This is a genomic window from Mesorhizobium sp. B283B1A (genome assembly GCF_020165735.1).
GTDB classification, from domain to species: Bacteria; Pseudomonadota; Alphaproteobacteria; order Rhizobiales; family Rhizobiaceae; genus Mesorhizobium; species Mesorhizobium opportunistum.
Window position 1 is genome coordinate 54,832 of sequence record NZ_JAIUIQ010000013.1, and the last position, 55,500, is coordinate 110,331.

Sequence of the window (55,500 nt, forward strand, 5' to 3'; positions counted from 1 at the left end):
CGCATCCACCACCGCGCCGGCGGCGAACGACCCCAGTGCCATGCCGATGCCGATGCCTGTCATCACCCAGGTGATCCCCTCGGTCAGCATCGCTTCCGGCACATGCCGTTCGATCAGGCCGAACGCCGTGATGAAGGTCGGCGAGATCGCGACGCCGCTGATGAAGACGGTCAGCGCCAGCAGCGGCACGCTGTCGGCGGTGAGCGGCAGCAGCGTGCCGAGCGCGACCAGGGCAACCGCAATGGCAAGTTGGCGTTGCAGCGGCGCCTTGAGGTTGAACGCGCCGACGACGATGCCCAGCGCGAACGATCCCAGCGCATAGACGCCGATGACCAGGCTCGCGGCACCCGGCTGGCCGAGTTCCTTGGTGATCGCCACGGTGCTCACTTCGGTCGTGGCGAACGTCGCGCCGATGAAGATCAGGGCAAAGGTGATGATCTGCACCGGCCGCAGGCGGATCGCCGAACCGCTTGCGCCATTGGCTACCGGTCGCACTTTCGGCTCGGTCGATCGCTGCAGGATGAAGGCCATCGATCCGACGGCGAGAAACAACGTGCTCGCCAGCATGCCCGCCTCCGGGAACAGGCCGGCACTGAGGCCCACCGACAGGGATGCTCCGGCGATATAGACCAACTCGTCCGCCGCCGATTCGAAGGCGAACGCGGTGTTCATCTGAGGCCGGCCCCGGAAAATCTCGGTCCAGCGCGCCCGCACCATTGCCGGCATGCTGGGCATGGCTGCCGCCAGCAGCGCCGACACGAACAGCGTCCATATAGGCCAGTCCTGATTGGCGGACGCAATCAGTATGAGGAAAGCGAGCACGGAGATGATGGTGGTGGGCACGACAATTGGGGTCTGGCCAAGACGGTCCACCAGCCTTGATATTTGCGGCGCCAGGAAAGCGTTGGCCAGCGCGAATGTCGCCGAGACGGCGCCCGCCAGCCAGTACTCGCCGCGTGTCTGCGACAGCATCGCCACGATGCCGATCGGAGCCATGGCAATCGGCAGGCGCGCCATGAAGCCGGCAGTTGCAAAGCCCTTGGCGCCAGGGGCGCGAAAGATTTCCGAATAGGGGTTCTGCATGATCCTGTTCCTCGACAAAGGACAATTCGACAATTACATACGAAGCGTATGAGTGTTAGATAGACCATACGCCGCGTATGTCAATTGGCATACGAGACGTATGTGAATGGGACCAGACGGAATGCACAAACCCCGCAAGGAGATGGTCGCGCAGACGCGTGCCAAGCTGATCGCCGCGGCCCGCCAGGCTTTCGGCACCATTGGTTACGCCGAGGCCTCCATGGATGATTTCACCGCGTCGGCCGGGCTGACGCGCGGCGCCCTCTATCATCACTTCGGCGACAAGAAGGGACTGCTGGAGGCGGTAATCGCCGAAATCGACGCCGAGATGGCGGCTCGGGTTAACGAGGTCGCATCGAGAGCGCCGAACCGCTGGCAACACTTCGTCGACGAGTGCACGACCTATATCGAAATGGCGCTGGAGCCGGAGATCCAGCGCATCATGTTCCGCGACGGTCCAGCCGTGCTGGGCGATCCGGCACAGTGGTCGAATGCCAATGCCTGCGTCGGTTCAATGATCGATCATCTGACCGCGCTGCAGGGGGAGGGGGTGGTCGTCCCGAGCGTCGACCCCGAGACTGCCGCACGGCTTATCAACGGCGCCAGCAGCCAGGCGGCGCAGCGGATCGCCAATTCGAACGACCCAGAGGCGACGTCAAGGAAGGTGGTGGCGGCGTTCAAGCAACTGCTCGAAGGCCTGCTCAGGAAACCGGGTTCGCAGCCGGTCTGAAATCCCGTCCGCGGTCCGGCGACCCACCCACGATTGACAATCTTCGGGCCGAGCGCATCCTCTCCCTCCATCTCTGAGGGGATTCGGGGCATGTGGGATTTCGATATCGGCAGGTCGGTGTCCATCATGATGCGGACCTGGCCCTTCATTGTCTTTCGCGTGATCGTCTATTTCGGTATCACGCTGGCCTACATCATGGCGAGCGGCACCGGTGCCTCGGTCGGCTATGGCGTCGGCCATATCTCCACAGATCCCGACGGGCCGATGTCCTTTGCCCTATGGGGCGGCGTGGTTGGCTTCGGCGTCGTCTCGATCGCCGTCTACTGGATCCGGGAATACATCCTCTACGTCGTCAAGGCCGGCCATATCGCCGTCATGGTCCATCTGATCGACGGCCAGGACGTCCCCGGCGGCCAGAACCAGATCGCCTATGCCAGGCAAGTCGTGACCGAGCGGTTCGCCGAGGCCAATATCCTTTTCGTCGTCGACCAGCTGGTCAAGGGCGCCATTCGCGCTGTCACCGGTCTGCTTGGCGGCATCGCCGCCTTCCTGCCGATTCCGGGCCTGAGCGGTCTGGTCTCCTTCATCAACACGGTGATCCGCCTGTCGCTGACCTATGTCGACGAGATCATCCTCGGCTACAATATCCGCATCAATTCGTCCTCGCCCTTCGAGACCGCGCGCCAGGGCGTGGTGCTCTATGCCCAGAACGGCAAGACCATGGTCAAGAACGCCGTCTGGTTGGCGGTGATCATGTGGGGCATGTCCTTCGTCATCTTCCTGTTGATGCTGGCTCCTGCCGCCGCAATTCTCTTCATCATGCCGGGGCAACTGGCTGGTTGGGCCTTCGTGCTCGCCATCGTCTTTGCCTGGGCGTTCAAGGCGGCTTTCATCGAGCCTTTCGCCATCGCCTGCCTGATGCAGGTCTATTTCAAGACCATCGCCGGCCAGGTGCCCGATCCCGCCTGGGACGCCAGGCTCGCCGAGGCATCGTCGAAATTCAGGGAACTCAAGGACAAGGCGCTGGCCTCCTTCGGCGGCTCGCGCTGGGACACGGCCGGCGCGACACGCTGATCGGCGGGGCTTACCGCGACCGCATCGACGGCGTTGAGGCGCGCCACCGTCGATTTGAGCCGCATCTCGCCTTGGCCGCAAAAAGTCTCGCTCATGATCAGTTCGGGCAACGGTAGGCGTCGGCCCCAGCCATGCGTTTCGAGGTCCGGTTTGGGCGCGAATTCGGAGACCCGGCCGACGCAGAGATAGGCGACCGGCGTCACGTGATCGGGAATAGCCAGCAGGCTTTTCAGCGCCTCAGCCTCGATGATGCTGACCCAGCCGACACCGACGCCCTCGGCGCGCGCGGCCAGCCAGAAATTCTGCACCGCGCAGACCGTGCTGTAGAGGTCCATCTCCGGATTGTGCCAGCGTCCCAGCGGCGAACCCTGCGAGCGTTGCCGGTCGCAGGTGATGCAGATGTTGAGCGCGCTCTCGCAGATGCCTTCCAGCTTGAGCTTGCGGTAGAGCGCCTGCCTTTCCTGTTCGATGGCCGGAAGTTCCTGTTCGCGCGCGGCGAGGAACAGGTCGCGCACCTCCGCGCGTCGTGCGGCATCGCGGATGACGATGAAGTTCCACGGCTGCATGAAGCCGACCGACGGAGCGTGGTGGGCGGCAAGCAGCAGCCGCGCCAGCACCTCGTCGTCGAGCGCGTCGGGCAGGAAATGGCTGCGCACGTCACGCCGCGTGAACATGGCGCGGTAGACCGCGTCGCGCGCCATCTGGTCAAATCCGTCGCTACCAGGAGCGGTCATGTGTTCCGGCATCGCTTGTCCCCTTGCGATTGCTATCGATGCCAGCCGCCTGACCATGCGGATGACGATGTCTGCCAGGCCGGTCTTCTGGCTTGGGATCAACCCGCGTCCGGTGCCTTCCCGTCATCGACAGTGGCATTTACCGGCGCGGTCCCCCTCACAGCGTTGGGCACGCCACGGAATTCAACCGTGTTCCCGATTCTCCCGCTTGCGGCGGGCACCAGGCAGTGTCGGCGACCTTACGCCGAACCGCCCGGGGCGCCAATCCCCGCAGCGACGCCAATGGACGCAGACGTGATTTTCCCCAGCGATCGAGCCGCGATGCATGGCCATCGCGGCGCCGGGGCACTAGATAGGGAGCATGGCCACTCGTCTCTACACGCATCCGATCTTCCTCGAACACATCACGCCGCCTGGCCACCCCGAGCGGCCGGATCGCTTGCGCGCCATCGAGCGCGTGCTCGACGACGAGGCCTTTGCCGCGCTCGATCGTGTCACGGCGCCGGAAGGTGACGAGGCCACCATCCTCTATGCGCATCCCGCCGATTTCGTCGCCCGCGTGCGCGCCGCCATCCCTGACCAAGGTATCGCCCGCATCGATGCCGACACCACCGCCAGCCCGAAGAGCTGGCAAGCGGCGATCGCGGCGATCGGCGCCGCCAATGCCGCCGTCGACGATGTCTTTGAGGGCCGCGCCGACAATGTCTTCGTCGCAGCGCGGCCTCCCGGCCACCATGCCGAAAAAACCACGGCCATGGGCTTCTGCCTCTTCAACACGGCGGCCATCGCCGCGCGTTATGCGCAGAAGAAGCATGGCGTCGAGCGCGTGGCGGTCGTCGACTGGGACGTGCATCACGGCAACGGCACGCAGGACATTTTCTGGGATGATCCCTCGGTGCTCTACTGCTCGACGCATCAGATGCCGCTCTACCCCGGCACCGGCGCGAAGGACGAGACCGGCGCCGGCAATATCGTCAACGCGCCGCTGGCGCCGCAGACCGGCAGTGAGGTGTTTCGCGATGCCTTCCTGTCGCGCGTGCTGCCGGCGCTCGACAATTTCGCGCCGGAATTGATCGTCATTTCCGCAGGCTTCGATGCGCACCACCGCGACCCGCTGGCCGAGATCAACCTGACCGAGGACGATTTCGACTGGGCGACCGGCCAGCTGATGCAGCGTGCCGCGCGCCACAGCGGCAACCGGCTCGTCAGCCTGCTCGAGGGCGGCTACGATCTGCAGGGATTGGCATTTTCGGTCGCCGCCCATGTCGGGCGACTGATGAAAGGATGAACGATGGCTGGTGAGACCAACGAAGACGTCAAGGCGATGAGCTTCGAACAGGCACTCGACGCGCTGGAGAAGATCGTCGATGATCTGGAGCGTGGCGACGTGCCGCTCGACCAGTCGATCAAGATCTATGAGCGCGGCGAGGCATTGAAGGTGCATTGCGACCGGCTGCTGAAGGCTGCCGAGGACAAGGTCGAGAAGATCAGGCTGTCGCGCGACGGCAAGCCGGTCGGGACGGAGCCGCTCGACCCGGACTGAGGCGCGCAGCCGTCTCACCGGTTTTTGGACACGATCGTGATTGAGTATAGAGTTCGTCTCGATTGAAATGGCTCCAGGACAAGAGGAGATACGGAAGCGATGTGCAGAAACATCAAGACCCTGTTCAATTTTGATCCGCCGGCAACCAACGACGAAGTCCGCGACGCTGCACTTCAGTTCGTCCGCAAGCTGAGCGGGACGACGCGGCCCTCGAAGCAGAACCAGCATGCGTTCGACCATGCGGTCGAAGCCATAGCGGCATCGGCGCGCGAGCTTCTCGATTCGCTCGAAACCAACCAGCATCCGCGCAATCGCGAAGAGGTTGCGGCCAAACTGCGGGCAAAGGCGGCGATCCGCTTCGCCTGATGTGGCCAAGGCGGTCCTTGGCCGCTGACAAGGAGAGTTCATGAGCTTCTTCCCAGGGAAAGACCCTGAAGCCGGCGACGCCTTTGCCAGCGACCAGATCGAGCTGATGGTCATCCCGAACGCCAAGGACATTGGCGGCTTTGAAGTACGCCGCGCCTTGCCGACCGCCAAGCGGCGGCTGGTCGGTCCGTTCATCTTCTTCGACCGCATGGGTCCCGCCATCCTGCGCGCCGGCCAGGCGCTCGACGTCCGTCCGCATCCGCATATCGGCCTGTCGACGGTGACCTATCTGTTCGACGGCAAGATCCGGCATCGCGATTCCCTCGGCACCGAAATGGTGATCCAGCCCGGCGACGTGAACCTGATGACCGCCGGCCGCGGCATCGTGCACTCCGAGCGCACGCCGGAAGAACTGCGCGGCGCGCCGATGTCCATCTCCGGCCTGCAGACGTGGCTGGCGCTGCCGGACGACAAGGAAGAGGTGGCCCCGGTGTTCGAGAACACCGCTGTCTTGCGGCTTCCCGACATCGACGCCGAAGGTGTCAGCGGCCGCGTTGTCATCGGCGACTTCCAGGGACTGCGCTCCCCGGTGCGGACCGACTCCGAGACGCTCTACGCTGATCTCAGGCTAGCGCCGGGCGCCAGCGTGAAAATCCCGGCCGATGCGGAAGAACGCGCCATCTATACGCTTGAAGGCGAGGTCTCGATTTCGGGCGACGTCTTCCCGGCCGAACGTCTGCTGGTGTTCCGGCCCGGCGACGAGATCATCGTATCGTCGCAAACCGGTGCGCATTTCATGCTGTTCGGCGGCGCCTCGCTCGGTTCGAAGCGGTATATCTGGTGGAATTTCGTCTCGTCGTCCAAGGAGCGCATCGAACAGGCCAAGCAGGAATGGAAGACGGGCCGCTTCGATATCGTTCCAGGAGATGAGGAAGAGTTTATTCCGTTGCCGGAAGGCTGAAGAAGATCGGCGAGGGGACCTCATTGATCCGCGTCGCTGACACGCATTTACTTTCGCCGGCCGGCGGCCTATCCCGCCGTTGAACAGAAAGCCCGAGCATCCGTGAACGCAACGCCGCATACGCCGCTTCTCGACAAGGTCCGCATTCCGGCGGATCTGCGCGCGCTTGCCGAGAGCGAGCTGCCTCAGCTTGCGTCCGAGCTTCGCCTCGAACTGATCGACGCCGTGTCTCGCACCGGCGGCCACCTGGGTGCCGGCCTCGGCGTGGTCGAACTGACGGTGGCGCTGCATTATGTCTTCGACACGCCGGATGACCGGCTGATCTGGGATGTCGGCCACCAGGCCTATCCGCACAAGATCCTGACCGGCCGCCGCGACCGTATCCGCACACTGCGCCAGGAAGGCGGCCTGTCCGGTTTCACCCGCCGCGCCGAGAGCGAATACGATCCCTTTGGCGCCGCCCATTCCTCGACATCGATATCGGCCGGCCTCGGCATGGCCGCCGCACGCGACCTCTCCGGCGGCCGCAACAATGTCATCGCCGTCATCGGCGACGGCGCCATGTCGGCCGGCATGGCCTATGAGGCGATGAACAATGCCGGCGCGCTCGATGCCCGTCTCATCGTCATCCTCAACGACAACGACATGTCGATCGCGCCGCCGACCGGCGCCATGAGCGCCTATCTGGCGCGTCTGGCCTCGGGCAAGGCCTATGCCGGGCTGCGCGACTTCGGCAAGAAGCTGACCTCCTACCTTGGCAAGCGCGCCGACCGCGCGATCACAAGGGCGGTCGAGCATGCACGCGGCTACGTCACCGGCGGCACGCTGTTCGAGGAACTCGGATTCTATCACATCGGCCCGATCGACGGTCACAATCTCGAGCATCTGATCCCGGTGCTGAAGAACGTCCGCGACAATGGCGAAGGCCCGGTGCTGATCCATGTCGTCACCCAGAAGGGCAAGGGCTATGCGCCGGCCGAAGCCGCAGCCGACAAATATCACGGCGTCAACAAGTTCGACGTCATCACCGGCACGCAGGCCAAGGCGCCGGCCAACGCGCCGGCCTACACCAAGGTGTTCGCCGAAAGCCTGATCCAGGAGGCCCGCGAGGACGACCGCATCGTCGCCGTCACCGCCGCCATGCCGAGCGGCACCGGCCTCGACCAGTTCGGTGAGGTGTTCCCGGCCAGGACCTTCGATGTCGGCATTGCCGAGCAGCACGCGGTCACCTTTGCTGCCGGCCTCGCGACCGAAGGCTACAAGCCGTTCGTGGCGATCTATTCGACCTTCCTGCAGCGCGCCTACGACCAGGTCGTCCACGACGTCGCGATCCAGAAATTGCCGGTGCGTTTCCCCATCGACCGCGCCGGCTTCGTCGGCGCCGACGGCGCTACCCATTGCGGCGCTTTCGACACCACCTTCCTGGCAAGCCTGCCGGGTTTCGTCGTGATGGCGGCGGCCGACGAAGCGGAGCTGCGCCACATGGTCCGCACCGCGGCGAGCTATGATGATGGCCCGATCGCCTTCCGGTATCCGCGCGGCAACGGCGTCGGCGTCGATATGCCGGAGCGCGGCTCGGTTCTCGAACTTGGCAAGGGCCGCATCGTCCGCGAAGGCACCAAGGTCGCCCTGCTGTCCTTCGGCACGCGTTTGCAGGATTGCCTGATCGCCGCGGAGGAACTCGGGGCGGCGGGGCTTTCCACCACCGTTGCCGACGCCCGTTTCGCCAAGCCGCTCGACCAGAATCTGATCCGGCGGCTCGCCCGCTCGCACGAGGTTCTGGTGACGGTGGAGGAGGGAGCAGTGGGCGGCTTCGCCAGCCACGTGCTGCAGTTCCTCGCCCATGAAGGATTGCTGGAAAGCGGCCTCAAGGTGCGCCCGCTGGTGCTGCCCGACGCCTTCACCGACCACGCCAAGCCGGAAAAGATGTATGCCGACGCCGGCCTTGACGCCGACGGCATCGTGCGCACGGTGTTCACCGCGCTGGGGCATACGGCCCACGCCCAGCGCGCCTGACTCGACATATCAAGCGCTTGAATCGGTTTGCCGGCCTGATTTCATAACCCATTGTTAACACTGTCATTTGGCGTTTTGCTTACCGTATCTCTTGGCCGTTTTTCAACGACGCCCTGCTAGATCGATGCCAGGCAGGGAGACAATGGGAATGAAGACGCTTCTGTGTGGCGCGGCGTTTCTGGCCGTCATCGCGGCACCCGCGGCGGCCGAGACCAGCTATGACCGCAATCTCGAAAAGGCAGCGGTGGGCATTGTCGCCGGCAAGATGGGCGATATCAGGGGCGGCTTTTCCTACAAGCAGGTGCCGCAATTGGTGGTTGTGCCGGACCCCGCGCCTGCGCCCCCGGCTGAGCATCCGCGTAAGCAGGCCTCAGGTGGGCGGGGTGACGGGCTGTCTCCAGCCGTCGACCGGCAAGTGCCCCGCACCATATTCTAGAACCACATATCGCGTACGCAGCGGCCGTCTCGCGGCAGATCCTCAAAAGTGTCGAGGCCGTCGAAATGGTCGATCGGCAAGTCGGCGACTGCCTCTGGCGGCGCCAGCCGCACATTGACTGCGATGCGCATTCGCCCGGAGGCATCCGCGCGCAATCCGCGCCAGGCCAGCACACAGGCGCAAGTCGGGCAGAACAGGATCTCAAGCGACGGTACGTCCTTTCCGGCGCGGGTATAGCTGCCCATCGGTCCCGAAACGCGGATACGTTCGTCGACATAGTCATAGGCCCAAAGCACGCCGTAGCGACGACAAAGCGTGCAGTTGCAGGCCGTGATCGGCCCGGGATCGCCTTCCAGGGTCCAATGGGTTGCGCCACAGTGGCAAGTTCCTGTCAGCATTCGTTCTCCCCCGGGATGTTTCGACGACAGCTCTCCTCGACCACCATTTTGCCGGACCGGATGCGATGCATGCAAGCCGCGACGCGGCGCGATGCGTTCGCCGCACTTCCCTGTCTCGCCCAATGTCCTTGCCTTCGCTGCCGGCTTTCGCCATGAAGGCCAATGAATTCGCCTCTGCCAGCCAGCACCCGCCAGCGGCTCGACGACCTGCTCGTCCAGCGCGGGCTGTTTGCGAGCCGTTCGCGGGCCCGCGATGCGGTCGAGCGCGGCACGGTAACGGTCGACGGTGTTATCGCGCGCAAGCCCGGTCAGAACGTTTCGCTGCAATGTCTTGTGACCATCGATGATCCGGCGCAAGGCTATGTGTCGCGCGCGGCGCTGAAGTTGCTCGGCGGGCTTGACCATTTCGGCCTCGACCCCGCTGGAAGCGAGGCGCTGGACGTCGGCGCCTCGACCGGCGGCTTCACCCAGGTGCTGCTCGAACGCGGCGCATCCCATGTTACGGCGATCGATGTCGGTCACGGCCAGACGCATCCCGATATTGCCGGGGATTCGCGCGTCACCCTCGTCGAGGGACTGAATGCCCGCGATCTCACCATTGTCGATCTTGCTGGCCGCGTTCCGGATTTCATCGTCTCCGATGTCAGCTTCATCTCGCTGAAACTGGCACTGCCGCCGGCACTTGCCATGGCGAAACCCGGTGCCAAGGCGATCTTTCTGGTCAAGCCGCAATTCGAGGCGGGTCGCGAGGCGATCGGCAAGGGCGGTCTGTTGAAAGATCCCTTCGACGCCGCCCGTGTCGCCGGCCTGCTGCAGGACTGGCTCGACGCCGTCCCCGGCTGGCGTTCGCTCGGCCTGCATCTGTCGCCGATCGAAGGTGGCGACGGCAATCGCGAATTCCTGCTCGGCGGGGTCAAGGATCGATGAGCGCGCGCTTCACCATCAAAAAGCTTGGCGCCCAGGGCGACGGCATCGCCGAAACCGAAAGCGGCGATCTGTTCATTCCCTTCACGCTGCCCGGTGAAACCGTCACCGCCGCGCGCGAAAGGGATCGCGCCATGCTGATGGCGGTGCTGGAGGTCTCGCCGCTGCGCATCGATCCCGCCTGCCGCCATTTCACCGAATGCGGCGGCTGCGCCCTCCAGCATTTCCAGGCCGAAGCCTATCGCCAATGGAAACGTGACAAGGTGGTCCACGCCCTGAAGGGCATCGATTGCGACATCGGCGACCTGGTTGCCTGCGCGCCGCACACGCGCCGCCGTGTGGTGCTTGCCGCCCGGCGCACCGAGACAGGCATGCTGCTCGGCTTCAGTCGCCATCTGTCGCCGGAAATCATTTCCATATCCGAATGTCCGATCTCGCTGCCCGAGATCGTCGCCGCGCTCGACCGGCTTAGGGCGCTCGCGGACTTGATCTGCGCCACCACGAAATCGTTCCGGATGGCGGTGACCGTGACCGGTTCCGGCCTTGACATCGCCGCGCATGAATCCGGCAAGCTCGGCGAGAACCAGCGCCGCATCGCCTCCAATTTCGTCATGGCGCAGGGCTTTGCCAGGCTGTCCATCGATGACGAGATCATCATCGAACCGCGGAAGCCCGTGGTCATGTTCGGCAGCGTCGCGGTTGCCGTGCCGCCCGGCGCCTTCCTGCAGGCTACCGAGGCAGCCGAGCAGACCATGGCCGATATTGTCGGCGCCCATCTGAAGCGTGCCAAGAAGGTCGCCGATCTTTTCGCCGGCTGCGGCAGCTTTGCGCTCAGGCTGGCCGCGAAGTCGGAAGTCCATGCCGTGGAAGGCGATGCGGCGGCCCTTTCTGCGCTCGACCGCGGATCGCGTTTCGCGACCGGTCTGAAGCGGGTGACGGGCGAGCGTCGCGACCTGTTCCGGCGGCCGCTGACATTCAAGGAGTTAAACGCTTTCGACGGCCTCGTCTTCGACCCGCCGCGCGCGGGCGCCGAGGACCAGTCGAAGCAGATCGCCCGCTCGGATGTCCCGTACGTTGCCGCGGTGTCCTGCAACCCGGTGACGCTGGCGCGCGACCTGCGCATCCTGATCGACGGGGGCTACGCCTTGAAAAGCGTGACGCCGATCGACCAGTTCCTGTGGTCGCCTCATGTCGAGGCCGTCGCCTTGCTGGAGAAACCGAGGCGACGCCGGTAGTCCGATGCCGCTGGCTCGCGGAAATTTGTGAAGCCTATGCTCTTTCGACGAAATTGCGCCTCAAAGCCGCCGCGTTGCGTCTCTTTATTTTTGCCCGGTTCGGGAAACATTGCGGCCCCTCCGGCGTTGTCAGGCTGAAGGGACGACGGATGGCGGATTGCGGATTGCAATGCGGACGCTTCATAAATTCGTTGGTCTCGTCGTCGTTCTCATCTTTTTCGCGGTCACTGCTGCGACCGGGGCGCTGGCGCAAGGTGAAAAGCGTCTGGCCTTCGTCATCGGCAATGGCGCCTACAAGACCGGAGAGCTCGCGACGGCCGCCAATGACGCCGGCCTGATCGCGCAGACATTGCAGGCCGCTGGGTTCGACGTGGTCGGCGCGCGTGACGTGGATCAGGACTCGTTGCGCGGCGCGATCCGCGATTTCATGGGCAAGGTGTCCGACGCCGGTCCCGACGCCGTCGTTTTCGTCTATCTCTCAGGCCATGGCGTGCAGTTCGAGGGCGAGAACTACTTCCTGCCGGTCGATGCTCAGATCGCCAATCCAAACGATATCCCGCTCCAGGCGATGCGGATTTCCGATATCACCAGGCCGCTCTCCGGGTTGCCGACCAAGTCAATATCGTCGTGCTCGATGCGGCGCGGCCAAATCCCTTCCCGAAGTGGAAGGAGCCGCTGGCCGGTGGCCTTGCCTTGGCCGATCCCGATCCGAACATGCTGATCGCCTTCAACGCCGCTCCGGGAACCGTCGCGCCGGAGGGCAAAGCGCCCTACGGAGCCTACGCCAAGGCGCTTGCCGAGATGATGCGCGAAGGCGGCCTGTCGCTACCGGACGTGTTCGACCGCACGCGCCTGCGCGTCAGCGAGGTTACGCAAGGCGGGGAACTGCCATGGAGCGCTTCGAAGATCACGGCGCCTTTCGTTTTCTTCGAACGCAGCGCGGATGCTCCTCCGCCCAAGGTTTCGGCCGCGGAGACCCGGGCGGCGCGAACCAGGCCGATCCGCGATTTCGACCCGCGTGACGCCTATGTTGCCGCCCTCGAGCGCGACACGATGCGCGGTTACGACGATTTCCTCGATGCCTATCCGCACGATCCGATGGCCAAGCGCGTACGCGCCATCATTGCGGCCCGGCGTGAGGCGATCACCTGGCGCGAGACCTGGATGACGGACACGCCTGAAGCCTACTGGTCCTATCTGGAGCGCTACTCGCGCGGCCCGCATGCCTGGGACGCGCGCCGCCGGCTGGAGCATTTCGACGCCGAGCTGGAGCCACCGGAGAGCTTCACCGTCATCGTCTACGACGTGGCGCCACCGCCGCCCGAGGAAATTGTCTATGTCGACCGTCCAGTAGTCTTTTTCGACGATTTCGATTTCGCGCCGCCACCGCCGATCACGGTGATCTTCCTGCCGCCGCCGCCGCCGGATTTCGTCGTGCTCGAGCCGCCGCCGCCGCCGGTCGATGTCTTCGTCCTGCCGACTCCCGTATTCGTGCGGATACCCGTGTTCTTCAACCCGCCGCGCCACATCGTGCCGCCGCCGAACGACATTATATTCAACAACATCCACAACACGACCGTCATCAACAACATCAACACAACGATCAAAAACGAGACCGATCAGGCCGCGCAGCCAAGTGCCGGTGTTCAGGGTGGCCGCACCACGGGCCGGCAGACGACCGGAGGCGCCGTTGGTGCCCGCGCGGATGCGCTGGCGGCCAGGGTCGCGCTGCCGCCGCCGCTGCAGAAGAAGGCGGCCATGCCCCGTCAGATCACCAATCAGCAACAGGGCGACCGGAAACAGGGCGGCCAGAAACAGGGCGGCCAGAAACAGGGCGGCGAGAAACAGCGCGTCATCGAGGGCCAGCAGTCCGGCACTGCAACGCAGTCGGAGACCCGGTCCGCGACGGGCAAGCTTTCGCGCGACCATGCCCTGCCTGGAGCGAACGGCAAGAGGCTGCCGCTCGTCAACGGCAAGCCGGCGCTCAAAGGTCGGAACTTACCTAGCGACCAGAACCTGCCTGGCGACCAGAACCTGCCTGGTGACAAGTCAAGGAAGCGTTTGAGCGAGCGGGGCGCGGCGGGTGGCAACAACCAACAGGCCACCGGAAACGCCGGCCCCGCCGCTAACGGCCAAGGCAATGAGCAGACCAGAGCCGGCAATGCACAGGGCAAGAATCGCAAGCTCCGCAAGCTGCCGACCGTCAATGGCATGCCGGACGAGAACCAGCCGAGCGCGCGGGAGAAGTTCCGGAAGAACAATCCGAACGCCTTCACCGATGAGAGCAGCGGCAGGCCGAAGAAGCTGAGGCGCAAGGACCTGTCCGCCGGCCGCTCTGTTTTCGAATCGGGTGATCAGGGCTCGACCGCAGCCAAAAAGGGCAGGAAATTCCGCAAGCTGCCGACCGTCAACGGTATGCCGGCCGAGAACCGGCCGCGCGTTGAGGAGCGGTTCAGGAACAACAATCCGGACGTGTTCTCCGAGCGGAACAACGGCAGGCCGAGGAAGCTGATGCGCAGGGATCTGTCTCCCGGCCAGTCCATCGTCGAACCCGGCGATCAAGGTTTGGCCAACAGGAGCGACAGGGGCAGGAAGTTCCGCAGGCTGCAGAACGAAGAAGGGTCCGCCGGTGGCGAGGTCGACGTCCAGCACAACTTCAAGGTCAACAGGCCGGACGAGAACGCGCAGCGCCGGTTCAGCCAGGAAAGGCCGAACGAGCAGGTGCTGCGGCCGCAAAGACAGGAACCGAAGCCGGAATTCCGAGAGCAGCCGAGACCTCAGATGCAGGAACGGCGCTTGCCGCAGCCGCAGGAGTCCAAGAAGAAGCCATCTTGCGGGCAAGAGGGCCAGCCGTCCTGCAACCAGTAGGCTGGTCGCAGCGGAAGCATGTCCAGAAAGCGCGCATAGTTCGGCTGCTCGGTCTGAGAGCCTGGACACGTCAGGTTTTCGGAGTGCCGCCGCGCTGGTTGATCGACATCCAGATGTTCGGGTTCTGCTGCGACTGGCGTTTCAGGAAATAATAGCCGGTCGCGTTCCAGGGCCGGATTTCATCGGCCAGGTTGTCCAGGACGAGATCGCCCCTGTCGGTCTTCACCGTCAGGATAGTGTGGCCTTCATTGTGCAGGTCGCGAACCACCGTCATCAGCAGCGCCTGCCGGGGAAATCCCGCTTCCATGAGAAGCTTGCGCTTGTAGAGCGCGTAGATCTTGCAGTCGCCCTTGCCGTCCACCGGATAATCCCAGTGGTCCATCATCGTGCCCCAGTGTTCGTAGTTGCTGACCGGCTTGATGGCGCGGTTCGCCTTTTGGTTTATCCGCTTAAGGGTCCGCAGGTTCTGCGCGGTCAGCTTGACGCTCGTGGCCGGCAGGGCGGGCACCTTGCACTCATTCGGCCTGCGACGGCAGAAATCGACCCAGCCATAGGGAACGCTGGTGCGTCCTCCAACGGCGGCGGAGCGCAGGTCGATCGCGATCGGCTGCGCGTTCGTGGCCGGAACCGACGGCCGCTTGAACAATGTCGACTGCGCCGCGGAGGGGTCGACAGATAGCGATGTCGCACCGATCAACGAAACAAGGCCCAGAAGGAAGGAAGAGGTCAGGACGCCAGGGGAACGCAGCACTGCAAACACCACCGCAACGAGAAGACTGGCGACGAGTTAATGCGGAAACGCCGGCCAAGGCAATTGAACAATTAATAATTTGCTAACACGATCGTGTTCGGAGCCCGCTAGACCTCTTGCACGCCGCCATGCCTTGCAGCCCGAGCAGACTTGACGAGTTTGCGGTCGAAGGTGGCAAATCCCGAGCAATGCGCGGACTTGCCGAGATGCAGTGCATCCGCGAAATCCATCCCCGTCTCGGCCAGATCGAGGGCGGATGAGACGGTGGTGGCATCCTCCATCTCGACAGTTGGGAGCCCGCCGAACGCCCGCAGAGCCCGCGCTACTTCGGCCTGTCCGTAACCATAGGCACCGCGCAGCACCCATTCGACTTCCAGGATCACCGTGATGGTGGCAAAGACAGACTGACTGTCGATCAGCTCCCGGGCGCGCGGCGATTGCTGCGGATGGTCGCTCGTCAGGTAGCGAACGATGACATTGGTATCAATCGCGAGCATGGCGTCGCCGCGCCTCGGCAAGCACGCCCTCGTCCATTTCTTCCAGCGTCTTCGGTTTGCCGCTGGGGGGCAGGCAACCAAACACGTCTTCCGGGCGCGTCTCGGCAAAAGCCGGCGCAGGCTTCAAAAGGACGCCCTCCGGTGTGTCCTCGACCTGCAGGCGCGTTCCGGCACCCCAATCCCTCCGCTTCCGGATTGCACTGGGCAGGATGACTTGTCCCTTGGTCGAGACAGTCGTTGTGAGTTTTTCGGAAGCGGCCATTGTGGCTTACCTCGTAAGACGAAGGTAAGATACGTCGCGGCCGAACCGAATTCAAGCCCTGAAAGCCGATCGGGATCGTGAAACGGCGCCCGCCCTCAAACCCGGGTGCCGCCGACCGTCATCTGGTTCATCCTGAGATGTGGTTGGCCGACGCCGACCGGCACGCCTTGTCCGGCCTTGCCGCACATGCCGATGCCATTGTCGAGCTTCATGTCGTTGCCCACCATCGAGACGCGGTGCATGGCGTCGGGCCCGTTGCCGATCAGCATCGCCCCCTTGATCGGCTGCGTTACCTTGCCGTTCTCGATCAGGTAGGCCTCGGTGCAGCCGAACACGAATTTTCCAGACGTGATGTCCACCTGGCCGCCGCCGAAGGAGACGGCGTAGATGCCATTCTTGACGGAGGCGATGATCTCGTCGGGCTCCATGTCGCCCGCGGTCATGTAGGTGTTGGTCATGCGCGGCATCGGCTGGTGCGCGTAGCCTTCGCGCCGGCCGTTGCCGGTTGCCTTCATGCCCATCAGCCGGGCGTTCTGGCGATCCTGCATGTAGCCGACCAGTCTGCCGTCCTCGATCAGCACGTTGCGGGCCGAAGGCGTGCCTTCGTCGTCGACGGTGAGCGAGCCGCGCCGCTCGGGGATCGTGCCGTCATCGACGACGGTGACGCCCTTGGCGGCGACCTGCTGGCCCAACAGGCCGGCGAAGGCCGATGTCTTCTTGCGGTTGAAGTCGCCTTCCAGGCCGTGGCCGACGGCTTCGTGCAGCATGACGCCCGGCCAGCCGCTGGAGAGCACGATGTCGAAGGTGCCGGCCGGGGCGGGGATCGCCTCGAGGTTGACCAGCGCCTGCCTGAGCGCCTCTTTTGCGGCGTGTTTCCAGCTGTCCTCGATCAGGAATTCGCCGAACGCCTTGCGCCCGCCCATGCCATAGGAGCCGCTCTCCTGGCGGTCGCCATCGCCGACCACGACCGAGACGTTGATGCGGACCAGCGGCCGGATGTCGCGCACCATCTGGCCGTCGGCGCGCACGATCTCGACATGCTGCCAGGAGGCGGCGAGCGAGGCGGTTACCTGGCGCACGCGCGGATCCTCGGCCCGCAGCCAGGCGTCGATTTCCTGCAGCAGCTTTGCCTTGGCCTCGAAGGAAGGCGAGGGGATCGGGTTCTCCTCGCCATAAAGATGGCGGTTGGTGCGGGCGGGTGCGGCGGCAAGCGTGCCGGAATAGCCGCCCTTGACGGTCGAGACGGCATCCGCCGCACGCAGCAGCGAGGCCTCGGACAAGTCGCTCGAATGGGCATAGCCGCTGGCTTCACCCGCGACCGCGCGCAGGCCAAAGCCCTGGTCGGTGTTGAAATTGGCGGTTTTGAGCCGGCCATTGTCGAACATCAGCGCTTCGCTCTCGCTGTATTCGAGGAACAGTTCGCCGTCATCGGCGCCGTTGATGGTCTCGGCGACGATCTGCTTGATGCGATCGTCTGAAATGTCGAATTGGCCGATCAGGCTGTTCATGGCGCGTCCATTCGTGGGAAGATTGCTGCTTTCCCCGATGTAGGCGTGAAGCCGCGCCGAGACAATCGGCAATGGAGATCCACATCGCCGAATGACAGCGTCCGCTCGATGCGGGCGCCGCTTTCCGGTCATGAAAACCGCGTCATACTCGCGGTTCTGTGCAACGGCCGGGATCAGGGCAGCGCGGCAAAACCGTCGGCGAAACCCTTGAGGTCTACCGGGATGCCGATGCCTTCCTCAGGTGTCTGGAAGACGATGAACGTCGCCGATGTGCCGGTCTTCAGCGTATCGAGCAGCGGCTTTTCGAGGATGACCTCGGCATAGCATCCGTCCTGGAAACAGCGCACGAAATAGGCGCGACCGATGTCCTTGCCGTCGACGTTAAGGCCGAGCCCGTTCGGCAAAAGCACGCCAAGCGGCGCCAGCACGCGCAGGATCTCGGCCTTGTTGTCAGCGGTGCGCAGCACGACGACCGACAGGCCCATTTCCGGACGGTCCTCGGCGACGACGTTTTGCATCATCACGCATTGTTCCGAGGTGGCGCCGGCCGGCGTGTCGCAGATGATCGACCAGGCGCCATGCGTCGAGCGCACCGTGCCGCTCGGTTGGGCGGCGTTGGCCTGACCGGTGACGAACAGACCGGCCGCCGACAGGGCGGCGACAAGCATGGCCTTGACCAATGTGCTCGAAAGCCCCTGTCTCGTATGCCCCAGTCTTGAAAGCCAATAGTTCATGACGGCTCCATTGCGAATCACGGCACTTTAAGCCGCGCCAATGCCAAGTAAAGGACGAGACCGCACGCGAACTGTCCCGAAACAGGCGATGCAGCGCTTTTCCCTGCCAATTTCGCCTGAATTACGACGCTCCCCTCGTCCTGCCGACATGAAGCGGGTGGCCTGCCGAACATACGCGTTTCGTCGTCGCGGCCGCTGCCCCGGAAGAGCCATGCCAGCCTGCGCGCAAAAATGCCGCACGGTTTCGGCCGCTCCTTTCTTGCGGAGGGAAAAAGAGTATGGTTTGAACCAGCTTGAGACTGTCGGGATTCCCGTCCCGGCATTGTTCGTTATTCTCGTTGGCACCGCCGCGAGGAACTGGGAGACGAAGAGGGCGATGAGAAATTTCCTAGCTAGCGCCAGGTTTCCAGCAAGTGCCAGGTTTCTGAGTGCCAGGTTTTTGAGTGCTTTTGCCGCTGCCACGATTTTTGCCGGCACATCCGCCCACGCCGATCAGCCGGTGGAATGGGAGACGACCTTCCAGGCGCCGGCGACCGACATGATGCGGCAGATCGAATGGTTCGGAAACTACACGATGTGGTTCATCGCCCCGATCACCATTCTGGTGCTGCTCCTCCTCGCCTATTGCATCGTGAAATTCCGCGCGAGTGTGAACCCGGTTCCCTCCAAGACCAGCCACAACACGCTGATCGAGGTGGTCTGGACCGTCGGCCCCGTCGTGGTTCTGCTTTGCCTCGCCATTCCCTCGTTCCAGCTCCTGACCGCGCAGTACACCCCGCCGGAAGACGCCAAGCTGACCGTCAAGGCCACCGGCAACCAGTGGAACTGGGATTACGAGTACCAGACCGACAACACGCTCTCCTTCAATTCGGCCATCCTCCAGGATGGCGATCGCGCCAAGGCGGGCAAGGAGGATCGCAAGGTCTATCCGCGTCTGCTCGCCGTCGACAACGAACTGGTGGTGCCGGTCAACACGATGACCCGCGTGCTTGTCACCGCGACCGACGTGATCCACTCCTTCGCCATGCCGTCGTTCGGCATCAAGATCGACGCCATTCCGGGACGCACCAACGAGACCTGGTTCAAGGCGGAGAAGGAAGGCCTTTATTATGGCCAGTGCTCGCAGCTTTGCGGCAAGGACCATGCCTTCATGCCGATCGCCATTCGTGTCGTCTCGGATGCGCAGTTCAAGACCTGGCTGGCGGCAGCCAAGACCGATCTGCCCGGCGCCAACAAGACGCTGATGGCAGAGGTCGACGGCCAGAACAAGGTAGCGGCCGCCGGCAATTGATGCCGCGGGTTAGCAAGATTTAGGGAACGGAGCCGAACATGGCAGACGCTGCAGCTCACGACGGGCACGACCACAAGCCTTATCACGGCTGGGTGCGCTGGGTTTATTCGACCAACCACAAGGATATCGGTACGCTTTACCTGATCTTCGCGATCATGGCCGGCATCATCGGCGGCGCGCTGTCGGTTGCGATCCGCATGGAGCTGCAGGAGCCTGGCATCCAGATATTCAGCGGTCTGGCGCAGATGGTCTACGGCATGAACGGTGACGCCGCGGTCGACGGCGGCAAGAGCATGTACAATGCCTTTGCCACCGCGCACGCGCTGATCATGATCTTCTTCATGGTCATGCCCGCCCTCATCGGCGGTTTCGCCAACTGGATGGTGCCGATCATGATCGGCGCTCCCGACATGGCGTTCCCGCGCATGAACAACATCTCCTTCTGGCTGCTGCCGCCGGCCTTCATCCTGCTGCTCACCTCGATGTTCGTGCCGAGCGCACCGGGTGCCTATGGCGTCGGCGGCGGCTGGACACTTTATCCGCCGCTGTCGACCTCGGGCCAGCCGGGGCCGGCCATGGATCTGGCGATCCTGTCGATCCACATCGCCGGTGCCTCGTCGATCCTCGGTGCGATCAACTTCATCACCACCATCTTCAACATGCGCGCTCCTGGCATGACGTTGCACAAGATGCCGCTGTTCGCGTGGTCGGTGCTTGTCACCGCATTCCTGCTGCTGTTGTCCCTGCCGGTCCTGGCCGGCGGCATCACCATGCTGCTCACCGACCGCAATTTCGGCACGGCCTTCTTCGCGCCGGACAGCGGCGGCGATCCGCTGCTGTTCCAGCACCTGTTCTGGTTCTTCGGTCACCCGGAAGTCTACATTCTGATCCTGCCGGGCTTCGGCATCATCAGCCATATCGTCTCGACCTTCTCGAAGAAGCCGGTGTTCGGCTATCTCGGCATGGCTTACGCCATGGTGGCGATCGGCGCCGTCGGCTTCATCGTCTGGGCGCACCATATGTACACGACCGGTCTGTCGCTCGACACGCAGCGCTATTTCGTCTTCGCCACCATGGTCATCGCGGTGCCGACCGGCGTGAAGATCTTCTCCTGGATCGCCACGATGTGGGGCGGTTCGATCTCGTTCAAGACTCCGATGCTGTGGGCGCTGGGCTTCATCTTCCTGTTCACCATCGGTGGCGTCACCGGCGTCCAACTGGCCAATGCCGGCCTCGACCGCTCGCTGCATGACACCTATTTCGTGATCGCCCACTTCCACTACGTCCTGTCGTTGGGCGCGGTGTTCGCCATCTTCGCCGGCTGGTACTACTGGTTCCCGAAGATGACCGGCTACATGTACTCGCCGGTGATCGCCAACACCCACTTCTGGGTCACGTTCGTCGGCGTCAACCTGATCTTCTTCCCGCAGCACTTCCTCGGCCTCGCCGGCATGCCGCGCCGCACCATCGACTATCCCGATGCGTTTGCCGGCTGGAACTATGTGTCTTCGATCGGGTCCTATATCTCGGCCGTGGGCGTGGTGATCTTCCTCTACGGCGTGTTCGAAGCCTTCCAGAAGAAGCGGATCGCCGGCGCCAATCCGTGGGGCGAGGGTGCAACGACGCTGGAATGGCAGCTGCCTTCGCCGCCGCCTTTCCACCAGTGGGAACAGCTGCCGAAGATCAAGTAAGGCGGCTGCCCGCTCGAATACGAAACCGCCGGCCCGCCGGCGGTTTTGGCCAACGGAATAATGGACTTGAGTACGCATGGCCCTAGTCGACGAAACCAGCATTGACGAAGCCGGCTTCCGCATGTCGGAAGCGACGGCGGGCGATTTCTTCGCCCTGCTGAAGCCGCGCGTCATGTCCCTGGTGGTGTTCACGGCCTTTGTCGGCCTGGTCGCGGCACCTGTGACCATCAACCCGTTGCTGGCGGTGATCGCCATCCTGGCTATTGCCATCGGCGCCGGTGCCTCGGGCGCGCTCAACATGTGGTACGACGCCGACATCGATGCGGTGATGACCAGGACGGCCAGCCGTCCGGTGCCGTCCGGCCGCATCCAGCCTAACGAGGCGCTGACCTTCGGGCTGGTGCTATCGGCGCTGTCGGTGATGACGCTCGGCGTGCTCGCCAACTGGCTGGCGGCGACGCTGCTGGCTTTCACCATCTTCTTCTATGCCGTCGTCTACACGATGTGGCTGAAGCGCCGGACACCGCAGAACATCGTCATCGGCGGCGCGGCCGGTGCGATCCCGCCGGTCATCGGCTGGGCCGCGGTGACCGGGTCGGTCAGCGTCGAAAGCATCGTCCTGTTCCTGATCATCTTCCTGTGGACGCCGCCGCATTTCTGGGCTTTGGCGCTGTTCAAGTCCGAGGACTACGAACGCGCCGGCATCCCGATGATGCCGAATGTCGCCGGCCACGCGTCGACCCGCCGTCAGATCTTCGCCTACGCGCTGGTGCTGGCGCCGGTCGGTGTGTTGCCGTGGCTGCTCGGCTACACCACGCCGATCTATGGCGTTGCCGCTGTGCTGCTCGGGGTTGGATTTGTCTGGTATGCGTGGAAGGTGCTCGGCATGGCCGACGACGACCGCGCCATGAAGCCGGCCAAGGCTTTGTTCGCCTATTCGCTTCTCTATCTCTTCGCCATCTTCGCCGCCTATCTGGCCGATAGCGTGGTCGAACGCGCGCTTGCCATGGGTGGGGCATGACCATGATCGAGGAAAAGCTCGAGACGGTCACCTTGACCGAGCGCCAGAAGAAGGCGCGGCGCAGCCGTTCCGTCGCCATTGGCCTGGCGCTGGCGGTGCTGGTCGTCATTTTCTATATCGCGACGATCATCAAGTTCGGCCACAATTTGGGCACCATGTAATGAGTGCCGGGACATCCATGAAGCCGGCCGGCAGGAACAGCAACCGCATCGTCGCGGCTGTCTGCCTCGCCTTCTTCACCGGCATGATCGGCATGGCCTACGCCGCCGTTCCGCTCTACAAGATGTTCTGCCAGGCGACTGGCTATGGCGGCACGACGCAACGGGTCGAAAAACAGTATGCCGGCCGCGTGCTCGACCGTGAAATTACCGTCCGCTTCGACGCTAACATCGCGGGCGTGCCATGGGAGTTCCAGCCGGTCCAGCGCTCGATGACGATGAAGATCGGCGAGACGGTGCAGGCGCATTACCAGGCGACCAACAAGTTCGACCGCCCCGTTACCGGCCGCGCCACCTTCAACGTGCAGCCGGAACTGGCTGGCCCGTACTTCAACAAGGTCGAGTGTTTCTGCTTCACCGATACGACGCTGAAGCCCGGCGAGACGCTGGACATGCCGGTCGTCTTCTATGTGGACCCCGACATTGTGAACGTACCGGAACTGAAGGACATGAAGACGATCACGCTGTCCTATACGATGTTCCCGGTCGAGAAGAACAAGCCGGTCGCCTCCTCGGAGCCGGCAAAGGGCAGTAGCAAGACAATTTCAAATACCGAAAATCTCGGGGGTTGATATGGCAGACGCGCACGCACAACATCACGACTATCATCTCGTCGATCCAAGCCCGTGGCCCTTCCTGGGATCGGTGGGGGCGCTCGTCACCGCTTTCGGCGGTGTTTGCCTCATGGAATATTTGAAGGGCGGTTCCTTCCCGATCTTCGGCTTCAACATCGCCAATCCGTGGCTGTTCTTCATCGGCATCGCGATCGTCCTCTACACCATGTTTGCCTGGTGGTCGGACACCATCAAGGAAGCGCATGAGGGCCACCACACGCGGGTCGTGTCGCTGCACCTGCGCTACGGCATGATCATGTTCATCGCCTCGGAGGTGATGTTCTTCGTTGCCTGGTTCTGGGCTTATTTCGACGCCAGCCTTTTTGCCGGCGAGGCACAGAACTACGCGCGCCACGCATTTACCGGTGGCGTTTGGCCGCCGAAGGGCATGGAGGTTCTCGATCCCTTCCACCTGCCGCTCTACAACACCGTCATCCTGCTTCTGTCGGGCACCACGGTCACCTGGGCGCACCATTCGCTCATCCATGGCGATCGCAAGGGGCTGATCAACGGCCTGGTGCTGACCGTCGGCCTCGGCATGCTCTTCACCATGGTCCAGGCCTACGAGTACATGCACGCTCCGTTCGGCTTCAAGGATTCCATCTACGGCGCCACCTTCTTCATGGCGACCGGCTTCCATGGCTTCCATGTCATCATCGGCACCATCTTCCTGCTGGTCTGCCTGATCCGTGCGATGAAGGGCGACTTCACCCCCAAGCAGCATTTCGGCTTCGAGGCAGCCGCCTGGTATTGGCACTTCGTCGACGTGGTCTGGCTGTTCCTGTTCGCCTCGATCTATGTCTGGGGATCGGTCGGCGCGGTCATCGAAGGCCACTGACCCAGTCTTTAGCATTTCGATTTCGGGAAGGCGGCCGCGGCGACGCGGTCGCCTTCTTCTTTTCGGCGCCTTCTTCTTTTCGGCGCAATGATCGCCGATCGATTGCCGATGCGGCGGACGGTTTCCCGGGCGATTTGCGCATTCATCCTCCTGGCATTCCCGGCCTTTGCCGCCGAGAAGGTCGATCTGGTGCGTGTCCACAAGGCGGAACGGCGCCTTGAACTGATCGGCGACGGCAAGGTGGTGCGCAACTACGGCATCGCGCTCGGCGGCGATCCGGTCGGCCACAAGCACCAGGAGGGCGATCAGCGCACGCCCGAGGGGCGCTATATCCTCGACTGGCGCAACCCGAACAGCATCGCCTACAAGTCGATCCACGTCTCCTATCCCGATGCCGACGATCTGGCGGCGGCGAAGGCGCGCAATGTCGACGCCGGTGGCATGATCATGATCCACGGCCAGCCAAACGGTTTCGGCTGGTGGGGCTGGCTGCTTCAATTGGTCGACTGGACCGACGGTTGCATTGCCGTTCGGACATGGACGAAATCTGGGCAATGGTGGCCGATGGGACACCCATCGAGATCGGGCAATAAGCATGAGTGACGGGCCATCCATGACTGAAGACAAGGCGATCTGGCCTCCCATCGAGCCGATTTCGGCCGGCCTGCATGGCCGCTGCCCGCGCTGCGGCGAGGGGCGGCTGTTTTCCGGCTTCCTCACCGTCGGGAAACGCTGCGTCAATTGCGGCCTCGATTATTCCTTCGCCGATGCCGGCGACGGGCCGGCGGTCTTCGTCATCCTGATCATCGGCTTCATCATTGTCGGCCTGGCGCTCTGGGTCGAAGTGACGCTGAGCCCGCCGCTCTGGCTGCACCTGCTGGTCTGGATTCCGATGGCCCTGGTGTTGTGCCTGACCGCGCTGCGCCTGATCAAGGGCGTGCTGCTGACGCTGCAATACGCCAACAAGGCGGCCGAGGGCCGGCTGGATCGGGGCGAATGAGCGAGGCCTCCGTCAAGGGCAGCGGCCGCTCGCGGCCACGATCGGTATTGCTGCTCGGCCTTGGCCTTGTGCTGCTGTTGATCCTGCTGGCGCTCGGCACCTGGCAGGTCCAGCGCCTGCACTGGAAGGAAGGCCTTCTGCAGACCATCGACCAGCGCACCCACGCGGCGCCACTGCCGCTGGCCGAGGTGGAAAAGGAATTCGCCTCGACCGGGGATGTCGACTACACGCCGGTCACCGTCAGTGGGACCTTCCTGCACTCGGGCGAGCGGCATTTCTATGCAACCTGGGAAGGCGAGGCCGGCTTCAACGTCTACACGCCGCTGGCGCTGGATGATGGCCGCTTTGTCCTGGTCAATCGCGGCTTCGTCCCCTATGACCTCAAGGATGCCGCCAAGCGCGCCAAGGGACAGGTGACTGGCAAGGTCACGGTCACCGGGCTTGCCCGCAATCCGCTGCCGGCAAAGCCGTCGATGATGCTTCCCGACAACGATGTGGCGAAGAACATCTTCTACTGGAAGGATCGCGACGTGATGGCGGCGAGCGCCGGCCTGCCCGCGGGGTACACCCTGGTGCCGATCTTCATCGATGCCGACAAGACGCCGAATCCGGGCGGTCTGCCGGTCGGAGGCGTCACCATCATCGACCTCCCGAACAGCCATCTGCAATATGCTGTCACCTGGTATGGGCTTGCCGCGGCACTGGCCGCCGTGCTCGTCCTGCGGCTTCGCCGTCGCGCGAAAGAGGATTGAAGGTGACCGAACCCCTTTCTACCATTACCCCCCTTTCTACCATTACCCCCCTTGCTACCATTACCCTTGACAGGGCGGGGGTAGGCACCTCATTTCGGCGCTGACGAACCGGCCAGGATTCAATGCTTCAGACAACCACCAAGCCTCCGCTGACGATCCGGCTATGCCAGCCGCGCGGCTTTTGCGCCGGCGTCGACCGTGCCATCCAGATCGTCGTGCTGGCGCTGAAGAAATATGGCGCGCCGGTCTATGTCCGCCACGAGATCGTGCACAACCGTTATGTCGTCGAGGGACTGCAAAGCCTTGGCGCCGTCTTTATCGAAGAGCTTTCCGAGATTCCGGCCGAACACCGGCAGTCGCCGGTCGTCTTCTCCGCGCATGGCGTGCCGAAGTCGGTGCCGGCGGATGCCCAGGCGCGCAACCTGTTCTATCTCGACGCCACATGCCCGCTGGTCTCCAAGGTCCACAAGCAGGCGATGCGCCATCAGCGACTCGGCCGCCATGTCCTCTTGATCGGCCATGCCGGGCATCCCGAGGTGATCGGCACGATGGGGCAATTGCCGGAAGGTGCCGTGACGCTGGTCGAGACCGAGGCCGATGCGGCCAGCCTTGCGCCCGCCGATCCGCATGCGCTCGGCTTCGTCACCCAGACCACGCTGTCGGTCGAGGACACCGCCGGTATCATCCGGGCGCTGCAGGAGCGCTTTCCCGACCTGCAGGCGCCGGCGGCGGAATCGATCTGCTATGCCACCACCAACCGCCAGGAAGCCGTCAAGGATACCGCGCCGGGTGCTGACCTCTATTTGATCGTCGGCGCCCCCAATTCCTCCAATTCGCGCCGCCTTGTCGAAGTGGCGGAGCGAGCCGGCGCCACGATGTCGCTTCTCGTGCAGCGCGCCGCCGAGATTCCGTGGAATGACATCGGCAACATCTCGACGCTTGGCCTGTCCGCGGGGGCGTCGGCACCGGAGATCATCGTCGACGAAATCATCGACGCGTTCCGCCAGCGCTTCGATGTGACCATCGACCTGGCCATCACGGCCACCGAAACGGAGGATTTCCCGGTCATGCGGGTATTGCGCGATGTCGAACTGACGCCGGCCGACATGGCCTTCGTCAACGGGGCTGCGTAAGATCCATGGCTGTCTATACCGATGTTGCGGAAGGCGAACTCGGCGCTTTCCTGAAGCGCTACCCGGTCGGCGATCTCCTGTCCTACAAGGGCATCGCGGAAGGCACCGAGAATTCGAACTTCCTGCTGCACACCTCCAGCGGCTCCTACATCCTGACGCTTTACGAAAAGCGCGTCGAGAAGGCGGATCTGCCGTTTTTCCTCGGCCTGATGAGGCATCTCGCCAACAAGGGCGTGTCCTGCCCGCTGCCGGTGACCGCGCATGACGGCAGCGTCATCGGTACGCTGGCCGGTCGGCCGGCGGTCATCATCACCTTCCTCGAAGGGCTTTCGCTGCGGCGTCCGGCGGCAGCGCATTGCGCCGAGGTCGGCAGGGCGCTGGCGGCCCTCCATTTGGCCGGTGCCGATTTTTCGATGACCCGCCCCAACGCGCTCGCCATCGACGGTTGGCGCAAGCTGTGGGACGCGTCCCGCGCCCGCGCCGACGAGGTCGAGCCGGGCCTAGCGGCCGAGGTCGACGCCGACTTCGCCGATTTCGAGCGCAACTGGCCGAAGGACCTCCCCCAAGGCATCATCCACGCCGATCTGTTCCCGGACAATGTCTTCTTCCTCGGCGAGAAACTCTCGGGCCTGATCGACTTCTATTTCGCTTGCGACGACCTCTACGCCTACGACGTTGCCACCTGCCTCAACGCCTGGTGCTTCGAGAAGGACTTTTCCTTCAACCTCACCAAGGGCAAGGCACTGCTCGAGGGCTATCAGAGCGTGCGCCCCCTGAGCGACGGGGAAAAGACGGCACTGCCGATGCTGGCGCGCGGTTCTGCGCTGCGTTTCATGTTGACCCGGCTCTACGACTGGCTCACCGTTCCCGATGGCGGTCTGGTCATGAAACGCGACCCGACCGAATACATCAGACGGATGCGGTTCCATCGGGCGATCAAATCGGCTTCGGAATATGGGCTGGCATGAGCAAGAACGTTGAAATCTTCACCGACGGCGCCTGTTCGGGCAATCCTGGTCCCGGCGGCTGGGGCGCGATCCTGCGCTTCAACGGCGCCACCAAGGAGCTTTCCGGCGGCGAGGCGGAGACGACCAACAACCGCATGGAGTTGCTGGCGGCCATCTCGGCGCTGAATGCGCTGAAGGAACCCTGCACGGTCGAGCTTCACACCGACAGCAAATATGTCATGGACGGCATTTCCAAGTGGATCCACGGCTGGAAGAAGAACGGCTGGAAGACCGCCGACAAGAAGCCGGTCAAGAATGGTGAACTCTGGCAGGCGCTGGACGAGGCCAACCGGCGTCACAAGGTCACCTGGAACTGGGTCAAGGGCCATGACGGCCATGTCGAGAACGAACGCGCCGACGAATTGGCGCGGCAAGGCATGGCGCCGTTCAAGAAAGGCCCGTTCAAACCTGCAGCGCAGCCGAAGCCCGCAGCACAGGCAAAGCAGCCGGCGGCAACCAAGGCGCGGCGCTCCACCCAGAGTTACTGAGCTTCGAGGCGATCCGCTCGCGCGCAGGAGCCTTTGCCATGTCGACCCTGGTCTACGTCACGCATCCCCAGGTTCAGGTCGATGCCAGTGTTCCGGTGCCGGAATGGGGCCTGTCCGACATCGGGCGGGTGCGAGCCATTGCCATGCTCGATCAGCCATGGGTCGGGCCGATCCGGCGTATCGTCTCGTCGGCTGAGCGCAAGGCGGTGGAAACCGCCGAGATCATGGCAAGGCATCTGCGCCTTTCAGTCGAGGTGAGGCAGCGGATGCATGAGAACGACCGGTCGGCGACAGGCTTTCTGCCGCCGCCGGAGTTCGAAGCCGTCGCGGACCAGTTCTTCGCCAACCCATACAGCAGCATTCGCGGATGGGAGCGGGCCATCGATGCCCAGAACCGTATCGTGAGCGAGGTCGACACCGTGCTGGCCACCAGGCAGGCCGGCGATATTGCCGTCGTCGGCCATGGCGGCGTCGGCACGCTCCTGCTGCTGTCTCTCACCGGGCGGGCGATCAGCCGCGAAGCGGATCAGCCACCGGGCGGTGGCAACTATTTCGCTTACGATATCGGCGCGCGCCAAATCATCCACGGATGGCGGCCGATCGACAGATAGTCTTGACCAGCACCCGTTCAGCCGGCGTAAGCATATGGTCGACAAGCCCTCTTGGTGGCGTTGGAGTTGCTCAAGGGCGTGGATGGGAGTAATATTTCCTACCATCGAGCAATAGGAAGCTAAATGGCAAACGTCGAAAAAATGAGCGTGGCCGTGACCCCGCAACAGGCCGCGATGATGCGAGAGGCGGTGGAAGCGGGCGAGTATGCCACCGCAAGCGAGATTGTGCGCGAAGCGATGCGGGATTGGCTGGCCAAGCGCGAACTGCGGCATGACGATATCCGCCGGCTGAGGCAGCTCTGGGATGAAGGCAAGGCAAGCGGGAGACCGGAGCCTGTGGATTTCGACGCGTTGCGAAAGGAAGCTCGGCAAAAGCTGACGGAAGCCTCGCCGAATGGCCGTTAGGCTTGTCTGGTCACCCACAGCCAAGGCGGATCTCATCGACATCTACGTGATGATAGGCAGCGAAAACATACGGGCGGCCGATCGCTACTTCGATCAGTTGGAAGCGCGGGCCTTACAGCTGGCAGACCAGCCACGCATGGGTGTCAGGCGACCGGATATCAGGCCTTCCGCACGAATGCTGGTGGAGGCGCCGTTTGTACTGCTCTACGAAACGGTACCGGACACCGACGATGGCCCTGTTGAGTGGGTTGAAATCGTTTGTGTGGTGGATGGGCGGCGGGATCTGAACCGTCTGTTCTAGTTCTCTAACGGATCAGCAGCGCAGTGCCCCAAAGCCCAATCGCGAACACGGTGTGCGAGACCAGGTTGAGTGCCCGGATCTGCATCGGATTGGGCCGCTTCGACGCCGCCCATCCGGCACCCATCCCAGGCGCCAGCAGGAACCAGCCGGCGCCGACAGTGACGATGCCCAGGATGAAAGCCGGCAGGAAAGTCGGCGCCGCAAGCCAGGCGGCTCCTGCCACCACGACCAGGATGATGCCGTAGACGATGCCGACGAAATAATGAAACGCCCAGCCCAGCGCCACCTCATTCGCGTAGGGCGCGGCCACGCCGATATCGTCGTGGAAGACCTTGTCGCGCAAGTGCCAGACCCAGCGGCCGACGGGCCCCCAATTCGGCCGCGGCTGGCCGAATGCGTAGTGGAGGAAGAAGGCCCAGATATCCATCAGCACCGTGGCGCCGATGCCGATCGCGACCGCGCGCCAGAAGACGTCAAACATCTTTGGAATCCCCCCAAATTGTCACTTCTGGACTACAACCTCGATCGTCGGGCGAGAGCGGCCGCTGTGGCCTCGCCCGCCCGACGCCGTCGTTGAGCTCAGAGCTGTCCGAGAATATGAGCCGCACCGGACTCGTCGACGCCGGGCTTGGTCTCGACGTTGACCGCGGTGACCTTGCCGTCGTCGACGATCATCGAAAACCGCTTCGAGCGCAGGCCCATGCCGCCCGCGGAAAGGTCGTTATCGAGGCCGACCGCCTTGGCGAAATCGCCATTGCCGTCGGCAAGGAACAGGATCTTGCCCTCGCCGCCGGTGAAGCGCGCCCAGGCGCCCATGACGTGGACATCGTTGACCGAGACGACGGCGATGGTGTCGACGCCGCGCGCCAGGATGGCGTCGTGGTTCTCGATGTAGCCGGGCAGGTGGTTGTTGCTGCAGGTCGGCGTGAAGGCGCCGGGAACGCCGAACAGCACGACCTTCTTGCCGGAGAAAATCTCGGCTGACGTGATCGTCTTGGAGCCATCGGCGGTCATGGTCTTGAAGGTCGCTTCAGGCAGCTTGTCGCCAACGGAAATGGTCATGAGTTCCTCGCTTGGGGAATGGGAAGGATGCGTGCCTGCGTAGCGAACTCGGCGGCGTCCTGCAACTCTCGAGGTAGGATCACGGGAAAGGCAGAAGCCCTTCGACCGCGCCCGCCGAACTCGTCAGCGTATAGTGAAGCCCGCCATCGGTTGGTGTCGTCGAAGGGCGGTCGAGGATCGGCACGGTGAAGATCAGCTTGCCGTCCTTTTCACTGCGCGAAGGGGGGCCGAACATGTAGTCCCGCTCGCCGGCGACGAAGAAATCCGCCGCCGCCGGATCGCCTGGAAAACTCGCCTCTACAACCAGCGTCTCGTGATCGCCGGGCAGGACATTGATGCCGAAATCGGACCTTGCCGGTGCGGGCAACGCCGCGAAGCTCGCCTTCACCAGTGCCGCATCCTCGGCATTGTCCGGGTCGGAAGCGGGGTCGACGGTCAGCCGCGTCTGCACGGGGATGCAGATCGTTTCGCAGATGCCGAGAAAGACGTTGGCGTCGATGACGGCCTGATCCTTCACCGCCGACAGCGTGAACACCACCGGCAGCGACACCGGATAATCGTAACCTGCCCATTTGCCATAACCGTCGTCATGACGCTGCGGCGCCGGAAAGGACAGCTTGGCATCCGTGATGTTGGTGCTGGCGGAAACATCGAGTTGCGGCGGCACGCCGGCATCGCCCGGATCACGCCAGTAGGTCTTCCAGCCCGGCTTGAGCGCAATGTCGAGAACGCCCTGGATGCGGCCGGCATTGTCCGGCTTGCCTGACGTCACCAGCCGCACCTTGCCGCCTTCGCTGCTGTACCATGCCGACGAGGAGGCTGCGGCGGGAACGATGGTTGCCGATGCGATGGCGGCGCCGAGCAACAGAATTTTCAAGCTTTGCATGGCGGTGATTTGATCGTCCGTTCATGGCGGTGCAATGATTTCGATATCATATTTGCGTGACCCTTGCGGACAAACTATGCGGGCCTGGCGGCAGGGCTTTGGTCGAATCCACCGCTGCGCATCTTTTCGGCGCCGGGGAAACGCGTTACCCTCGCCGTCATGGATTTGTTGCGCCACAAGAAGACAGCCGCTGGACGCGGCTTTCTCGACGATCAGTTCCTGATTGCCATGCCCGGCATGAAGGACGACCGTTTCACGCGCTCGGTCATCTATGTCTGCGCGCACAGCGATGAAGGCGCGATGGGCCTGATCATCAACCAGACCCAGCAGATGCTGTTTCCGGACCTGTTGGTGCAGCTCGGCATCATGAACGAGCAGGAGGCGATCCGCTTGCCCGCGCAGGCGCGCGATTTCGTCGTGCGCAATGGCGGGCCTGTCGATCGCAGCCGGGGTTTCGTCCTGCATTCGGGCGACTACCGCGTGGAATCGTCGCTGTCCGTTTCCGATGACATCTGCCTGACCGCGACCGTCGACATATTGCGCGCCATTTCGTCGGGTCGCGGGCCTCGCCGCGCGCTGATGGCGCTGGGTTATTCCGGCTGGGGCGCCGGTCAACTGGAAACCGAGATCGCCGAGAATGGCTGGCTGACCTGCCCGGCCAGTCCCGAACTTCTGTTCGACGCCGACATCGAGCGCAAATACGATCGCATCCTCGCCTCGATCGGCATCGATCTCGCCCATCTCAGCCTCGCCGCCGGACACGCCTGACCCATCGAGCCGACACAGAGGCCGTTTCGAAACTCGCTCATGCGAGTCATATGATGGTGATTTCGAGAACCGGAGCGGAGCGTACTTAGGTACGTGAGCACCGGAAGCGCAGAAAGCGCCATCAGATGGCCGCAGGAGCAGAGTTTCCAAACGGCCTCTAAGCCTGCGTCAGCGGATATTGCTCCTTCAGCGTCTTCAGCACCTGGTCGCCCGGCATGGGCGCGCCGAACATGAAGCTCTGCACATATTCGCAACCCATCTGGCGCAGTTCCAGCGCGTCGCGTTCGTCCGAAATGCCCTCGGCCACCACCGAAAGGCCGAGCTCATGGGCCATGTTGACCATGGATTTGAGCAGCACGGCGCGCTTGGGTGTGCTGTCGTCGACAAAACTCTTGTCGATCTTGATGGTGTCGAAGGGGAAACGCGTCAGATAGGCGAGCGAGGAATAGCCGGTGCCGAAATCGTCCAGCGACAGGCCGATGCCGAGCTGCTTCAGCTTCGTCAGCACGTGGGCGGTCTGTTCCGGATTGTCCATCACCAGGGATTCGGTGAGTTCGAGCCGGAAGCAGCGCGGCTTCAGGTTGGCCCGTGCGATGACGGAGCGGACGTCGCTGACCAGGTCGCGGCGGATGAGCTGGCGGCTGGACAGGTTCACCGAGACCGACAGCGGCGCGTCGCCGATCTGCTTTTGCCATCCGGCGAGATCCTCGGCGGCCTGCTGCATGGCGAACAGCCCAAGCTGGACGATCAGCCCACAGCTTTCGGCGACGGGGATGAAATCGGCAGGCGGGATCATGCCGCGGCGCGGATGATCCCAGCGCAGCAGCGCCTCGAAGCCGGCGACGCTGCCGTCCTCCAACCGCACGATCGGCTGGTAGGCAAGCGTGAATTCGCGCCGCTCGATGGCGCGCCGCAGGTCGGATTCGAACTGCAGCCGGTCGGTGCCGACGGTGCGGAAAGCCGGACGGAACGGCTCGATCCTGTCGCCGCCGAAACGCTTGGCCTGATGCATGGCAAGCTCGGCGTCCTTGACCATGTCCTCGGCCGAGGTCTGGGCCGAGGTCCAGGTGATCAGGCCGATCGAGGCGGTCAGCACGATCTCGCGCTTGGCGAAGGTGATCGGATTGTTAATCGCATGCTTGATGGCATCGGCCACGCCGGCGATGCGGGCAGGGTCTTGTTCGGAAAGCAGCATCAGGGCGAATTGATCGCCGGCGAAGCGCGACAGCGAATCCTTCGGCTTCAAGAGCCGATGCAGCCGGCGCGCGATGGTGAGCAGGATGGTGTCGCCGGCCGAGATGCCGAGCCCGTCATTGACCTGCTTGAAGCGGTCGATGTCGATGACGAATACGGTCGGCCGCACCTTTTCCTCGGTGCGGGCGATCGAGATGATCGCCTCCAGCCGGTTCATGAACAGTTCGCGGTTCGGCAGGCCGGTCAAATTGTCGTGCACTGCGTCGTGCAGGAGCCGTTCCTCGGATTTCTTCTGCTCGGTGACGTCGACCATGGTGCCGACGCAGCGGATGACCTCGCCGTCCGATCCGATGACCGGGCGGGCGCGCAAGGCAAACCAATGATAATGCCCGTCGGCGCCGCGCAGGCGGAAGTTCTGCGACACCCGTCCGCGGCGGTGCTCAAGCACCACGTCGAGCGTCGTGCGAAACGTGTCGCGGTCGTCGGCATGCAGCACCGGCAGCCAGTTGCGCGCCGCACCCCCCAGGCTGTTGGGGGCCAGGCCGAGCTGGATGCTGACATCGGGTTTGGTGACTACGCGGTCGCGCAGCACGTCCCAGTCCCACACCGTATCGCCCGAACCGGCCACCGCCAGCGCCTGCCGCTCGAGGTCGGAGAACAGCCCCTGGTGCAACGCACCGCCGGCAAAGGCGTGCTGCATGACGGTGAAGCCGATCAACAGGATGATCAGGATCAAGCCGCCGCCGAGCGCCGGCTGGGCGATGTCGTTGTCGAGCATGCCGGTGATCGCCATCCACGATCCACAGAGCCACAACAGCACCATGACCCAACTGGGCACCAGCATGATGGCGCGGTCATAGCCGCGTATACCGAGGAAGATTATCAGGCCGAGCCCGGTCAGCGCCGTGGCGGCGAAGGATATCCTGGCGATGCCGGCGGCAACCGCCGGATCGACGATGGCGACACCGGCGATCAGCACCAGCCCGAGGATCCAGACCAGCGCGCCATAGCTGAAATGGCCGTGCCATCGGTTGAGGTTGAGATAGGCGAACAGGAAGACCACGAAGGTCGCCGCGAGCGCCACCTCGGTTCCCGCTCGCCACATCTGCTCGTTGCCGGGCGATATCTCGATGATCTTGTTGAGGAAACCGAAATCGACGCAGATATAGGCGAGCACCGCCCAGGCGAGTGCCGCGGTCGCCGGGAACATCGAGGTTCCCTTGACCACGAAAAGGATGGTCAGGAACAGCGCCAGAAGGCCGGCAATGCCGATGACGATGCCGCGAAACAGCGTGTAGGAATTGACCGAGTCCTTGTAGGATTCGGGATCCCACAGATAGACCTGCGGCAGCTTCGGCGAGGCGAGCTCGGCGATGAAGGTGATCACCGTGCCGGGGTTAAGCGTCACCCGGAACACGTCGGCGTCCGGGCTGGTCTGGCGGTCGAGTGCGAAGCCTTCGCTGGGCGTGATGGCGGCGATGCGGGTCGAGCCGAGGTCGGGCCAGAAGATGCCGGAATTCACCAGCCTGAAATGCGGCGCGACAATCAGCCGGTCGAGCTGTTGGTCGGTGGTATTGGCGAGCGCGAACACCGCCCAGTCGCCGGTCGAGCGTGCATCGTTGGCCTCGACCTCGATGCGCCGCACGATGCCGTCCGGCCCGGGCGCGGTCGACACCTGGAAATTCTCGCCCTGGTTGCGGTAGATCTCGACGGCGCCCGAAAGGTCGAGCGCGACGTCGTCGCGGGCAATCTTGATCGGCTCGACGGCGAAGGCCGACGGAGCCGCGCACAGCGTCAGGATCGTCGCAATGATAAAGGCGAACAGCGGCCCGTTTCGCAGGAAATTCGTCAAAATCAGTCCTTCGTTCCAGCGCCCGGCGGATCGTCAGCGATCCGGGCGTAGAGGTAGTGGTCCTGCCAGATGCCATTGATCCTGAGATAGGATCGAAGAAGTCCTTCGCGCTGGAATCCGGCTTTTTCAAGCACGCGGATCGACCGGATATTGTCGGGGATACAAGCCGCTTCGATCCGGTGCAACCTCAGCGTATCGAAGGCGAAGCGGGCCACCAGCTTGACCGCGTCGGTCATCAGGCCACGGCCGCCGAAGCGCTCGCCGATCCAGTAGCCGATATGGCCGCTTTGCGAGACACCGTGGCGAATGTTGCCGAGCGTAATTCCGCCCGCCAGCTTGCCGCTCGACTTCTCGAAGATGAAGAAGGCGATCGCTGTTCCTTGTGCATAGTCCTCGCGGTAACGGCTGATGCGCAGCCGCCATGCCGTGCGGTCGAGCTCATCGGGCGTCCAGCGCGGCTCCCACGGTTCCAGGAAGGCGCGGCTTTCGCCGCGCACCGCCGACCACTCGCGATAGTCGTTGGTCAGCGGCACGCGCAACGTCACGCGTTCGCCCTTCAGTGCCGGCAGGTCACGGCGAAAGAAAGGGAGCGCGAACACGACGCTTTGGGGGGCTTAGACGGCGAGCCTGCGGGCCGTGGTCTGCGTACCCGGAAGCGAATCGAGAATCGCCTCATATGGTGCCAGCGTACCCACAGGCCCGACAGCGGTAAGCGTCGGCTTGGTCGAGAACATCCGCGACGACAGGTCGGTCAGCCGTTCGATGGTCAGCGCCGACAGGCGCTCCATCAGCTCTTCCTTGGCGATTGGGCGGCCAAACAGAAGCAGTTGCCGCGCGATCTGCGAGGCACGGCTGGCCGGGCTTTCGGCGGACATGATCAGCCCGGCCCGATATTGGGCGCGCGCCCGGTCGAGTTCTTCCTGCAGGATGCTCTCCCCGGCCTTCTGCAGTTCGTCGATGATGACCGGCACGAGTTCCGCAATGTCGCTCTGCCCGGTCGCGGCATGGACGCCGAAGATGCCTGTGTCGGAAAAGCCCCAGTGGAAAGCATAGACCGAATAGCACAGGCCGCGCTTCTCGCGGACTTCTTGGAACAGGCGCGATGACATGCCGCCGCCAAGGATCATCGACAGCACCTGCGAGGCGTAGAAGTCGCGCACATGGTAGGCGCGGCCTTCGAAACCCAGCACGATCTGCGCGTCCATCAGGTCGCGATCCTCGCGGAAATCGCCGCCGACATATTGCGCGTACTGTGGAATGGTGCTGTCGGCCTTGCTGCGGAAGCCGCCGAGCTGCTTTTCGACCTCGCGCACGAAATTGTCATGCTTGATGTCGCCGGCAGCCACGATCACCATCCGCTCGGCGCCGTACTGGCGCTCGATGAAATCGTGCAACTGCTTGGACGTGAAGGATTTGACGGTCTCCGGCGTGCCCAGGATCGAGCGGCCGATGGTCTGGTGGCGAAAGGCCGTCTCGGTGAAACGGTCGAAGACGATATCGTCGGGCGTGTCGTGCGCGGCGCCGATCTCCTGCAGGATGACGTGCTGCTCGCGCTCGAGTTCCTGCGGGTCGAATTCGGACTCCTGCAGGATGTCGGACAGGATATCGACGGCCAGCGGCACGTCGTCGGACAACACCCTCGCATAGTAGGACGTCGTCTCGACACTGGTGGCGGCGTTGATCTCGCCGCCGACGTCCTCGATTTCCGAGGCTATTTCGAAAGCGCTTCGCCGCTTTGTACCCTTGAACGCCATGTGCTCGAGCAGATGGGCCATGCCATGCTCGTCGTCACGCTCGTTGCGCGCACCGGACTTGACCCAGGCACCAAGGGCAACCGATTCGATACTTGGAAGGGTTTCGGTGGCGACTGTCAGGCCGTTCGACAGACGGCTTACCTCAACACCCATATGGCTCTTACTCCCTAACGCGCCGCTCGCGCGCGGCGGCTGACGTAATCTTCCACCATTTTCAGGTCGGATGGAAGTACCGTGTATTTTTCCTCTGCCGTCATCAACCCGCCTAGCCATGCGGGCAGGGCGGGGTGGATACCGCTGGCGGCTTCGACCGCGGCTGGAAACTTTGCCGGATGAGCCGTGCCCAGCACCACCATCGGCACGGCACCGGCGGGCCTGCCTGCGGCGACGTGGACCGCTGCCGCCGTATGCGGATCGAGCAGGTAATTGCTGGCCGCAAGCGTCGAGCGGATGGTGGCAGCGACCTGGTCGGTATCGGCACGGCCGGCGTCGAATTCGGTCCGCATCCCAGTGATTTCCTGAGTTTCTATGGTGAAAGCACCCGACTGCTTGAGCCCCGCCATGTAACGCCGCACAGTCGAGGCATTGCGGCCGGAGGCCTCGAACAGCAGGCGCTCGAAATTCGACGACACCTGGATGTCCATCGACGGCGAGGTGGTCGCGAAGACGCCCTTTGTGCGGTATTCGCCGGTCTCGAAGGTGCGCGCCAATATGTCGTTGTCGTTGGTGGCGATGACCAGCCTTTCGATCGGCAGGCCCATCTTCTTGGCCGCGTAGCCGGCGAAGATATCGCCGAAATTGCCGGTCGGCACGGTGAAGGATACGGGCCTGTCCGGCGCGCCGAGCGACAAGGCCGAGGAGAAATAATAGACGATCTGGGCCATGATGCGGGCCCAGTTGATCGAGTTGACCCCCGAAAGCGCCACCCGGTCGCGAAAGCCGTGATCGTTGAACATGTCCTTGAGCAGGCCCTGGCAATCGTCGAAATTGCCTTCGATCGCCAGCGCGTGAACGTTCTGCGCGGTCGATGTCGTCATCTGCCGCTGCTGCACGGGCGAGACGCGGCCATGCGGGAAGAGGATGAAGATGTCGGTGCGGCTGCGCCCGGCAAAGGCATCAATGGCCGCCCCGCCGGTATCGCCCGACGTGGCGCCGACGATGGTGGCATGCTGGTCGCGCTCGGCGAGCACATGGTCCATCAGCCGGGCGAGCAACTGCATCGCCACGTCCTTGAAAGCCAGCGTCGGGCCATGGAAGAGTTCGAGGACGAAGGTGTTGGGAGCGATCTGCACCAGCGGGCAGACGGCTTCGTGGCGGAAGGTGGCATAGGCTTCACGCACCAGGCGCTCGAAGACGGGTGCGGCGATTTCGCCGCCAAGGAAGGGCGACAGCACGCGGATCGCAAGGTCGGGATAGGCAAGGCCGCGCATGGCGCGGATCTCGGACGGCGAAAACTGCGGCCACTCGCGCGGCACATAGAGCCCACCATCACGCGCCAAGCCCGCCAGCACGGCGTCGGAAAATCCAAGCGCGGGCGCTTCCCCACGGGTACTCACATATTGCATGTCACAGATCCGTTTGCCGTGTGGCTTTCCGTTCACCACAAGGTGGTTAATTTCTGCGCTGGCTCAGTCGCATTTTTGCCGCGCCGTTGATATACGTCACCAGCTTTGCGAGAGGGAAGTGGGAGTTTCATGGCGTTTCATACATCTAGCGGTCGCTTTGTGGCGGGTCTGGCGCTTACCGGCTTTATGCTCGCCGCCGCCGGTTGCCAATCGGGCGACAATGGCATCCTCAACCTCGGTTTCGGCAAGAAGGATCCGACCGCCCCGCCACCGCCACAGGATCCCAAGATTCTGGCCAGCCAGTTGAACGCCTATTGTCCGAGAGTGACGGTGCGCGATGGCACCGCCTTCTTCAACACCTATGCCAACGAAGCCCGGAAGCCCAAGCCCAAGCTCAAGAAGACCGGCGACGCCGAAGCCGACGCTGCCGCCCAGGCTGCGGCCGACGCCGCCGCGGCCACGCCGCCGGACGATTCGGCGAGGATCATCTATCAGGCGTCGATCGCCGACGTGACGCGCGATTGCAGCCGTGCCGACGGGCAGCTGACGATGAAGATCGCGGTCGCCGGCAAGATCGTGCCGGGGCCGAAGTTCTCGCCCGGAACCATCACCATGCCGATCCGCACCGCGGTGATGCACGGCACCGACGTGCTCTATTCGCAGATTCACCAGTATCAGGTCCAGGTCACCGATCCTTCGGTCGCCACACAGTTCGTGTTCACCGATTCCAATGTCGTCGTGCCGGCTCCGACGGCGCCGGACTATCAGGCCTACGCCGGTTATGACGAAACCGCGCCCAAGACGACGACGGACAAGCCGAAGAAGACCCACAGGAAGCGGGCGGCCGCGACAAACTGAGCGGTCTCAGAGCATTTCACCGTTTCACGGAAACGGCGAACCGCTCCATCTCTTTGTTTTTACGCAATTCCCTAGGGAAAGCGCTACGCGCTTTTCCCGGGAAAACCGTGTCACACTTTTCCTGGAATTGCTCAAGACCCGCGTGCATCGGGCTGGACGCTTGTCAGGCGTCCGCCGACCACTCCGACAGTGCGGCGATCACGCTTTTCAGTTCAGCCCAGCGGCGGATCACCGTCTCGGCGCCGGCTTCCGTCAGCGCATCGGCATGGCCGGGGTAGCTGTGGCTGGCGCCGGTGAAGCCGATCACGCGCATGCCGGCGGCCCTGGCGCCATGGACGCCGTGCACGGAATCCTCGATGACGAAAGTGTTCGCCGGCTTGGCGTTGAGTTTCTCCGCCGCCAACAGGAAGACGTCCGGAGCCGGCTTGGTTTTGCCGGTGGGCGTTTCCAGCGCCGAGAAGATGCGGCCGGCGAAAAACGGCAGCAGGTGCACCTTCTCCAGCATGAATTCTATCCGCTCGGAGCGTGAATTGGAGCAGATGCAGCGTTGCGTCGTGACCGATGCAACCGCCTCGCGCACGCCTTCGATGGCACGCACGTCGCTGCGCAGCTTCCTGTCGACCAGTTCTTCGGCGCGATCGATCAGCGACACCTGGAACGGGATTTTGGACTTCTCCTCGATCCGCATCAAAATGTCCTTGAAGGTCAGGCCGGCATAGGTCTCGGCGATTTCCTCGGCCGAGACCTCGTATCCGGCCAGGGTTATCAGCTCGGCCTCGACCCGCGCGGCGATGATTTCGGAATCGACGAGCACGCCGTCGCAATCGAAGATGACAAGATCTGGCTGGGGCATGACGATCCGGGACAAGGAGGATGGAGGGATGGCCGCTACGGGCTCAGGCGGCGCGGCATACACCAATGGCACCGCCTTCGCAAACCCGGCAGGTCGTTGCGTCGGCCTTCACCGAATATTTACGCTGATCGGTAACCATAACAGACAGTAAAAACAGTAACGCGTGCCTGGGGTGTAAAAATGTCTGCAGTGCGTCTTCTCGACGAGCTTTCCCTTGCTCCCCAGCAATCCGAATGGCTGGACACGATCCTCAAGGGCGACTGCGTCGCGGCCCTCGACCGCCTGCCCGAGAAGTCGATCGACGTCATCTTCGCCGATCCGCCTTACAATCTGCAGCTCGACGGCGACCTGCACCGCCCCGACCAGTCCAAGGTCGACGCGGTCGACGACGACTGGGACCAGTTCGAGAGCTTCGAGGCCTACGACGCCTTCACCCGCGCCTGGCTGCTGGCGGCGCGCCGCGTGCTGAAGCCGAACGGCACGATCTGGGTCATCGGCTCCTATCACAACATCTTCCGGGTCGGCGCCAAGATGCAGGATTTGGGCTTCTGGATCCTCAACGACGTCGTCTGGCGCAAGACCAATCCGATGCCGAATTTTCGTGGGCGCCGCTTCCAGAACGCGCATGAGACCATGATCTGGGCCTCGCGCGACCAGAAGGGCAAGGGCTATACCTTCAATTACGAGGCGCTCAAGGCGTCGAATGACGACATCCAGATGCGTTCCGACTGGCTGTTCCCGATCTGCACCGGCGGCGAGCGGCTGAAGAACGACAATGGCGACAAATTGCATCCGACGCAGAAGCCGGAGGCGCTGCTGGCCCGCATCATGATGGCCTCGACCAAGCCGGGCGACATCGTGCTCGACCCCTTCTTCGGCTCCGGCACGACCGGTGCCGTGGCCAAGCGTCTTGGCCGCCACTTCGTCGGCATCGAGCGCGAGCAGGCCTATATCGATGCCGCCAACGAGCGCATCGACGCCGTGCGGCCGCTGGAAGATGCCGACCTGACGGTGCTGACCGGCAAGCGCGCCGAGCCCCGCGTCGCCTTCGTGAGCCTGATCGACACCGGGCTGATGGTTCCGGGCGCGACGCTTTACGACGCCAAGAAGCGTTGGGCGGCCAAGGTGCGTGCCGACGGCACGGTGGCCATCGGCGACAGCGCCGGCTCGATCCACAAGATAGGCGCCGAAGTGCAGGGACTGGACGCCTGCAACGGCTGGACCTTCTGGCATTATGAACGCAGCGGCGGCTTGACCCCGATCGACGAACTTCGCCGCATCGCCCGCCTCGGCATGGAACGGGCAGGGGGCTGAACCCCTGCCACCGGCGCAATTCCTCGTAGATTCAAAATCTCAGCGGATTGCCGGAAGCGATTCAGATCACGCCTTGATTCCGAAGCGCTCAAGGTCTGCTTGAAGCGTCCTGGCGTCGGTGAACAGCACCGATTGCCAGCCCGCCGCCCGCGCGCCGTCGACATTCTTCGGGCTGTCGTCGATGAACAGGGTCGCCGATGGCTCGAGGCCGAACGCGGCCACGTGATGGTCGTAGATGTCGCGGTCCGGCTTGATCTTGCCGATCTCGCCGGAGATGGTGACGCCGCGCGGCCGCTCGAGGAAATCGAAGCGTTTGCGGGCCTCGGCAAGCGTGTCGGCGGCGAAGTTGGTCAGCATGGTCACATCGTGGCCGCTCTCGATCAGCCCGAGCATGATGGCGACGCTGTCGTCATAGGCATGCGGCACCATCTCGTGCCAGTGGCGGCGGAAGCCGCGGATGTTTTCCGCGTGCTCGGGATGTTCCGCGATCAGCAGCGCCTCGGCCTCTTCCCAGTTCCGGCCGCGGTCCTGCTCGAGGTTCCAGTCATGCGTGCAGATATTGTCGAAGAACCACTTTCTTTCTTCGGTATCGGGAATGAGGCGGCTGAACGGAATGTTGGGATCGTAATGGATCAGCACCTTGCCGATGTCGAAAACGATGTGGCGGATTTCAGTCATGGAGCCTCTTTCAATGCGGGCGTGGCTTTTTCGTCGCGCCGGGTATCGCCGCTTCGATTGCCTTTTTCATGACAGTGGGCAGCGCTTCCCCGGAAATTTCATGGGCCAGCGACCAGAAATGCCCCGCTGGCGCGGGACTGTCCACCTCGGCACGAAAGACGTCGAGTTCAAGCGCGAAATGGGTGAAGACATGCGCGATCTGGCCGGCACGCCGCCAGTTAGCGGGGAAAGGCGCCGCCGCCTCGGTGATTGCGCCGTCGATCCGCGCGGTCCATGCGGTCGTCGGCACCTCGGTCATGCCGCCAAGCAGGCCTTTGTCCGGCCGCTTGCGCAAAAGAATGGCGCCGTCACCGCGCACGGCCACGAAAGCCGCGCCGCGCCGCCGAGGCTTGTCTGCCTTCGGCAGGCGCACCGGGAAATGCTCGGGGTCGCCTGAAACGAGGGCGCTGCAGTCTTCGCGCAGCGGACACAGCGTGCAGCGTGGCCGGCGCGGGGTGCAGATCGTGGCGCCGAGATCCATCATCGCCTGGGCGAAGTCGCCCGGCCTTGTCGCCGGCACCATGCGTTCGACATGGACCCGGATTTCGCCCTTGGCTTCGCTCAGCGGCGTCGTGATCGAAAACAGCCGGGAGATGACGCGCTCGACATTGCCGTCGACAACGGCGGCGGGGCGATCGAAGGCGATCGCCGTGATGGCCGCCGATGTGTAGGCGCCGATGCCGGGCAGGTCTCGCAAGGCAACCTCCGTATCGGGAAATCGGCCGCCACGCGCCGCCACCAGATCGGCGCAGGCCTTGAGATTGCGGGCGCGGGAATAGTAACCGAGCCCCGCCCAGGCCTTCATCACGTCCTCGGTCGGCGCCGCGGCCAGCGCCTCGACATCGGGCCATTTCTCGACAAAGGCGCGGAAATAGGATTTCACCGACTCGACCGTGGTCTGCTGCAGCATGACTTCGGACAGCCAGATGCGGTAAGGGTCGGGCCGCGCGCCGCGTGCATGTTCGCGCGGGGTCACGCGCCATGGCAATTCGCGGTAGTGCACGTCGTACCAGGCGAGCAGGCGCGACGCGGTATCGCCTGAGATGGCCTTGCGGGTCTGGTCTGCTGGTGCCATTGATCTGTATGGGCCTGGCCGGTATCTGCTGGGGTGATGGCTGGAGAACGTACATGGCAGGGAGAACGCCCTACGGCAATCCCGTCCCGGTGAGCGATCTTGCGACCAAAATCCTCGATCCGGTGCTGCGCAAGCGGGCCGGCATCTCGATTGGCCTCGTCCAGTCCTGGGAAGAGATCGCGGGCCCGCGCCTCGCCAGCCGCTCGCGGCCTGAAAAGATCCAGTGGCCGCGCCGCCTGCATGAGGACGATCCTTTCGAGCCGGCGGTGCTGGTCATCGCCTGCGAAGGCATGGCCGCGCTTCATCTGCAGCACGAGACCGGCGAGATCATCAACAGGGTGAATGCCTTTCTTGGCTTCAACGCCATTGGCCGCATCAGGATCGTGCAAAAGCCGGTGACAACGGATAAAGGACGGCCCAAGCCGACCTTCAGGCCCTTGACGGCGGCGGAGAAGACGAAATTGTCCGGCACAGTCGAATTGATCGAGGATGAAGGGCTGCGCGCCTCTCTGGAAAGGCTGGGTGCGACGATTCTTGGTGAAAAAAAGTCGAAAACCCCTTGAAGACAGTCATGGATTTGTCGTCAACATCTCGCATTCGTGATCGCCCTTGTCAGGTTTCGCGATTGGATTGGGGACGGAGATGCCTTAATTCGCGCCAACTCTCGCCTTTTCGTGCCTTTGCATTGCAAAATTCAACCCTTGTCAGGTGATTCGTATGAACCGTCCCTCGTTCGGCAAAAGTCTGTCTCGCAGAAACGTCCTGTCTTCGCTGGCCGCCATTCCGGCGGTCGCCCTGCTCGCCGCCTGCAGTGACTCCGGCGAACAGGCCAAGGCGGCGGATGTGAAGCCTGCCGACCCGGCCACTCCGGCAAAGCCGGCCACGCCGGCGGCGGCCAAGGTGCCGGAAGCGCAGGGAACCGTCGACATGGCGGAACTGCTGAAGCCGGGCGCGCTGCCCGACAAGCAGCTCGGCAAGGACGACGCCAAGGTCACCATCGTCGAATACGCCTCGATGACCTGCCCGCATTGCGCGCATTTCGCCGAGACCACCTTCCCGGAACTGAAGACGAAGTACATCGACACCGGCAAGGCTCGCTACATCCTGCGCGAATTTCCGTTCGATCCGAGCGCGGAAGCCGGTTTCATGCTGGCGCGCTGCTCCAAGGATAACTATTTCCCGATGGTCGATGTGCTGTTCAGGCAGCAGGCGAACTGGGTTGGGGTATCGAACACCAAGGATGCGCTGCTGCAAATCTCGAAGCTCGCCGGTTTTACACAGGAGTCCTTCGAGGCCTGCTTGACGGACCAGAAACTTCTGGACGATGTGAGATCGGTCCAGAAGCGCGGCGCCAATGAATTCAAGGTCGACTCGACACCGACCTTCTTCATCAACGGTAAGACCTACAAAGGGGCGATGTCGATTGAGGAAATATCGGCCATCATCGACCCTCTGCTCTGACATCGGCTCAGCGCTGAAGCGGCAGCGTTCCGGCGCTGCCCGCTCTAGCGTTTTGACGCGGTTTCTTGCCGCAAAACCGCGGGACAATTTCGCGGAACCCGCCTGTGAGGCGCATGAATGAGGTTTTCGCGCCTCCGCCTTCTCGGCTTCAAGTCCTTCGTCGAACCCGGCGAGTTCGTCATCGAACGCGGCCTGACGGGCATTGTCGGGCCGAACGGCTGCGGCAAGTCGAACCTGGTCGAGGCGCTGCGCTGGGTGATGGGCGAAAGCTCCTACAAAAACATGCGCGCGTCCGGCATGGACGACGTGATCTTTTCCGGTTCGGGCACCCGGCCCGCGCGCAACACCGCCGAGGTCACGCTTTTCCTCGACAACAGCGACCGATCCGCGCCCGCCGCCTTCAACGATGCCGACGAATTGCAGGTGTCTCGCCGCATCGAGCGCGAGGCCGGTTCGCTCTACCGCATCAATGGCAAGGAGGCGCGCGCCAAGGACGTGCAGCTTCTGTTCGCCGACCAGTCGACCGGCGCGCGCTCGCCGTCGATGGTCGGCCAAGGCCGCATCGGCGAACTGATCCAGGCCAAGCCGCAGGCGCGTCGCGCGCTGCTCGAAGAGGCGGCCGGCATTTCCGGCCTGCACACCCGCCGCCACGAAGCCGAACTGCGGCTGAAGGCCGCCGAACAGAACCTCGAGCGCCTGGACGATGTCGTCGGCGAGCTCGAAAGCCAGATCGAAAGCCTGAAGCGCCAGGCGCGCCAGGCATCCCGCTTCAAGAACCTGTCGGCTGACATCCGCAAGGCCGAGGCGACATTGCTGCACTTGCGCTGGACGCTGGCCAAGACGCAGGAAGGCGAGGCGCGCTCGGCGCTGGCTGTCGCCACGGCATTGGTCGGCGACCGCGCCGCCGCGCAGATGAACGCGGCCAAGGAGCAGGGCATCGCCGCCCATCGCTTGCCCGACCTGCGCGACGCTGAAGCCGCCGCCGCCGCCGCATTCCAGCGCCTGTCGATCGCCAGGTCGCAGATCGAGGAGGAGGCCGGCCGCATCCGCGCCCGCCAGGCTGAACTCGAGCGGCGTTTGCAGCAGCTCGACGGCGACATCGCCCGCGAGGAGCGGATGGTGCGCGACAATGCCGATGTTCTCGAGCGCCTGCGCACCGAGGAAGCGACGCTGAATTCCGAGAATGCCGGCGCCGCCGAGCGCGAGGCCACCACCCGCGCGGCATTCGAGCAGGCTGCATCGATGCTTGCCGCCAGCGAAGCCAAACTGGCCACGCTGACCGCCGAACGGGCGGAGGCCGCCGCCTCGCGCCACCAGATCGAACGCACTTTGCGCGAGACCGCCGAGCGCCGCGACCGCTTTGCCCGCCAGCTCGCCGAGGTCGACCGCGAATTGTCGGACATCCTCTCCAAGGTGGCCGGCCTGCCGGATCCGGCCGAAAAGCGCGTGCTGGTCGAACAGGCCATGGCGCTGCTGGAGGAGGCCGAAGCCGCAGTGGCCCAAGCCGAGCAGTCGGTCATCGATGCTCGCGCCGCGGAAAGCATTGCCCGGCCGCCGCTTCAGGACGCCAGGGCCGAACTGGCGCGCATCGAGACCGAAGCGCGCACGCTGGCCAAGATCCTGAACGCCGCCAGCGGCGATCTTTTCCCTTCGGTGCTGGAACAGATCAGCGTCGAACGCGGCTTCGAGACGGCGCTGGGCGCCGCCCTTGGCGAAGACCTAGACGTCCCGCTCGACCGCAGCGCGCCGGTGCACTGGGGTGAAAGCGCAATCCAGCCCGGCGACGCTGCCCTGCCCGAAGGCATCAAGAGCCTTGCCAGCGTGGTTCGCGCTCCGGCGCAGCTTGCCCGCCGCCTGGCGCAGATCGGCATTGTCGAAGCGGCGGACGGCCGCCGGCTGCAGGCGCTGCTCGCGCCCGGCCAGAGGCTGGTCAGCCGCGAGGGCGCGCTCTGGCGCTGGGACGGACTTGCCGCCAGCGCCGACGCGCCGACCGCCGCGGCGCAACGCCTGGCGCAGAAGAACCGGCTTGCCGAACTCGATGCCGAGGCGGTGCAGGCGACACTTGTCCTGCGTCACGCCGAGGAGAATTTGGCTGAGGCCGAACAGGCGCTTCGCCTGGCCAGCGAGGCCGAGCGCAACACGCGCCAGGCCGGACGCGACGCCCAGCATCGCCTGGACGCCGCCCGCAACGCGCTGGCCGAGGCCGAGAAGGCCGGTGGCGAATTGTCGAGCCGGCGCGCCGCACTCGACGAGGCACGCGCACGCATCGTCGACAGCCATGAGGAAACCTCGGCTGCCTTCGTCGAGGCCGAGATGCTGCTGCAGGACGCGCCTGATCTCGGCGACCTGCAATTGCAGCTAGAACAGTCCTCGGCCAATGTCGCCCGCGACCGCGCCACCCTTGCCGACGCCCGCGCCGTCCATGAGGGGTTGCGGCGCGAAGCAGAGGCGCGTGCACGCCGGCTGGATGCCATCGGCGCCGAACGCAGCAATTGGCTGGTGCGTGCCGAAAATGCCTCGACGCAGATCGCATCGCTCAGCGAGCGCAAGGCCGAGGCCGAGGCGGAGCGCGAGCGGCTGGCCGACGCCCCCGACGAAATCGATGCCAAACGGCGCGCGCTGCTGTCGCAGCTCACCGAGGCCGAGACCTTGCGCAAGGCCGCCGCCGACCGCCTGCAGGAAGCGGAAAACAGGCAGGCCGAGCTGGACAAGGCGGCCACCGGGGCCATCCAGTCGCTGGCCGAGGCCCGCGAGACCCGCGTCCGCGCCGAGGAACGGCTGACCGCGGCCGACGAGCGCCGGCTGGAGGTCGAGGCGCGCATCCAGGAAACGCTGAACACGCCGCCGCATCTGGTGATCCGCCATACCGGCCTGGAAGCCGACGATCCGATGCCTGAAATGGGCGAGATCGAACGTCAGCTCGACCGGCTGAAGATCGAACGCGAACGGCTCGGCGCCGTCAATTTGCGCGCCGAGGAAGAGCAGAAGGAACTGTCCGACCGGCTGGAGGCAATCGTCTCCGAGCGCGAGGACATCATCGAGGCGATCCGCAAGCTCAGGCAAGCGATCCAGAGCCTCAACCGCGAAGGCCGCGAGCGGCTGCTGGCCGCTTTCGATGTCGTCAACAGCCATTTCCAGCGGCTGTTCTCGCATCTGTTCGGTGGCGGCACGGCAGAATTGCAGCTGATCGAATCCGAGGATCCGCTCGAGGCGGGGCTCGAAATCCTGGCCCGCCCGCCCGGCAAGAAGCCGCAGACCATGACGCTTTTGTCGGGTGGCGAGCAGGCGCTGACGGCGATGTCGCTGATCTTCGCCGTGTTCCTGACCAACCCCGCACCGATCTGCGTGCTCGACGAAGTCGACGCTCCGCTCGACGATCACAATGTCGAACGCTTCTGCAATCTCATGGACGAGATGGCTAAGACCACCGAGACGCGGTTCGTCATCATCACCCACAACCCGATCACCATGGCGCGCATGGACCGGCTGTTCGGCGTCACCATGGCCGAGCAAGGCGTCAGCCAACTGGTGTCGGTCGATCTGCAGGCCGCCGAGGCGATGCGCGAGGCGAGCTGACGCGACCGGGCCAATAGCGCGCTCCGGACAGCTCGCACAACAGGCTGGATTGGCGGTCAGCCCTTGCGGTGCAGCACCCAGTTTGCACACATCGCGACCACGAGACCGCCGGCCATGCCGATGCAATCGGCAATCCAGTCGAACATGTCTAGATCGCGGTCTATCAGCGTCGTCCCTTGAAGAACTTCGCGGCTCCGACCAGCGCCAGGAAGATGATCAGCCCGACTTTGCGCTGCGGCCAGCCGAGACTTCCAAGCACAGCCAGAGGGCACATCACGAGCATCCTGTTGCGCCCGTAACGGACCGAACGGACCGAAATGTGATGGCTGGGGCGCCAGGATTCGAACCTGGGAATGTCGGTACCAAAAACCGATGCCTTACCACTTGGCGACGCCCCAATAGCCGTCAGAGTCGCTTGTGCGGCGCGTTATTAGCAGAGCAGCCGAAAAGCACAATGCTTATGAGCGATGCCGATAACGCCATGCACGGCACGGTGCTGCCGGTGATGTGAAGCGCTATTCGCTCCACACGGCCAGCTCGTTGCCGGCCGGATCGACAAATTGGAAGCGCCGGCCGCCGGGGAATGAGAAGATCGGCTTGACGATCGCGCCGCCGGCACTTTCCACGGCGCGCAGGGTTTTCTCCAGATCCCTGCTGTAGAGCACGGGCAGGGGCTTGGCCGGTGCCTCCTCGGCCTCGGCCTGAAAACCTCCGTCCAAACCTTCCGCAAAGGCCGAATAGGTCGGTCCGTAGTCGGTGAACGACCATGCGAAGGCGGAACTGTAGAAAGCCTTCAACCGGTCCAGCGTGCCGCCGGTTGCCGGCATTTCCAGATAATCGAGTTTTCCATCCTGTTTCATGGGATACCTCTTTGTTCTCTTTATGTTCTAGTGTGGGTATAGTGGGGTGGCAAGTCTTTTTTGCCGCACCCTTGGACATCGCTTTTTCTTAATCGATTGTAGGGGCCGGACGACTTTGCCGGCACCTTGCCTTTCGCACTGCACCATCATATCGCTCCAGGGTCGGACGCGGCGGAACCATTGGTTTCGTCAATCTTTCCAATCTCCCGCAACCGGAGAGCAAGCATGACCAAATGGGTTTTCACCTTTGGCGATGGGGCGGCGGAAGGCCGTGCCAGCGACAGGAATCTGCTGGGCGGCAAGGGCGCCAACCTGGCCGAGATGTGCAGCCTTGGCTTGCCGGTGCCGCCGGGCTTCACCATCACCACCGAGGTCTGCAACGCCTACTATGCGAACGCCCGCGCCTATCCGGCGGGATTGGAAGCCGATGTCGCGGTCGCGCTCGACCACATTGGCCAGCTGACCGGCCGCCGGTTCGGCGATCCGTCGAAGCTGCTCTTGGTTTCCGTGCGCTCCGGGGCTCGCGCCTCGATGCCTGGCATGATGGATACCGTGCTCAATCTCGGCCTGAACGACGAGACCGTCGAGGCGCTGGCCGGTGATTCCGGCGATGCACGCTTTGCCTATGACAGTTATCGCCGCTTCATCCAGATGTATTCTGATGTCGTCATGGGTCTCGATCACGAGGTGTTCGAGGAAATCCTTGAAGACCAGAAGGCCAGCCTCGGCCACGAACTCGACACCGAGCTGACGGCCATCGAATGGCAAGGCGTGATCGCACTCTACAAGGCCAAGGTCGAGGAGGAGCTCGGCAAACCCTTCCCGCAGGATCCGCATGAGCAGCTCTGGGGCGCCATCGGCGCCGTGTTTTCGAGCTGGATGAACAACCGCGCCATCACCTACCGCCGCCTGCACGACATCCCCGAGAGCTGGGGCACGGCGGTCAATGTCCAGGCCATGGTGTTCGGCAACATGGGCGAGACCTCGGCCACCGGCGTCGCCTTCACCCGCAATCCGTCGACCGGCGAAAAGCAGCTCTATGGCGAGTTCCTGGTCAATGCGCAGGGCGAGGATGTCGTCGCCGGCATCCGCACGCCGCAGAACATCACCGAGGCGGCGCGCATCGCCGCCGGCTCGGACAAGCCGTCCTTGCAGAAGCTGATGCCCGACGCCTTCCAGTCCTTCGTGACGATCTCCGACAGCCTGGAAAAGCACTACCGCGACATGCAGGACCTCGAATTCACCATAGAGCGCGGCAAGTTGTGGATGCTGCAGACCCGGTCCGGCAAGCGCACCGCCAAGGCGGCGCTGAAGATCGCGGTCGAAATGGCCAGGGACGGCCTGATCACGAAGGAGGAAGCCGTTGCACGCATCGATCCGGCCTCGCTCGACCAGTTGCTGCACCCGACCATCGACCCGAAGGCCGCGCGAGACGTCATCGGCGTCGGCCTGCCGGCGTCTCCGGGCGCGGCCACCGGCGAGATCGTCTTTTCCTCCGGCGATGCCGAGGATCTGAAGGCGCAAGGCCGCAAGGCGATCCTGGTGCGCATCGAGACCAGCCCGGAGGACATCCATGGCATGCATGCGGCGGAAGGCATCCTGACCACGCGCGGCGGCATGACCAGCCATGCCGCCGTCGTCGCGCGCGGCATGGGCAAGCCCTGCGTCTCCGGCGCTGGCTCGCTGCGCGTCGACTACAAGGCCGGCACGCTGCTCTCGATGGGGCAGACCTTCCGCAAGGGCGACATCATCACCATCGATGGCGGCAACGGCCAGGTGCTGAAGGGCGCCGTGGCGATGCTGCAGCCCGAACTTTCAGGTGATTTCGCCGCCATCATGGAATGGGCGGACGCGGTGCGCCGCATGAAGGTGCGCACCAATGCCGAAACGCCGCTCGACGCCCGCATGGCGCGCTCCTTCGGCGCCGAGGGCATCGGGCTTTGCCGCACCGAACACATGTTCTTCGACGGCGCCCGCATCGTCGCCATGCGCGAGATGATCCTGGCCGACACCGAGAAGGACCGCCGCACCGCCCTTGCCAAGCTTCTGCCCATGCAGCGCTCGGATTTCCTGGAACTCTTCGAGATCATGGCCGGCCTGCCGGTGACGATCCGACTGCTCGATCCGCCGCTGCACGAATTTCTGCCCAAGACCGAGGAGGAGGTGGCCGAAGTCGCCGCCGCCATGAACGTGTCGCCGGACAAGCTCCGGCAACGCACCGACGCCCTGCACGAATTCAACCCGATGCTCGGCCATCGCGGCTGCCGGCTGGCCGTCTCCTATCCCGAGATCGCCGAGATGCAGGCGCGCGCCATTTTCGAGGCCGCCGTCGAGGCCGGCAAGAAGGCCGGCGCGCTGGTGGTTCCCGAGATCATGGTGCCGCTGGTCGGCCTGGTGAAGGAACTCGACTACGTGAAGGCGCGCATCGATGCGGTCGCCAAGAGCGTGATGGACGAGAGCGGCGTCAAGATCGACTACCTGACTGGAACCATGATCGAATTGCCACGTGCGGCGATCCGGGCTCATGTCATCGCCGCTACAGCCGAGTTCTTCTCCTTCGGCACCAACGACCTTACCCAGACCACCTTCGGCATTTCGCGCGACGATGCTGCCTCTTTCCTGGAGACTTACCGCCAGAAGGGCATCATCGAGCAGGATCCCTTCGTCTCGCTCGACATCGACGGCGTCGGCGAACTGGTGCGCATGGCTGCGCAAAAGGGCAGGGCGACGCGGCCCGACATCAAGCTCGGCATCTGCGGCGAACATGGCGGCGACCCGGCATCGATCCGTTTTTGCGAGGAGGTCGGACTCGACTATGTATCGTGCTCGCCCTATCGTGTGCCGATTGCCAGGCTGGCGGCCGCGCAGGCAGCGGTGCAGGTGGCAAAGACCGGGCGCGGATAGGAAGCGAGCCCGGATCGAAACTTACGGTTTTGTATGAAAACTCACGCGAACGTGCCGAAGGCGTTGCGTAATCTCGACATCGTCACTGCCTAATCTGCGCACGGACCGTCAATTGTTTCCGGAATCACACGTTGCAGATATCTCCCGCGCCATTCCGCTCGATCCTGATCATTCAGACGAAGTTCATCGGCGATATCGTTCTCGCCTCGACGCTCGCCAGGAACCTGCAACTCGAATTCCCCGATGCCAGGATCGTGTTTCTCTGCGAAGCGCACTTCAAAAGCTTCGTGATCGCGCATGGCATGGCTTCCGAGGTGGTTACGTTCCGGCGCTCCCGGATCCGCGGCACCCCGCTGGAGCGCGCAAAAGAACTCTATGCCGTGGTGCGGGCGCTGCGCCGCTTCCGTTTCGACCTGACGATCGACGTGACCGATTCAAAGACCTCGCGCATTGTCAGTGGGCTGGTCAACGCAAAGACCCGCGTCGGCTATAATCCTCCCGAGAGGCCTCTGAAGCTGCTGGAGCGTCAGCCCGCCAATCTGTTTGCCAAGCCGTATGGGTTTGGCGGCCATCATTTCGTCTTTCGCTATCTCTCGCCGCTTGAAGCGCTTGGCGTCGATCTGCGCGTCACCGTGCCAAGCCTTCAGCCATCGCCGTTAGAGACGGCGAAAGCACAGGCGCTTCTGGGCATGCATCATCTGCGGCCGAATGCCTTTGTCGCCGTGCATGCCGGCGCGAGCTTCAAGGGCCGGCAATGGCAGCCGGAGCGATTTGCCGAGGCGATTAACGAAATTGCAGCCGGTACCGGACTGGGTGTCGTCCTGGTGGGAGGGCCGGACGAAAGCGAGATCGCCGGACGGATCCTCGCCAGGACGGCGACGCCGATGGTCGACCTTGTCGGGACGCTGTCGCTCGAGAGCCTGTTGGCCGTTCTGAAACAAGCGCGGCTGTTTCTTGGCAACGAGAGCGGCCCTATGCATATGGCTGCCGCCGTGGGCACGCCGGTCGTCGGGCTTTTTGGTCTGACGAATCCGTCGCGCTGGGGACCGGTCGGCGTGCCCAGCATCGCGCTTCGGCCGTCGACGCCATGTGACTGCGTGGCCAAGGATCTGTGCCGCTGGCCCGATCCCAGCAGGGTTTGCTGCGTTTGGCGCCTGGAGGTGAACCCGGTCGTCGATGCGGTGCGCGAGGTGCTCGCGCGCACCGAGATGAAGCGCGAGCGCGCCGTCTGATGCATGTCGTCCAAAATGGCTCCGGTTTTTTGGGGAGAACGGCATGCATGAAAAGAAAGCTTACAGCGCGTTGCCCGATCCGTTTCGGGCCGCCGCGCTTTAACGGCGGCAAGGCCGCCGTCGAAGGGTTCGTTCACCGACCAGTCGGTCAAATTGCCGCGTCAGGCATCTTTCATCGTCCCGATTTCCGCCTTGATGCGGGCCTTGGGATAGCGGCTTGAAATCGCCTATCAGGAATTGGTTTGATGCATCTGCCGCAAAAACATCTCTGCATGATCGCAATGTCGCTGGCGGTGGTGTCCAGCGCTCACGCCGTGCCGCTGGTCGAGCCCACGCTGCATATAAAGCCTGCCGAAAGCGGGGCCGGCCGGGTCGCGCTGACGCTCGATGCCTGCGGCGGACAGACCGATACACGGATCCTTTCGGCGCTGGTGGAAAACAAGATTCCCGCCACCATTTTCGTCACCGGCATCTGGCTGAAGCGCAATGCCGCGGCCGTCGCGATCATGCGCGCGCATCCCGACCTGTTCGAACTCGAGAATCACGGCGGCCACCATATTCCGGCGGTCGACACGCCGCAGAAGATTTATGGCATCCGCAGCGCCGGCAGTCCCGAAGCGGTGCTGGCCGAAGTCGAATCGGGTGCCGCCGCATTGGCCAAGACGGGTGAGCCGGCTCCGAAATGGTTTCGGGGCGCAACGGCCGAGTACAGTCCCTCGGCCATCGCGATGATCCGCAAGCTTGGCTTCAAGATCGCCGGCTTCTCGATCAATGGCGATGGCGGCTCATTGCTGGGTGCCAAGGAAACCGCCCGGCGCATCGCCGCGGCCAAGGACGGCGACGTCATCATCTCGCACATCAATCAGCCGACCCATGCCGCCGGCGAAGGCGTGGTGCAGGGCCTGTTGGCGCTCAAGGACAAGGGCATGACCTTCGTGCGTCTCGACGATGCCGATGGCATGGGCAACAACGGCACCACCGACTGAGGGTGCGTCGATATTGGGGTGGTGATCGGCCCGCCCTCAAATCTCAACGCACTCTGAGTGCCTTCAAGTCGAAGAGCTCAGCCAGGCCTGGCTTCGATGGTGACCTTGCTGGCGTAGAACGCCCCGTGATCGCGGATATCGCTCATTTCGTCGAACGGATGCCGATAGGCCCACATCGCGTCCTTGCCCGCCTCGCCGGCCGGCAGCACGCTCCAATAACTGGCATCACCCTTATAGGGACAATGGGTGGAGTGCTCCGTGCCGGTGAGTTTGTCGAAATCGATGTCGGCAAACGGAATGTAGAAGGCTGCGGGGTAGGGGGCCTCGGTCAGCACCTTGGCCCTCGTGGACGATGCGATGACCGTATCGCCGGCGCGGACGGTAACGGTGCCGGCATAGGGCTCGATGGTGATGACCTTGTCGGGATTGCGCTGGAAGCCGGGTGCCGGGTTGGCGATCTTATCCATGCTGGTTCTCCTTACCTGGCTCCCTAAAATGTGGCGGGCACAGCCATTGCGCAAGGTCCGTTCGCATCACGAAAACCGGCGCCAATCGCCGAGGCGTGGCGCTATAGCGCTTTCGAGTGTCAGCCGAGGATTCAGGCGGCGGTTCTGAATGCGTCCATCAGTCCGGCATAGGCGGCTGCGATGCCCGCCACCGGGTTGCTGCTTCTCGAAACGGTCTCGACCTTCAGTGAGCCGCCGCCGGTCGGCAGGGTGAGCAGCAGGAACTGGCGATTGCCGCCGTCGCCGACGGATGCCGCCGCGACATGCTGGCCTTCGCCTCCGCTCTCGACGCACATCTTGAACAGCAGCGTGCCGCCGACCGCTTCGAGCGCGCCGCCGACAACTTCAACAAATTCGTCCTCGGAAACAGTCTTTTCGTCCGGCACCAAATCGGCCAAGCTTTCGGCAAGTGTGCTCTCCAGAGCCTTGTCCTCGAGTTGCGCGTCCATGCGAACCTCTTTCAGTCGCCAATCGCACCCCGTTGCCCGTTAACGAAACTTAACGCCGACGATGGCCGGATTGTGGCGGATTTCCCGGTGATTTGGGGGGAGGAGACTGCCGTCACGGCGGTGATTTGGACCCTCCTG

57 protein-coding genes, 1 tRNA gene, 1 pseudogene and 1 riboswitch (1 of these 60 only partly in view) are annotated in these 55,500 nt (G+C 63.7%); of the genes and pseudogenes, 37 read left to right on the forward strand and 22 right to left on the reverse strand.

Features of this window, described 5'->3' with window-relative positions; genetic code table 11:
• On the reverse strand, positions 1-1,083 hold the 5' portion of the coding sequence (locus LB577_RS13510) for an MFS transporter (RefSeq protein WP_224687060.1). 141 nt of this gene lie to the left of the window's left edge; the window shows 1,083 of its 1,224 coding nt (coding positions 1-1,083); its start codon is at positions 1,081-1,083; its stop codon lies off the left edge, out of view.
• 121 nt (positions 1,084-1,204) lie between these two features.
• Between LB577_RS13510 and LB577_RS13515 the strand changes: the two genes are divergently transcribed.
• A complete protein-coding gene (locus LB577_RS13515; RefSeq protein ID WP_224687061.1) occupies positions 1,205-1,813 on the forward strand; it encodes a TetR/AcrR family transcriptional regulator in 609 nt (202 codons plus the stop codon).
• Positions 1,814-1,903: 90 nt separating this feature from the next.
• A complete protein-coding gene (locus tag LB577_RS13520) occupies positions 1,904-2,887 on the forward strand; it encodes a hypothetical protein (protein ID WP_224687062.1) in 984 nt (327 codons plus the stop codon).
• A 164-nt stretch (positions 2,888-3,051) separates the two neighbouring features.
• On the opposite strand, the pseudogene bluB reads toward LB577_RS13520, so the two are convergent.
• Positions 3,052-3,678: pseudogene (gene bluB, locus LB577_RS13525) on the reverse strand (5,6-dimethylbenzimidazole synthase); the annotation flags it as partial.
• A gap of 2 nt (positions 3,679-3,680) precedes the next feature.
• A riboswitch (cobalamin riboswitch) is annotated at positions 3,681-3,861 on the reverse strand.
• Between the two features lie 121 nt (positions 3,862-3,982).
• Here bluB and LB577_RS13530 point away from each other — a divergent pair.
• From LB577_RS13530 to LB577_RS13555, 6 genes are all read left to right on the forward strand, one after another.
• Complete coding sequence (locus tag LB577_RS13530) at positions 3,983-4,909, forward strand: histone deacetylase family protein (RefSeq protein ID WP_224687063.1); 927 nt, start codon at positions 3,983-3,985, stop codon at positions 4,907-4,909.
• Between the two features lie 3 nt (positions 4,910-4,912).
• A complete protein-coding gene (locus LB577_RS13535) occupies positions 4,913-5,164 on the forward strand; it encodes an exodeoxyribonuclease VII small subunit (RefSeq protein WP_023764505.1) in 252 nt (83 codons plus the stop codon).
• A gap of 99 nt (positions 5,165-5,263) precedes the next feature.
• Positions 5,264-5,530: a DUF2277 domain-containing protein gene (locus tag LB577_RS13540; RefSeq protein ID WP_010914875.1), complete on the forward strand. Its 267-nt coding sequence runs from the start codon at positions 5,264-5,266 to the stop codon at positions 5,528-5,530.
• A 40-nt stretch (positions 5,531-5,570) separates the two neighbouring features.
• Positions 5,571-6,491 (forward strand): pirin family protein, encoded by a 921-nt coding sequence (locus LB577_RS13545; protein ID WP_224687064.1) that lies wholly within the window; start codon positions 5,571-5,573, stop codon positions 6,489-6,491.
• A gap of 102 nt (positions 6,492-6,593) precedes the next feature.
• The gene (gene dxs / locus LB577_RS13550) at positions 6,594-8,507 is read left to right on the forward strand and encodes a 1-deoxy-D-xylulose-5-phosphate synthase (RefSeq protein ID WP_224687065.1); all 1,914 of its coding nucleotides are present in this window, start codon (positions 6,594-6,596) and stop codon (positions 8,505-8,507) included.
• Between the two features lie 148 nt (positions 8,508-8,655).
• Positions 8,656-8,943 (forward strand): hypothetical protein, encoded by a 288-nt coding sequence (locus LB577_RS13555; protein ID WP_224687066.1) that lies wholly within the window; start codon positions 8,656-8,658, stop codon positions 8,941-8,943.
• Here the strand turns inward: LB577_RS13555 and LB577_RS13560 are convergent.
• On the reverse strand, positions 8,940-9,341 hold the full coding sequence (locus LB577_RS13560) for a GFA family protein (protein WP_224687067.1): 402 nt from the start codon (positions 9,339-9,341) through the stop codon (positions 8,940-8,942). The two genes, LB577_RS13555 and LB577_RS13560, sit on opposite strands and share 4 nt — an antisense overlap.
• 162 nt (positions 9,342-9,503) lie before the next feature.
• On the opposite strand from LB577_RS13560, the gene LB577_RS13565 reads away from it, so the two are divergent.
• The 4 genes from LB577_RS13565 (at position 9,504) to LB577_RS13575 (ending at position 14,368) form a co-directional block, all read left to right on the forward strand.
• Positions 9,504-10,268 (forward strand): TlyA family RNA methyltransferase, encoded by a 765-nt coding sequence (locus LB577_RS13565; RefSeq protein ID WP_224687068.1) that lies wholly within the window; start codon positions 9,504-9,506, stop codon positions 10,266-10,268.
• Positions 10,265-11,500 (forward strand): class I SAM-dependent RNA methyltransferase, encoded by a 1,236-nt coding sequence (locus LB577_RS13570; protein ID WP_224687069.1) that lies wholly within the window; start codon positions 10,265-10,267, stop codon positions 11,498-11,500. Before LB577_RS13565 ends, LB577_RS13570 begins: the two co-directional genes overlap by 4 nt.
• Before the next feature lie 169 nt (positions 11,501-11,669).
• Entirely contained in the window at positions 11,670-12,221 is a 552-nt protein-coding gene (locus LB577_RS33460) for a caspase domain-containing protein (protein WP_411969258.1), read from the forward strand.
• Positions 12,128-14,368: a caspase family protein gene (locus LB577_RS13575; RefSeq protein WP_411969259.1), complete on the forward strand. Its 2,241-nt coding sequence runs from the start codon at positions 12,128-12,130 to the stop codon at positions 14,366-14,368. The genes LB577_RS33460 and LB577_RS13575 overlap by 94 nt, the downstream gene beginning before the upstream one ends.
• 70 nt (positions 14,369-14,438) lie before the next feature.
• Here LB577_RS13575 and LB577_RS13580 read toward each other — a convergent pair whose 3' ends face one another.
• From LB577_RS13580 to LB577_RS13600, 5 genes are all read right to left on the reverse strand, one after another.
• Positions 14,439-15,119, reverse strand: coding sequence for a transglutaminase-like cysteine peptidase (locus LB577_RS13580; protein WP_224687070.1), 681 nt, complete (start codon positions 15,117-15,119; stop codon positions 14,439-14,441).
• 107 nt (positions 15,120-15,226) lie between these two features.
• The gene (locus tag LB577_RS13585) at positions 15,227-15,616 is read right to left on the reverse strand and encodes a type II toxin-antitoxin system VapC family toxin (protein ID WP_224687071.1); all 390 of its coding nucleotides are present in this window, start codon (positions 15,614-15,616) and stop codon (positions 15,227-15,229) included.
• Positions 15,603-15,878, reverse strand: a complete 276-nt coding sequence (locus LB577_RS13590; protein ID WP_224687072.1) for an AbrB/MazE/SpoVT family DNA-binding domain-containing protein — start codon at positions 15,876-15,878, stop codon at positions 15,603-15,605. The genes LB577_RS13585 and LB577_RS13590 overlap by 14 nt, the downstream gene beginning before the upstream one ends.
• Before the next feature lie 95 nt (positions 15,879-15,973).
• A complete protein-coding gene (gene tldD / locus LB577_RS13595; protein ID WP_023764493.1) occupies positions 15,974-17,386 on the reverse strand; it encodes a metalloprotease TldD in 1,413 nt (470 codons plus the stop codon).
• A gap of 173 nt (positions 17,387-17,559) precedes the next feature.
• The gene (locus tag LB577_RS13600; RefSeq protein ID WP_224687073.1) at positions 17,560-18,120 is read right to left on the reverse strand and encodes an invasion associated locus B family protein; all 561 of its coding nucleotides are present in this window, start codon (positions 18,118-18,120) and stop codon (positions 17,560-17,562) included.
• A gap of 259 nt (positions 18,121-18,379) precedes the next feature.
• On the opposite strand from LB577_RS13600, the gene coxB reads away from it, so the two are divergent.
• The 15 genes from coxB to LB577_RS13675 all read left to right on the forward strand — a co-directional run bounded on the left by coxB (position 18,380) and on the right by LB577_RS13675 (position 29,490).
• Complete coding sequence (coxB, locus tag LB577_RS13605) at positions 18,380-19,411, forward strand: cytochrome c oxidase subunit II (protein ID WP_224687074.1); 1,032 nt, start codon at positions 18,380-18,382, stop codon at positions 19,409-19,411.
• Positions 19,412-19,449: 38 nt separating this feature from the next.
• Positions 19,450-21,102 carry a cytochrome c oxidase subunit I gene (gene ctaD / locus LB577_RS13610; protein ID WP_023764490.1) on the forward strand — a complete coding sequence of 551 codons (1,653 nt, stop codon included), beginning with the start codon at positions 19,450-19,452 and terminating at the stop codon, positions 21,100-21,102.
• A gap of 76 nt (positions 21,103-21,178) precedes the next feature.
• Positions 21,179-22,123, forward strand: coding sequence for a heme o synthase (locus LB577_RS13615; protein ID WP_224687075.1), 945 nt, complete (start codon positions 21,179-21,181; stop codon positions 22,121-22,123).
• Positions 22,120-22,284, forward strand: coding sequence for a hypothetical protein (locus LB577_RS13620; RefSeq protein ID WP_013896657.1), 165 nt, complete (start codon positions 22,120-22,122; stop codon positions 22,282-22,284). Before LB577_RS13615 ends, LB577_RS13620 begins: the two co-directional genes overlap by 4 nt.
• Complete coding sequence (locus LB577_RS13625) at positions 22,284-22,913, forward strand: cytochrome c oxidase assembly protein (RefSeq protein ID WP_224687076.1); 630 nt, start codon at positions 22,284-22,286, stop codon at positions 22,911-22,913. The genes LB577_RS13620 and LB577_RS13625 overlap by 1 nt, the downstream gene beginning before the upstream one ends.
• 1 nt (position 22,914) lies before the next feature.
• Positions 22,915-23,793 carry a cytochrome c oxidase subunit 3 gene (locus LB577_RS13630; RefSeq protein ID WP_013896655.1) on the forward strand — a complete coding sequence of 293 codons (879 nt, stop codon included), beginning with the start codon at positions 22,915-22,917 and terminating at the stop codon, positions 23,791-23,793.
• 108 nt (positions 23,794-23,901) lie between these two features.
• A complete protein-coding gene (locus tag LB577_RS13635; protein WP_411969260.1) occupies positions 23,902-24,396 on the forward strand; it encodes a L,D-transpeptidase family protein in 495 nt (164 codons plus the stop codon).
• A 10-nt stretch (positions 24,397-24,406) separates the two neighbouring features.
• Positions 24,407-24,793 (forward strand): DUF983 domain-containing protein, encoded by a 387-nt coding sequence (locus tag LB577_RS13640; protein WP_224687077.1) that lies wholly within the window; start codon positions 24,407-24,409, stop codon positions 24,791-24,793.
• A complete protein-coding gene (locus LB577_RS13645) occupies positions 24,790-25,545 on the forward strand; it encodes an SURF1 family protein (RefSeq protein ID WP_224687078.1) in 756 nt (251 codons plus the stop codon). Before LB577_RS13640 ends, LB577_RS13645 begins: the two co-directional genes overlap by 4 nt.
• A 122-nt stretch (positions 25,546-25,667) precedes the next feature.
• Positions 25,668-26,678 carry a 4-hydroxy-3-methylbut-2-enyl diphosphate reductase gene (ispH, locus tag LB577_RS13650; protein ID WP_023778696.1) on the forward strand — a complete coding sequence of 337 codons (1,011 nt, stop codon included), beginning with the start codon at positions 25,668-25,670 and terminating at the stop codon, positions 26,676-26,678.
• Between the two features lie 5 nt (positions 26,679-26,683).
• A complete protein-coding gene (locus tag LB577_RS13655; RefSeq protein WP_224687079.1) occupies positions 26,684-27,646 on the forward strand; it encodes a homoserine kinase in 963 nt (320 codons plus the stop codon).
• A complete protein-coding gene (gene rnhA / locus LB577_RS13660) occupies positions 27,643-28,173 on the forward strand; it encodes a ribonuclease HI (protein WP_224687080.1) in 531 nt (176 codons plus the stop codon). The genes LB577_RS13655 and rnhA overlap by 4 nt, the downstream gene beginning before the upstream one ends.
• A 38-nt stretch (positions 28,174-28,211) precedes the next feature.
• On the forward strand, positions 28,212-28,784 hold the full coding sequence (locus LB577_RS13665; protein WP_224687081.1) for a histidine phosphatase family protein: 573 nt from the start codon (positions 28,212-28,214) through the stop codon (positions 28,782-28,784).
• A gap of 123 nt (positions 28,785-28,907) precedes the next feature.
• Entirely contained in the window at positions 28,908-29,189 is a 282-nt protein-coding gene (locus LB577_RS13670) for a type II toxin-antitoxin system ParD family antitoxin (protein WP_023778699.1), read from the forward strand.
• On the forward strand, positions 29,179-29,490 hold the full coding sequence (locus LB577_RS13675) for a type II toxin-antitoxin system RelE/ParE family toxin (protein ID WP_224687082.1): 312 nt from the start codon (positions 29,179-29,181) through the stop codon (positions 29,488-29,490). The genes LB577_RS13670 and LB577_RS13675 overlap by 11 nt, the downstream gene beginning before the upstream one ends.
• 4 nt (positions 29,491-29,494) lie before the next feature.
• Here the strand turns inward: LB577_RS13675 and LB577_RS13680 are convergent, their stop codons facing one another.
• The 3 genes from LB577_RS13680 to LB577_RS13690 all read right to left on the reverse strand — a co-directional run bounded on the left by LB577_RS13680 (position 29,495) and on the right by LB577_RS13690 (position 31,438).
• Positions 29,495-29,971 (reverse strand): DUF2938 domain-containing protein, encoded by a 477-nt coding sequence (locus LB577_RS13680; protein ID WP_023764478.1) that lies wholly within the window; start codon positions 29,969-29,971, stop codon positions 29,495-29,497.
• A 98-nt stretch (positions 29,972-30,069) separates the two neighbouring features.
• Complete coding sequence (locus tag LB577_RS13685) at positions 30,070-30,552, reverse strand: peroxiredoxin (protein WP_224687083.1); 483 nt, start codon at positions 30,550-30,552, stop codon at positions 30,070-30,072.
• A gap of 79 nt (positions 30,553-30,631) precedes the next feature.
• Positions 30,632-31,438: a protein-disulfide reductase DsbD domain-containing protein gene (locus LB577_RS13690; RefSeq protein ID WP_224687084.1), complete on the reverse strand. Its 807-nt coding sequence runs from the start codon at positions 31,436-31,438 to the stop codon at positions 30,632-30,634.
• Between the two features lie 159 nt (positions 31,439-31,597).
• Here LB577_RS13690 and LB577_RS13695 point away from each other — a divergent pair, with 159 nt between their 5' ends.
• Positions 31,598-32,206: a YqgE/AlgH family protein gene (locus LB577_RS13695; protein ID WP_013896642.1), complete on the forward strand. Its 609-nt coding sequence runs from the start codon at positions 31,598-31,600 to the stop codon at positions 32,204-32,206.
• Positions 32,207-32,363: 157 nt separating this feature from the next.
• Here the strand turns inward: LB577_RS13695 and LB577_RS13700 are convergent, their stop codons facing one another.
• The 4 genes from LB577_RS13700 to thrC are packed head-to-tail and all read right to left on the reverse strand — an operon-like array spanning position 32,364 to position 38,571.
• Positions 32,364-35,252: an EAL domain-containing protein gene (locus tag LB577_RS13700; protein WP_224687085.1), complete on the reverse strand. Its 2,889-nt coding sequence runs from the start codon at positions 35,250-35,252 to the stop codon at positions 32,364-32,366.
• Between the two features lie 2 nt (positions 35,253-35,254).
• Entirely contained in the window at positions 35,255-35,851 is a 597-nt protein-coding gene (locus tag LB577_RS13705; RefSeq protein ID WP_023764475.1) for a GNAT family N-acetyltransferase, read from the reverse strand.
• A 15-nt stretch (positions 35,852-35,866) separates the two neighbouring features.
• Positions 35,867-37,159 carry a M16 family metallopeptidase gene (locus tag LB577_RS13710; RefSeq protein WP_013896639.1) on the reverse strand — a complete coding sequence of 431 codons (1,293 nt, stop codon included), beginning with the start codon at positions 37,157-37,159 and terminating at the stop codon, positions 35,867-35,869.
• A gap of 14 nt (positions 37,160-37,173) precedes the next feature.
• Positions 37,174-38,571 carry a threonine synthase gene (gene thrC / locus LB577_RS13715; RefSeq protein WP_224687086.1) on the reverse strand — a complete coding sequence of 466 codons (1,398 nt, stop codon included), beginning with the start codon at positions 38,569-38,571 and terminating at the stop codon, positions 37,174-37,176.
• 129 nt (positions 38,572-38,700) lie between these two features.
• Between thrC and LB577_RS13720 the strand changes: the two genes are divergently transcribed.
• Positions 38,701-39,429 (forward strand): hypothetical protein, encoded by a 729-nt coding sequence (locus tag LB577_RS13720; protein ID WP_224687087.1) that lies wholly within the window; start codon positions 38,701-38,703, stop codon positions 39,427-39,429.
• Between the two features lie 163 nt (positions 39,430-39,592).
• On the opposite strand, the gene LB577_RS13725 is transcribed toward LB577_RS13720, so the two are convergent.
• The gene (locus LB577_RS13725; RefSeq protein ID WP_013896636.1) at positions 39,593-40,282 is read right to left on the reverse strand and encodes an HAD family hydrolase; all 690 of its coding nucleotides are present in this window, start codon (positions 40,280-40,282) and stop codon (positions 39,593-39,595) included.
• A 180-nt stretch (positions 40,283-40,462) separates the two neighbouring features.
• Between LB577_RS13725 and LB577_RS13730 the strand changes: the two genes are divergently transcribed.
• Positions 40,463-41,596 (forward strand): site-specific DNA-methyltransferase, encoded by a 1,134-nt coding sequence (locus tag LB577_RS13730; RefSeq protein ID WP_023764471.1) that lies wholly within the window; start codon positions 40,463-40,465, stop codon positions 41,594-41,596.
• 66 nt (positions 41,597-41,662) lie between these two features.
• Here LB577_RS13730 and LB577_RS13735 read toward each other — a convergent pair whose 3' ends face one another.
• Both LB577_RS13735 and mutY read right to left on the reverse strand, forming a co-directional pair.
• Positions 41,663-42,274, reverse strand: a complete 612-nt coding sequence (locus LB577_RS13735) for an HAD family hydrolase (protein WP_224687088.1) — start codon at positions 42,272-42,274, stop codon at positions 41,663-41,665.
• 10 nt (positions 42,275-42,284) lie between these two features.
• Positions 42,285-43,388 carry an A/G-specific adenine glycosylase gene (gene mutY, locus LB577_RS13740; RefSeq protein WP_224687089.1) on the reverse strand — a complete coding sequence of 368 codons (1,104 nt, stop codon included), beginning with the start codon at positions 43,386-43,388 and terminating at the stop codon, positions 42,285-42,287.
• A gap of 53 nt (positions 43,389-43,441) precedes the next feature.
• Here mutY and LB577_RS13745 point away from each other — a divergent pair, with 53 nt between their 5' ends.
• From LB577_RS13745 to smc, 3 genes are all read left to right on the forward strand, one after another.
• Positions 43,442-43,951 (forward strand): DUF721 domain-containing protein, encoded by a 510-nt coding sequence (locus tag LB577_RS13745; protein WP_023764468.1) that lies wholly within the window; start codon positions 43,442-43,444, stop codon positions 43,949-43,951.
• Between the two features lie 154 nt (positions 43,952-44,105).
• A complete protein-coding gene (locus LB577_RS13750; RefSeq protein WP_224687090.1) occupies positions 44,106-44,849 on the forward strand; it encodes a DsbA family protein in 744 nt (247 codons plus the stop codon).
• Positions 44,850-44,966: 117 nt separating this feature from the next.
• Entirely contained in the window at positions 44,967-48,425 is a 3,459-nt protein-coding gene (smc, locus tag LB577_RS13755; protein WP_224687091.1) for a chromosome segregation protein SMC, read from the forward strand.
• A gap of 323 nt (positions 48,426-48,748) precedes the next feature.
• Here the strand turns inward: smc and LB577_RS13760 are convergent.
• Positions 48,749-48,823, reverse strand: a tRNA-Gln gene (locus LB577_RS13760).
• A gap of 117 nt (positions 48,824-48,940) precedes the next feature.
• Entirely contained in the window at positions 48,941-49,285 is a 345-nt protein-coding gene (locus tag LB577_RS13765; protein WP_224687092.1) for a VOC family protein, read from the reverse strand.
• A gap of 225 nt (positions 49,286-49,510) precedes the next feature.
• Between LB577_RS13765 and ppdK the strand changes: the two genes are divergently transcribed.
• From ppdK to LB577_RS13785, 4 genes are all read left to right on the forward strand, one after another.
• On the forward strand, positions 49,511-52,189 hold the full coding sequence (ppdK, locus tag LB577_RS13770; RefSeq protein WP_224687093.1) for a pyruvate, phosphate dikinase: 2,679 nt from the start codon (positions 49,511-49,513) through the stop codon (positions 52,187-52,189).
• A gap of 131 nt (positions 52,190-52,320) precedes the next feature.
• On the forward strand, positions 52,321-53,421 hold the full coding sequence (locus LB577_RS13775) for a glycosyltransferase family 9 protein (protein WP_224687094.1): 1,101 nt from the start codon (positions 52,321-52,323) through the stop codon (positions 53,419-53,421).
• A gap of 47 nt (positions 53,422-53,468) precedes the next feature.
• Positions 53,469-53,642 (forward strand): hypothetical protein, encoded by a 174-nt coding sequence (locus tag LB577_RS13780; RefSeq protein WP_224687095.1) that lies wholly within the window; start codon positions 53,469-53,471, stop codon positions 53,640-53,642.
• A 24-nt stretch (positions 53,643-53,666) separates the two neighbouring features.
• On the forward strand, positions 53,667-54,407 hold the full coding sequence (locus LB577_RS13785; RefSeq protein ID WP_023764458.1) for a polysaccharide deacetylase family protein: 741 nt from the start codon (positions 53,667-53,669) through the stop codon (positions 54,405-54,407).
• Between the two features lie 77 nt (positions 54,408-54,484).
• Here LB577_RS13785 and LB577_RS13790 read toward each other — a convergent pair whose 3' ends face one another.
• The gene (locus LB577_RS13790) at positions 54,485-54,874 is read right to left on the reverse strand and encodes a DUF427 domain-containing protein (protein ID WP_224687096.1); all 390 of its coding nucleotides are present in this window, start codon (positions 54,872-54,874) and stop codon (positions 54,485-54,487) included.
• A gap of 131 nt (positions 54,875-55,005) precedes the next feature.
• Positions 55,006-55,362 (reverse strand): hypothetical protein, encoded by a 357-nt coding sequence (locus LB577_RS13795; RefSeq protein ID WP_013896531.1) that lies wholly within the window; start codon positions 55,360-55,362, stop codon positions 55,006-55,008.
• Positions 55,363-55,500 lie beyond the last annotated feature (138 nt).

Coding starts and splice junctions, on each gene's coding strand:
- ppdK (WP_224687093.1), top strand. CDS start 49,511: ATGACCAAATGGGTTTTCACCTTTGGCGATGGGGCGGCGGAAGGCCGT.
- LB577_RS13535 (WP_023764505.1), top strand. CDS start 4,913: ATGGCTGGTGAGACCAACGAAGACGTCAAGGCGATGAGCTTCGAACAG.
- LB577_RS13555 (WP_224687066.1), top strand. CDS start 8,656: ATGAAGACGCTTCTGTGTGGCGCGGCGTTTCTGGCCGTCATCGCGGCA.
- LB577_RS13520 (WP_224687062.1), top strand. CDS start 1,904: ATGTGGGATTTCGATATCGGCAGGTCGGTGTCCATCATGATGCGGACC.
- LB577_RS13615 (WP_224687075.1), top strand. CDS start 21,179: ATGGCCCTAGTCGACGAAACCAGCATTGACGAAGCCGGCTTCCGCATG.
- LB577_RS13780 (WP_224687095.1), top strand. CDS start 53,469: ATGAAAAGAAAGCTTACAGCGCGTTGCCCGATCCGTTTCGGGCCGCCG.
- rnhA (WP_224687080.1), top strand. CDS start 27,643: ATGAGCAAGAACGTTGAAATCTTCACCGACGGCGCCTGTTCGGGCAAT.
- LB577_RS13720 (WP_224687087.1), top strand. CDS start 38,701: ATGGCGTTTCATACATCTAGCGGTCGCTTTGTGGCGGGTCTGGCGCTT.
- LB577_RS13730 (WP_023764471.1), top strand. CDS start 40,463: ATGTCTGCAGTGCGTCTTCTCGACGAGCTTTCCCTTGCTCCCCAGCAA.
- LB577_RS13785 (WP_023764458.1), top strand. CDS start 53,667: ATGCATCTGCCGCAAAAACATCTCTGCATGATCGCAATGTCGCTGGCG.
- LB577_RS33460 (WP_411969258.1), top strand. CDS start 11,670: ATGCGGACGCTTCATAAATTCGTTGGTCTCGTCGTCGTTCTCATCTTT.
- LB577_RS13685 (WP_224687083.1), bottom strand. CDS start 30,552: ATGACCATTTCCGTTGGCGACAAGCTGCCTGAAGCGACCTTCAAGACC.
- LB577_RS13600 (WP_224687073.1), bottom strand. CDS start 18,120: ATGAACTATTGGCTTTCAAGACTGGGGCATACGAGACAGGGGCTTTCG.
- smc (WP_224687091.1), top strand. CDS start 44,967: ATGAGGTTTTCGCGCCTCCGCCTTCTCGGCTTCAAGTCCTTCGTCGAA.
- LB577_RS13790 (WP_224687096.1), bottom strand. CDS start 54,874: ATGGATAAGATCGCCAACCCGGCACCCGGCTTCCAGCGCAATCCCGAC.
- LB577_RS13655 (WP_224687079.1), top strand. CDS start 26,684: ATGGCTGTCTATACCGATGTTGCGGAAGGCGAACTCGGCGCTTTCCTG.
- LB577_RS13735 (WP_224687088.1), bottom strand. CDS start 42,274: ATGACTGAAATCCGCCACATCGTTTTCGACATCGGCAAGGTGCTGATC.
- LB577_RS13545 (WP_224687064.1), top strand. CDS start 5,571: ATGAGCTTCTTCCCAGGGAAAGACCCTGAAGCCGGCGACGCCTTTGCC.
- LB577_RS13690 (WP_224687084.1), bottom strand. CDS start 31,438: ATGCAAAGCTTGAAAATTCTGTTGCTCGGCGCCGCCATCGCATCGGCA.
- thrC (WP_224687086.1), bottom strand. CDS start 38,571: ATGCAATATGTGAGTACCCGTGGGGAAGCGCCCGCGCTTGGATTTTCC.
- LB577_RS13630 (WP_013896655.1), top strand. CDS start 22,915: ATGGCAGACGCGCACGCACAACATCACGACTATCATCTCGTCGATCCA.
- LB577_RS13515 (WP_224687061.1), top strand. CDS start 1,205: ATGCACAAACCCCGCAAGGAGATGGTCGCGCAGACGCGTGCCAAGCTG.
- LB577_RS13725 (WP_013896636.1), bottom strand. CDS start 40,282: ATGCCCCAGCCAGATCTTGTCATCTTCGATTGCGACGGCGTGCTCGTC.
- LB577_RS13710 (WP_013896639.1), bottom strand. CDS start 37,159: ATGGGTGTTGAGGTAAGCCGTCTGTCGAACGGCCTGACAGTCGCCACC.
- LB577_RS13680 (WP_023764478.1), bottom strand. CDS start 29,971: ATGTTTGACGTCTTCTGGCGCGCGGTCGCGATCGGCATCGGCGCCACG.
- LB577_RS13570 (WP_224687069.1), top strand. CDS start 10,265: ATGAGCGCGCGCTTCACCATCAAAAAGCTTGGCGCCCAGGGCGACGGC.
- LB577_RS13670 (WP_023778699.1), top strand. CDS start 28,908: ATGGCAAACGTCGAAAAAATGAGCGTGGCCGTGACCCCGCAACAGGCC.
- LB577_RS13565 (WP_224687068.1), top strand. CDS start 9,504: ATGAATTCGCCTCTGCCAGCCAGCACCCGCCAGCGGCTCGACGACCTG.
- LB577_RS13765 (WP_224687092.1), bottom strand. CDS start 49,285: ATGAAACAGGATGGAAAACTCGATTATCTGGAAATGCCGGCAACCGGC.
- LB577_RS13560 (WP_224687067.1), bottom strand. CDS start 9,341: ATGCTGACAGGAACTTGCCACTGTGGCGCAACCCATTGGACCCTGGAA.
- tldD (WP_023764493.1), bottom strand. CDS start 17,386: ATGAACAGCCTGATCGGCCAATTCGACATTTCAGACGATCGCATCAAG.
- LB577_RS13745 (WP_023764468.1), top strand. CDS start 43,442: ATGGCAGGGAGAACGCCCTACGGCAATCCCGTCCCGGTGAGCGATCTT.
- LB577_RS13540 (WP_010914875.1), top strand. CDS start 5,264: ATGTGCAGAAACATCAAGACCCTGTTCAATTTTGATCCGCCGGCAACC.
- LB577_RS13795 (WP_013896531.1), bottom strand. CDS start 55,362: ATGGACGCGCAACTCGAGGACAAGGCTCTGGAGAGCACACTTGCCGAA.
- LB577_RS13590 (WP_224687072.1), bottom strand. CDS start 15,878: ATGGCCGCTTCCGAAAAACTCACAACGACTGTCTCGACCAAGGGACAA.
- LB577_RS13620 (WP_013896657.1), top strand. CDS start 22,120: ATGACCATGATCGAGGAAAAGCTCGAGACGGTCACCTTGACCGAGCGC.
- LB577_RS13665 (WP_224687081.1), top strand. CDS start 28,212: ATGTCGACCCTGGTCTACGTCACGCATCCCCAGGTTCAGGTCGATGCC.
- ctaD (WP_023764490.1), top strand. CDS start 19,450: ATGGCAGACGCTGCAGCTCACGACGGGCACGACCACAAGCCTTATCAC.
- LB577_RS13640 (WP_224687077.1), top strand. CDS start 24,407: ATGACTGAAGACAAGGCGATCTGGCCTCCCATCGAGCCGATTTCGGCC.
- LB577_RS13625 (WP_224687076.1), top strand. CDS start 22,284: ATGAGTGCCGGGACATCCATGAAGCCGGCCGGCAGGAACAGCAACCGC.
- LB577_RS13645 (WP_224687078.1), top strand. CDS start 24,790: ATGAGCGAGGCCTCCGTCAAGGGCAGCGGCCGCTCGCGGCCACGATCG.
- ispH (WP_023778696.1), top strand. CDS start 25,668: ATGCTTCAGACAACCACCAAGCCTCCGCTGACGATCCGGCTATGCCAG.
- LB577_RS13635 (WP_411969260.1), top strand. CDS start 23,902: ATGCGGCGGACGGTTTCCCGGGCGATTTGCGCATTCATCCTCCTGGCA.
- LB577_RS13750 (WP_224687090.1), top strand. CDS start 44,106: ATGAACCGTCCCTCGTTCGGCAAAAGTCTGTCTCGCAGAAACGTCCTG.
- LB577_RS13695 (WP_013896642.1), top strand. CDS start 31,598: ATGGATTTGTTGCGCCACAAGAAGACAGCCGCTGGACGCGGCTTTCTC.
- LB577_RS13675 (WP_224687082.1), top strand. CDS start 29,179: ATGGCCGTTAGGCTTGTCTGGTCACCCACAGCCAAGGCGGATCTCATC.
- mutY (WP_224687089.1), bottom strand. CDS start 43,388: ATGGCACCAGCAGACCAGACCCGCAAGGCCATCTCAGGCGATACCGCG.
- LB577_RS13585 (WP_224687071.1), bottom strand. CDS start 15,616: ATGCTCGCGATTGATACCAATGTCATCGTTCGCTACCTGACGAGCGAC.
- LB577_RS13530 (WP_224687063.1), top strand. CDS start 3,983: ATGGCCACTCGTCTCTACACGCATCCGATCTTCCTCGAACACATCACG.